Source organism: Myxococcus guangdongensis (genome assembly GCF_024198255.1).
Taxonomy (GTDB): Bacteria; Myxococcota; Myxococcia; order Myxococcales; family Myxococcaceae; genus Myxococcus; species Myxococcus guangdongensis.
In genome coordinates, this window is sequence record NZ_JAJVKW010000008.1 from 342,409 (window position 1) to 398,554 (window position 56,146).

Here is a 56,146-nt window from a genome sequence, read left to right on the forward strand (position 1 = left end):
CCGTAGCTCCCGTGTCCCCGCGTTCGGCTCGACGTCAGTCGACGTAGAACTCGGTGTGGGTCTCGTGGACGCGGCCGTCACGGAACCGCACCAGACGCATGCGGTAGTGAGCATCCCCTGGTGAGTGGGAGTAGCCCCAATACAGCTCACCCGGCTCGTCATCCCGAGGGGTCCATGTCTCGAGCGGCAAGCCCACGAGCTGCTCGACCTCGGCTTCGGTCATCCCCTGCCGAATCCGCCAGAACTTGAAGGCCGAATAGCCGGGAGCGAAGACGGTGTCCTCACTGAAGACGAGCGAGGCCAGCTCCCCCACGTACCCGTCCATCGGACGGAACACGTAGAGACACAGCAACGGACTCCCCACGGCCACGACGACGCGGGCCCACCTCGAGGTGCTCGAAGCCTGAGGTGCTCGTGCGTGCATCACAGCCCCCACCCGACGCGGGTACGACCTCCGAGCCCCCCGGGACACGGCGACCTCATGTCCCGGAGGCGCGGCGACTCACTTGCTGCGGCCGTCGTACTGGAACGTCTTCACGGTGTTCAGGTCGATGCCGTCCAGGCAGCGCACGTTGATGGCCGCCATCTCGGAGCCGTCCGGGCCCTTGCCGCGCGCGAAGGAGCGCACGCCGCACTTCGAGCAGAACAGGTGGTGGATGACGTTCTGGTTGAACTGGTAGTCCGTCAGGGCGCCCTCACCCGAGCGCAGCGTGAACTGCGACACCGGCGTGAAGCTCAGCATCGTCCCCGTCTTCTGACAGATGGAACAGTTGCACTGGATGGCCGGCTGGGACAGGTCCAGCTGCACCTCGTACCGCACCTGCCCGCAGTGACAGCCGCCCTCGTAGCTCTTGAGCTCGCTCATGCGGGCATCCTGCATGCGCTCACGCAGACGTCCACGGGAAAACGCGCGCCGCGACGCGGCATGCAGCCCAGCGAACCCGAGGCGCTACAGGCTCGCGAGCGCCACGCGGTACAGCGCGCGGTAGCCCATGCGCGGCGCGGGCTCGAAGCGCTCCGCGTTGAAGATGTCCTTGAGCAGCGCCACGCCCTCGGGCGAGGACTGCAGCCCCTGCAGCGTCGTCTCCAGCGCCGTCACCAGCTGCGGCTGCAGCCCCATGGCCACCGGCACGCCGTCGTTGGGCGCCTCGTCCGTGTACGCGATGAGCTCGAAGCGGCGCCCCGCGCCCGCCCCCAGCACATCCTCCACGCCCGTGGTGTACGTCAGCCCCGTGGAGGCCGGCGGGCAGAACACGCTCGTCACGTCCGCCTTGCCGTCCAGCACCGACTCCAGCGCGCCCCGATACGAGCCCGTGAAGTGCTGCGCGAAGAAGGCCCGCGCCGGCTCCAGGCCCTGCGCCTTCAGGTACGCGGTGGGGAGCAGGAACCCCGCCACCGAATCCCGGTCCACCCATGCCGCCGTGGTGCCCTTGAGCCGGTCCACCGACAGCCCCGTCCCCGAGCGGCACACCAGCGCCGAGCGGTAGGACGACATCCCCCGGCGCACCCCGCGCACCACCACCCGCACGCCCATCGCCTCCATCCGCGCGCACACGAAGGGAGGGGCCCACGCCGCGTCCGCCCGCCCGGAGAGCAAATCCTTGGCGAGCGTCTCGTAGCTCGACGCGACGCTCACCTCCACCAGCTTGCCCAGGGCCCGCTGGAGGAAGGCCGCCAGCCGGTCCGCGCGCTCCCGCGCCGTTTCACTGCCCAGGGATGGCGGCAGTCCGAAGCGGAAGGAGTGTCGGGGCGCGGAAGGGACTTGAAGGGTCATAACCGCCCCCTGATTACCCCTCCCTGCCCAGTCGCGCCACTTCGTCGTCAGCCAGACCGAACGTCGCCTGGAGCAGGTCCAGGATTCGCTGCTCCGGGAGGCTGGGCTCCCCACCCGCGTGGGCAATCTTCGTGGCCAGCCGGAAGGCCTTCACCCGCTGGGTGTGCGTCGTCAGGCCGTGGGCCAGCACCTGGAGCCGCTGGGGCAGCCCCTCGGCGGACAGGGCCGACACCGCCTCGCTCACGAAGCTCTGCGCGCGCTCCGGGCTGACGTTCTCGAACAGGGGGTCCGCCGCGAAGCTCTCCACCAGCGCCCGGGCCTCGGCCTCCTTCAGCCGCCCGTCCGCCGCGCTCACCAGCACCATGACCTCCGCGAACAGCCGCTCCAGCGGCTCGCCCAGCGCCTCCGCCAGGCTGCCGCCGTTCTCGATGACGTCGATGATCTGCGCCACCTCGTCCTCGGAGATGCCCAGCGCGGCCTGGAACGTCTTGAGCAGCCCCAGCTCCGTGCGCGTGGCCCGCTGGTCCGCCAGCGCCACCGCCGCCGCCAGCCCGAAGGCCAGCATCCGGTTCTTGTGGTCCGGCAGCCGCCGCCGCAGCGACGCCAGCACGTCCTCCAAGTCGCGCGCCTCCGACAGCCGGGCCGCGCTGGACTCCACCAGCGCGTTGAGCTCCTCCGGACGCGTGCCCTCGAACTCCGGCCGCTCCAGCACGCGGCTGATCAACGTCTGCATCTCCCGCTGAGAGACACGGCCGTCCGCCATCGCCGCCAGCAACATCACCTCCACCAGCGCCGCGTTGCGTTCCTTGCGCGCGCTCACTGCCTGCTCTCGAGCCATGGGCTGGCTCCCCCTTGGGTGTCCTGCGTGTCTTGAGTGGGCGCCGCGGACTCGGCCCCGCCGGCGTTGAGCGGGTCCGGGTTGAGCGTCCGGTCCAACAGGTGCGACGGTCGCACGTTGGCCATCGCGTTGAGCACGCTCTGGCGGACGTTGGGAATCTCCTTGCCCAGCTCCTCCATCAGCTTCTGCATCCGCTTGCGCTGCAGGTTCTCCTGCGTGCCGCACAAGTCACAGGGGATGATGGGGAAGGCCTTGAGCTCCGCGAACTTCGCGATGTCCTTCTCCGGCGCGTAGCACAGCGGCCGGATGACCACGTTGCGCCCGTCGTCGCTCTTGAGCAGCGGCGGCATCGCCTTGAGCGAGCCGGCGAAGAACATGTTCAACAGGAGCGTGTGGATGAGGTCGTCGCGGTGGTGGCCCAACGCAATCTTGTTGTAACCGAGCTCCACCGCCGCCGTGTAGAGGATGCCCCGGCGCATGCGCGAGCAGACCGTGCACTGCGTCTTCCCGGGCGGGGTCTTCTCCAGGACGATGCTGTACGTGTCCTCCTTGAGCAGCTTGTACGCGTAGCCCTCGCGCTGGAAGTACGCCTCCAGGATGTGCCCGGGGAATCCCGGGTGTCCCTGGTCCAGGTTCACCGCGAGCAGGTCGAACTTCACCGGCGCGCGGCGCTGCAGCTCCCGGAGCAGGTAGAGCATGGTGTAGGAGTCCTTGCCTCCGGACACACCCACCATGATGCGGTCACCGTCCTCGATGAGGCGGTGGTCCGCGATGGCTCGGCCCATGTGGCCAAGCAGACTCTTCTCCAAGCGCTGGACGTCATTCATCGGCGTGGCCATCCTAGCGGCGGCCCGGGAAAAAACACGTCATTCAGGCGGTCCGGTCCGCTAGCCTGCTCAGCTCGATGCCTACCTACCCGCAGGGTGATGTGGACGTGGTGGATGCCGCAGGGGCCCGGAGCGCCCTCCAGAAGCTGGAGGCGGCGCGTGAGCTGGCCGTGGACCTGGAGGCCGACTCCATGCACGCCTTCCGCGCCCGGCTGTGCTTCCTCCAGGTGGCCACGGACCTGGACGTCTTCCTCTTCGACACGCTCCAGCCCGACGTGGAGGCCCGACTGCTCGCCCCGCTGCTGGCCGACCCGGAGCGCACCAAGTACTTCCACGCGGCGCAGGGTGACCTCCAGTTCCTCGCGGAGGCGGGTGTGCGCGTGCGGGGCCTGTTCGACACGCACCGCGCCGCGACGCTGCTGGGCTGGCCCAAGGTCGGGCTGGCGGACGTGGCCCGCGAGAAGCTGGGCGTGGAGCTTCCGAAGGAGCACCAGCAGTCGGACTTCTCGCTGCGCCCGCTGCCTCCGGGCATGCATACCTACATCGCCAACGACGTGCGCTACCTGTGCGAGCTGGGCCGGCAGGTGCGTCAGGCGTGCATCGAGGCGGACATCCTGGAAGAGGTGACGCTCGACTGCGAGCGGCTGTGTGACGAAGCCGTCGCCCGGCCCGACGTGGGCGCGGACTTCAAGCCCAAGCTGCCGCGCACCGGGCTGTCCCCCGCGCAATTCACCCTGGCGAACGCGATTGCGCACGCGCTGCACAAGAAGCGGCTGGAGTGGGCGGAGCAGGAGAACGTGCCCATGGGGCGCATGCTCTCCAACATGGCGCTGGCGGACATCGCCACGCGGCTGCCCTCCACGCCCAAGGACCTGGCGCGCGCGGCCGGCGTGCGGGGCGTGTTCGTGCGGGCCCATGGCGACGAGGTGCTCGCCATCGTCCGCGAGCAGCGCGAGAAGTCGCAGAAGGGCGAGCTGACGCCGGAGCGCGAGAACAAGGGCCCCAAGGACTCCAACCGTCGCAAGCGCGAGGACGCAGTCAAGGCGTTCCGCGTGGAGAAGGCCACCGAGCGCAAGGTGACGCCGAGCGTGGTGCTCACCAACCCGCTGATGGACGCGCTGCTCAGCCAGCCCCCGGCGAATCTGGAGGAGCTCGCCCGGGTGCCCTACCTCGGCGAGAAGCGGCTGAAGCTGTACGGCCCGGCCCTCATCGAGTTGCTCGCCGCCTTCCCCGTGCAGGGCGGCTGACGCACCGCGCGTTCGTTCAGGGGCGCGTCAGTCGCGACCCCAGTCGAGGCTCTACCGTCCCTTTCGCGGCGGTGATGGAATGGCCACCATCACGCGTCCGCGTTTGCCGGATGGACGGAGCTCCTCGATGCGGTTGGGACACCTTGGCGCGATCCTCGGACTCTGGCTGACGCTCCTCCACGTGGGGTGCCTGGGACGCTCGCGCGACGCCGCGCTCTCGCCCACGCCGATGCCGCGCCCGCGTGTCGTGCCCGCGCCCGTGGAGACGCCCGGGGCGCTCGTGCCTCCAGGGCTGCGCCTCGAGGCCGGCGTGCGTCCCACGCGCCAGTCGGTGACGCTGGAGCTGGACCCTCGCCAGGAGACGTTCCGCGGCGAGGTGGACATGGAGCTGTCCCTGTCGGAGCCCACGCGGGTGCTCTGGCTGCACGGCACGGAGCTGACGCTCCAGCGCGCGCACGTCCGGGTCGGGGATTCGCGCGTGCCGGTGGAGGCGATGCCGGTGGGCGAGGACCTGCTCGCCTTCGTCGCCCAGGCGCCGCTCCCGTCGGGCACCGTCACGCTGCACGTCGAGTACACGGGCCACGCGTACGACAAGGAGGACAGCGGCGTCTTCCGTGAGCAGGAGGAGGGACGCTGGTACGCGATGACGCAGTTCCAGCCGCTGTACGCGCGGCGCGCCTTCCCCTGCTTCGACGAGCCCGGCTTCAAGATTCCCTGGTCGCTCACCCTGCGCGTGCGCGCGGAGGACGCGGCCTTCTCCAACATGCCCGTGCGCGGCGAGGAGCTGGGGGCGCAGGGCTGGAAGACGGTGCGCTTCCAGACGACGCCGCCCCTGCCCACGTACCTGGTGGCCTTCGCGGTGGGGCCCTTCGACGCGGTGGACGCGGGCACGGCGGGCGAGGCGAAGGTGCCGGTGCGCATGCTGGTGCCTCGCGGACGAGGAGCGGAGGCCGCGTATGCCGCGTCCGTCACCGCGCCGTTGCTCGCCCAGCTGGAGGAGTGGTTCGGCTCGCCCTATCCATACTCGAAGCTGGATGTGCTCGCGGTGCCGGGGCTGGTGGGCGGCGCGATGGAGCACCCGGGCCTCATCACCTTCGGCGCGCCGCTGATGCTCCGCACGCCGCAGACGGACACGCTGTGGCGACAGCGCGGCTTCGCCGAGACGCAGGCGCACGAGCTGGCGCACCAGTGGTTCGGCAACCTCGTCACGCCCGCGTGGTGGGACGACCTGTGGCTCAACGAGTCCTTCGCGGACTGGCTCGCCTTCAAGGTGGTGAAGCGCTGGCAGCCCGGGTGGCGCGCGGAGGTGCGCCGCGTGGAGGCGCGCGGGCAGGCGGTGCAGGAGGACTGGCTCGTCACCGCGCGCAGCATCCGCCAGCCGATTGAATCCCCCGGCGACATCCACGGCGCGTTCGACGGCATCACCTACGGCAAGGGCGCCGCGGTGCTCGCGATGTTCGAGTCGTCGGTGGGCGAGGACGCCTTCCAGCGCGGCGTGCGGGGCTACCTGCGCACCCACGCGCGCGGCATCGCCACGACGGAGGACTTCTTCCACGCGCTGTCGCTCGAGGCCGGCCAGGACGTCGCGCCCGCGTTCTCCACCTTCCTGGACCAGCCCGGTGTGCCGCTGGTGGCGATGACGCTCCAGTGCCCCAAGGACGGCGCGCCCCGGCTCGCGTTGGAGCAGAAGCGCTATCTGCCCCTCGGCGCGAAGGACACCGCGTCGCCCCAGGGTTGGCACGTGCCGCTGTGCGTGCGCTACGCGGTGGGCGCGAAGGAGGGCCGCGCGTGCACGGTGCTCACGCGCGCCAGTGACACGCTGGAGCTGCCCGAGGCGAAGGGCTGCCCGGACTGGGTGCACCCCAACGCCGACGCGCGCGGCTACTACCACGCGCTGGTGCGCGGCGACGGGCTGGAGAAGCTCGCCAAGCGGGGCGGCGCGCGCCTCACCATCGCCGAGCGGCTGGTGCTGATGGCGGACGCGCGGGCGCTCGTCGGCAGCGGAGCGCTGGACGTCGGTCAGGCGCTCACGCTGGTGGCGCGGCTGGGCGAGGGCGACGCGGAGCTGGTCGGCGGCGCGGCGGACGTGGTGGGCAGCGTGCACCGGGACCTGGTGCCGGACCCGCTGCGCTCGCACCGGGCGCGCTTCGTGCGCGGGCTCTTCGGCGAACGTGCACGCGCGGTGGGCTTCGTGTCGCGGCCCGGGGAGAGCGAACAGACGCGGCTGATGCGCCCTTCCCTGCTGTCGATGGCGACGACCGAGGGCGAGGACCCGAGGCTGCGCGCCGAGGCCCGGCGGCTCACGCTGCGGTGGCTCGAGGACCGGAGCACGCTCGCGCCCGAGGACCGGGCCACCGTCCTCAACGCGGCCGCCGCGGCCGGTGATGCCCCCCTGCACCAGCGCCTGCGCGAGGCCGCGCGCACCGCCACCGACGAGGAGCGACGGCTGCTGTTGGGCGCGCTCGGCGGCTTTCGCGACGTGGCGCTCGCGAGCAAGAGCCTGGAGCTGCTGCTGGACGCGAAGGTGGACACGCGCGAGGCGCTGGCCATCCTCTTCGGGCTCCTGTCGGAGACGCCCACGCGCGAGGTGGCCTTCACCTTCCTGCACCAGCACTTCGAGGCCCTGCGCGAGCGGCTGCCGCGCGATCTCACCACGTGGCTGCTCGGTGGCGGCGGCTTCTTCTGCGACGCCGCGCACCGCGACGAAGTGGCCCGCGTGTTCGGCCCCCGCGCCCGCGACGTCGAGGGCGGCGAGCGCGTGCTGGCCCAGTCGCTGGAGCGCGTGGACCAGTGCATCGCGCAGCGCGAGGCCCTGCGTCCCGGGCTCACGCGCTTCCTCGCGCGCTACTGACGTCAGCGCTTGCGCGCGAGCATCATCCCGTCGCGCACCGTCAGCAGCACCGGCTCCACGCGCGCATCCGCGACGACCTTCGCGTTGAAGGACACCACCGCGTGGTCCGACTCCGACTCCGGACTGAGCACGCGCCCGGACCACAGCACGTTGTCCGCGACCAGCAGGCCGCCCGGGCGCACCAGCGGCACCACCGCGTCCCAGTAGGCGCTGTAATTCCCCTTGTCCGCGTCGATGAAGACGAGGTCGAAAGGACCCCGCAGCGTCTTCAGGGTTTCCAGGGCAGGCCCGAGTCGGAGCTGGATTTTCCGACCCTGCGGACTCCTGGAAAAGAAGGAGCGCGCGATTTCCGCCGTCTCGGGATTGATGTCACAGGTGATGAGCTCGCCGTCATCCGGAAGCCCCTCCGCCATCATCAGAGCGGAGTATCCCGTGAAGGTCCCGATTTCCAGGACGCGCCTCGCACTCGTGAGGGAGACGAGCATTTTCAGGAACGCGCCCTCGACGGGGCCCACCTGCATTCCGGGAGAGTTCGTACGTGACTGAGTGGTGTCCTTGAGTTCCTCGAACAGTGGCGCGGGTGCCGCGGTGTGCGCGCGGGCGTACTCCTCGATTTCGTTCGGGACGAGCGTGAGCTTCGGCATGGTGAACGTTTAACATCGGGCATCCCATGGCCCACTTCCAGTTGCTCCGCCGCTCGGCGTGCATACCCTGGTGGGCGCAACGGAGGTGCTGGCGATGACGGGAGCGAGACTGAGCGGTGCTCGCGCGGACGTGTCGCGCTGCATCGATGCAAGCCTCCAGTGTCAGGCCTCATGCGAGGCGGGCATGGCGCGCCTGCTGGCCCAGGGACAGACGCTGAGCAGCGCCTCCGTGCGCGCGCTGCGGCAGTGCGCGGAGCTGTGCGAGCTCAACGTGCGCGCGCTGCGCAAGGAGAGCCGGCTGGCGCGGCACACCACCAACCTGTGCTTCGAGCTGAGCAACCAGGTCGCTCGCGCGGCCTGGCTGGACGCGGATGACGCGAACTCGTACTCGCTCGCCCGGGACGCGCTGCGGCTGGCCCGCTCGTGTCGCCCGCTGCTGTTCTCGTTCTGAGCCGTCCACGCTGATCCGCGATACATCCGCCCAAGCCCGCGCTAGGCTCGGCGTCAGATGAATTGCATCTACAACCCGACCATCAACTTCCTGTTCATCCTTGGGCTGGCGTTCTCGGCCCTCCCCGCTCACGCGCAGACAGCACCTCCGCCATCGGCATCCGCCGAGCGGCTGGTGGGAACCTGGGGCGCCGAGCGAGTCCTCGGTCCCCAGGTCCGAGGGGAGCTGACGCTGACGCGCGAAGGGGACACGTGGCGGGCGCGAATCTCCGGCTTCGAGGCACCGGCACGCGTGGAGGGAACGAAGGTCTCCGTCGTTCTCCCGGGCGGACAGGGAGCGCTGCGCGCCACGCGCTCGAAGGACGGCAAGCGCATCGCGGGACATTGGATTCAGCCGCGCGTGCAGATGAGCGGCATGCAGTTCGCCTCGCCGGTGGAGCTGCGCGCGCTGCGCCCGGACGTGTGGCGTGGCCAGGTGGCGCCGCTGGAGGACCGGTTCTCGTTGTACCTGGTGGTGCGCAAGGAGCCCGACGGCACGGTGACGGCCTTCCTGCGCAACCCGGAGCGCAACGTGGGCAACCGGGTGCTGTTCCGCGTGAGCGTCGACGGCGACACCGTGCGGCTGGAGTCCACGAAGGGAAACGCGCGGTACGAGGGGACGTTCGAGGCGGACTCGGAGCGGCTGTCGTTGCATTACCCGCCCTTCGACACGACGTTCGACTTCACGCGGAGGGAGCGCTCGCAGGCGGTGGGCTTGTACGCGCGCACGCCCGCGCCAGCCCCCTACGCCTACCGTCCGCCTGTCGCCGAGGACGATGGCTGGAAGACGGCGTCACTCGGGGACGTGGGCATGGACGCGCAGCCCCTGCGTGAGCTGGTGCAGCAGATCCTCGACCAGGAGCCGAGCCCGGAGTCCGCGCCGGCCATCCAGGGCCTGTTGGTGGCGCGCCGAGGGAAGCTGGTGGTCGAGGAGTACTTCCAGGGCTTCGACAAGGAGCGTCCGCACGACCTGCGCTCCGCGGCGAAGACGTACGCCTCCGTGCTGGTGGGCATCGCGCTGGACCAGGGCGCGCCCTTCACCGTCGACACGCCGGTCCTCTCGCTGCTCCCCGAGTACCAGGGGAAGGTGGCGCACCTGGATGAGCGCAAGCGCAAGCTCAACGTGGCGCACCTGATGTCCATGTCCACGGGGCTGGCGTGTGACGACGATGATGCGGAGTCACCGGGCAACGAGGACCGGCTCGAGGACTCCGTCCCGGATTGGTACAAGTACACGTTGGACTTGCCGATGGTGTCCGAGCCGGGAGCGAAGGGCGTGTACTGCTCGGCGAACATCAACCTGGTGGGCGGCGTGCTGCGCAACACCACGAAGCGGTGGATTCCAGAGTTCTTCACCGAGCACCTCGCCGCGCCGCTCCAGATGCGCGACTACCACCTGGACCTGATGCCGGATGGCGAGCAGTACCTGGGCGGCGGCATCTACATGCGCCCGCGCGACGCGCTGAAGCTCGGTCAGCTGTATCTCTCGGGAGGAACGTGGAACGGCCGGCGCGTGGTGAGCAAGCGCTGGGTGGAGCAGTCCATCGCGAAGCACGCGACGATGAACGAGAAGCAGACCTACGGCTACACGTGGTGGCGCCACGAGCTGAAGGTCGGCGAGCGCGTGTTCTCCGAATACGAGGCCTGCGGCAATGGAGGTCAGCTCGTGATGGTGGTCCCCGAGCTGGACCTCGTCGTGATGTTCACCGCGGGCAACTACAACCACGTCGCGCTCTGGCGGAAGTTCCGCGAGGAGCTGCTGCCCAGGTTCATCATGGCCGCGGTGCGCCCGACGAAGTGAGCGCGGCACCCGGATTCGCGAGGCCCTGCTCCGACAGGAGTCAGCGCACCGAGAAGCCTCGCGCTGCATCGTCGCGAGGCCAGCCCCTGGAGGAACCACCGCGAAGGCGTCATCGCGACGTCCCGCTCCGCGCTCGGGCAGGTCGTCAGAGCGTGACGCCGTAGAGCGCGCCGTACTTCGAGCGCAGGTGCGAGAGGAAGTCCGCGTCGGTGAGCCCCTGCCCCGTCACCACGCGCATGCGCTCCTCGGCCGGCAGGCGGAAGCCGTGCCGGTGCACCCGCTCTCGCAGCCAGTCGCGCAGGGACAACATCTTCCCCTGCCGGAGCTGCGCGTCCAGGTCCGGAAGCTCCCGCCCCGCGACGCGGTAGAGCGACGCCGCGTAGAGATTGCCCAACGAGTACGTGGGGAAGTACCCCAGCTCGCCCCAGGCCCAGTGGATGTCCTGGAGCACGCCCTGCGTGTCATCCGGCGGCGTCACGCCGAGGTAGCGCTCCATGCGCTCGTTCCACGCGGCGGGCACATCGTCCAACGGGAGCGCGTCGCGCAGGAGCAACAACTCCAGCTCGTAGCGCACGGCGATGTGCAGGTTGTACGTCACCTCGTCGGACTCGGTGCGGATGAGCGACGGCCGCACCTCGTTCACCGCCGCGAGGAAGTCCTCCAGCGCCACGCCCTTCAGCGCCTCCGGGAAGCTGTCACGGAGCAGCGGGAAGTAGTGCTCCCAGAAGGGCCGGCTTCGGCCCACCTGGTTCTCCCACAGCCGCGACTGCGACTCGTGCAGCCCCATCGAGGGAGACGCCGCCAGCGGCGTGCGGTGCAGCTCGGGCGCGAAGCCCTGCTCGAACAGCCCGTGCCCCGCTTCATGGATGGTGCTGAAGATGGCCGACAACGGGTTCGACTCATCCACGTGCGTGGTGAGCCGCACGTCCAACGCATGCGTGCCACCCGTGAACGGGTGGATGCTCAGGTCCTGCCGCCCCGCCTCCAGGTCGAAGCCGATGTCCTCGAGCAGCTTCAACGTGAAGCGCCACTGGGCGTCCTTGTCGAAGCGGCGCCCCTCGAACACGGGGCGCGGACGCCTCCCCGTCCCGGTGAGCTTCTCCACCATGGGCACCAGTTGCTCGCGCAGCGCCGTGAGCACCGGGGTCAGCCGGGAGACCCGCATGCCCGGCTCGTACCCTTCCAGCAGGGCGTCATACCGCTCACCGTCATGCCCGTAGGCATCGGCCTGCTCACGGCGCAGGGACAACAGCCGCTGGAGCGCGGGCTGGAACCGGGCGAAGCGGCGCTCCTTGCGGGCCTCCCTCCAGGCGTGGAGGCCATGGCTCTGGGCCTCGGCCAGGGCACGCACCAGCGCGGCGGGCACGCGCACCTCGCGCTCCCGTTCCCGCTGGAGCACGGCCACCATGGCCTTCTCGTCCTCGGTCAGCCCAGCCTCCGTGGAGGCCTTCGCGAGGGCCTCCCCCAGCCTCGGGTCCACCAGGCGCTCGTGGTGGAGCCCCTGGAGGGTGGAGAGCTGCTGGGCGCGGGCCGGGCCCGCCTTGGAGGGCAGGTACGTCTCCTGATCCCACGTGGCGAGGCCGATGAGCCCCTGGAGGTCCTTCAGCTCCTGCATCCGGGAGAGCAGCCAGGTATCCATGGGGACTCTATAGCGCGGCTCACCCCGGACTTCCGCCCCGAGGGACACAAGGGTATGAGGGCCCGGCAATGGCCAATGTCCTCCAGTTCTTCATGACCCCCGACGATGAGCTCGCCTTCTTCCGCTTCCTGGAGCGCTTCGTGCTGGAGGTGTACCCCCGCCGCGTCCCGGAGGACTGGGTGACGTTCCGCGCCCACCAGGACCACATGGAGCGGCTGCCCCAGGAGGACCTGTACCTGGTGGCCAGCGAGATTGGCCCCGCCATCGTCGACAAGGTGAAGCGCGGCCCGGACAAGGGCAGCTGGCGCGTGGACGAGGTGCGCTCCCCCGTCATCTTCATGGAGCGCTGCCGCACCAACGAGGAGGGCGAGCTCGTCTCGGGCAAGCTCTGGGCGGAGCTGGACATCACCGCGCAGACAGGCCGCAAGAACGCGGCGCCGGACCGCTTCCGGGGCCTGTTCCTCGAAATCGAGGAGCACGTGAAGAAGACGTACCGCCGGGGCCAGCCGAAGGACTTCTTCGTCGGCCCCAAGGCGGCCCGCCTCTACAAGGAGGGCATGGTCCTGCGCGACTCCCAGTTCCGCGGCGGCACGGTCAACGTCTACAAGTAGCCGTCCACCGCCGCCGCGCGGGGAGCCTCAGCTCCCCGTGTTGAGCGCCAGGGCCTTGCGCAGCTGCGGGGCCTCGTTGAGGAACTTCAGGTCCGGGTGCTTGTCCTCGGCGTGCTGGAGCGCCCAGTCGTCGCGGAAGAGGACCAGCGGCAGCCCGTCGCGGTCCTGCACCGTCTGACGGTTGCCCTCCCAGTCGAAGGACTTGGGCTCGAAGTTGGGCCCCACCACCCAGCGCGCGTGGCTGAAGGGCAGCCGGTCCAGGGCAATCTTCGCCCCGTACTCGTGCTCCAGCCGGTACTGGAGGACCTCGAACTGGAGCGCGCCGACGACGCCCACAATCGGGTCCTTCATGCCCATGGCGAGCTGCTGGAAGATCTGCACCGTGCCCTCTTCCGACAGCTGCTCCAGGCCCTTCTCCATCTGCTTGCGGCGCAGCGGGTCCTTGGAGCGGACCACGGCGAAGTACTCGGGGCTGAAGCGCGGCACGCCCTCGAACTCCACGTCCATGCCCTCGGCGAGCGTGTCGCCGATGCGGTACTGCCCCGGGTCGAACAGGCCGATGACGTCCCCGGGCCACGCGTCTTCAATCGCGGTGCGCTCGGCGGCCATGAACTGGCTGGGCTTGGCCAGGCGCACTTCCTTGCCCAGGCGCGAGTGGAACGCGCTCATGCCCTTGACGTAGCGGCCGCTCACCACGCGCATGAAGGCGATGCGGTCGCGGTGCGCGGGGTCCATGTTCGCCTGAATCTTGAAGACGAAGCCCGCGAACTTGGGGTTGCTCGGCTCGCGCGGGCCGTTGGTCGTCTGGCGCGCGGTGGGCGCGGGGGCCAGGTCCAGGAACGCGTCGAGGAACGGGCGCACGCCGAAGTTCGTCATCGCGCTGCCGAAGAACATGGGCGTCAGCTGCCCCGCGTCGCTCTTCTCGCGGGTGAACTCGTCCCCGCCGATGTCGAGCAGCTCGATGTCCTCGTGCAGCTTCGCCAGCTCCGACTCGGTGAGCACCGACTTGATTTCATCCGAGTCGATGGAGACCGAGCGCTCGGCGACCTCCGACTCGCCGTGGGAGCCCTCGGCGGAGAAGACGTGGACGACGCGGGCCTGCCGGTCGTAGACGCCGCGGAACTCCGGCCCCATGCCGATGGGCCAGTTCATCGGGTACGAGCGGATGCCGAGCACCTGCTCCAGCTCGTTCATCAGCTCGAGCGGCTCGCGGCCATAGCGGTCCAGCTTGTTGACGAAGGTGAAGATGGGGATGCCGCGCATGCGGCAGACCTTGAAGAGCTTCTTGGTCTGCGGCTCGACGCCCTTGGCGGCGTCGATGAGCATCACCGCCGAGTCCGCCGCGGCCAGCGTGCGGTAGGTGTCCTCGGAGAAGTCCTGGTGGCCCGGGGTGTCCAGCAGGTTGACGGCGTGGTCCCGGTAGGAGAACTGGAGGACGGACGAGGTGACGGAGATGCCGCGCTCCTTCTCCAGCTCCATCCAGTCGCTGGTGGCGTGGCGCCGCGCGCGCTTGGCCTTGACGCTGCCGGCCAGGTGGATGGCGCCACCGTAGAGCAGCAGCTTCTCGGTGAGCGTGGTCTTACCCGCGTCGGGGTGGGAGATGATCGCGAAGGTGCGCCGCCGGGCGACCTCCCTGTCGAGCTCGTTCGTCATGACCCGAGGCCAACTACCACGGGCCGTGTTTCCTTGCAGCCAGCAAGGAGCCCCTGGCGGTCCGCCCGACGCCCGTGGGAGGGTCCGCCCACACTTTCTCGCCCCTGGAGGCAGCCATGCAGCGGACCCACCACTCGACAGGTACTCCCTGGGAGCCCCGCGTGGGCTACTCGCGCGCCGTGAGGGTCGGCCCCTTCGTCTCCGTCTCCGGCACCACCGCCACGGACGCCCAGGGCCAGCTGGTGGGCCCTGGGGACGCCTACCTCCAGGCCACGCAGACCCTGCGCAACATCCAGTCCGCGCTCCAGGCGCTGGGCGCCAGCCTGAAGGACGTGGTGCGCACGCGCATGTACGTCACGGACATCGCCCGCTGGGAGGAGGTGGGCCGCGCCCACGGGGAGTTCTTCGGCGACATCCGCCCCGCCACGTCGATGGTCGAGGTGAGCAAGCTCATCGACCCGGCGATGCTGGTGGAGATCGAGGCGGACGCCATCGTGGCGGACGCCCCGGCTCCGACGCGCTGAGGAGCGGGCGCTCCCCTGTCCGCCCGGTGTCCCAGGTCGGGGTGGCCGCCTGGGACGCGACGCTCCAAGTTGGATGAAGCCATGGGCGTCGAATGGAAGGACAACATCAGCCTCGCGGACGCGCTGGAGCGGGTGGCGGACCTGCTCGAGCAGCAGGACGCCATGCCCTTTCGCATCTCCGCCTACCGGAAGGCGGCGGCGACCGTCGGCAAGTGGCCAGACTCCGTGGCGGAGCTGCTCGCGTCGAAGGGCGAGGCGGGCCTGCGGGAGCTGCCCGGGGTGGGCAAGAGCATCGCGGCCTCCATCGCGGAGCTGGTGCGCACCGGGCAGCTGGGGCTGTTGCAGCGCCTGGAGGACGAGTCCTCTCCCGAGCAGCTGCTCGCCAGCGTGCCGGGCATCGGACCGGAGCTCGCGCGGCGCATCCATGAGGAGCTGGGGGTGCGCTCGCTCGAGGAGCTGGAGCAGGCGGCGCACGACGGACACCTGGAGGCCGTGGAGGGCTTCGGTCCGCGTCGTGGGCAGCAGGTGCGCGACCTGCTGGCGGCGCGGCTGGGACGCAACCGACGCGGGCTCGCGCGCAAGCAGGAGCAGCAGGAGGAAGGCGGTCCCCAGCCGGACGTCGGGCTGCTGCTCCAGGTGGACGAGGAGTACCGGCGCCGCGCGGAGGCCGGGGAGCTGCGCACCATCGCGCCCCGGCGGTTCAATCCCTCGGGCGAGGCGTGGCTGCCCGTGCTGCGCCGCAAGCTGGGGGGGTGGAGCGTGCGCGCGCTGTTCTCCAACACGGCGCTCGCGCACCAGCAGAACGCGACGCGCGAGTGGGTGGTGCTCTACTTCGACAAGGACGGCGACGAAGGCCAGTGCACCGTCGTCACCGCGCACGGCGGGCCACTGGATGGACGGCGCGTCGTGCGAGGGCGCGAGGTGGAGTGTCTGGCCTACTACGGCGTCGAGTCCGAGGAGACGGAGGCGCCACCTCCCGGCGCGTGAATCCGCGCTCCACGTCACGTCCCGCCCACGGCGACGACTCCGGGCGGGACGTGAGGCCGTGTCTCACGGCGCCGGCGTATAGAGCTCCACGGTGGAGACCGCGCCGCTCGAGCCCAGACCTCCGGTGACGAGCAACCGGTCCGAGCCCGCCAGGCGCGTCACCGCCGCGCTCGACAGCGGATTGGACAGCGCGCCCGCGGACGTCCACTGGCCCGTGGCCGGGTCATAGACCTCCGAGGTGGGCAACAACCCGGTGGCCGCGCCCGCGTCCCCGCCCATCACCAGCACGCGGCCCGAGGGCAGCACCGACGCCATCGCCCCGTAGCGGCTGCTCGACATGGGCGCCACCGGCATCCACAGGCCCAACGCCGGCTCGTAGATTTCAGCCGAGGCCAACGCGCCACCCTGCCCCCAGCCGCCCGCCACCAGCACGCGGCCTCCCGGCAGCGCGACCGCGATGTGTCCGTAGCGCGTGGCCGACATGGAGCCCGCGAGAGACCACAGCCCGGTGTTCATGTCGTAGAGCTCCGCGGTGGCCGTGTCCCCCGTGGGCGTGGTGCCACCCGCCACCAGCACGTGTCCCGACAGCAACATCGTGGCCGTGTGGTTGACGCGCTTCACGCTCATCGAGCCCGTGGCGCGCCAGGTGCCCGACGGCGGGTCATACAACTCGGACGTCGCCAGGATGCTGCTGAAGCTCGACGACGCCCGCCCTCCCGTCACCAGCACCTGCCCGGACTGGAGCAGCGTCGCGGTGTGTCGCGAGCGGGCCCCCGCGAGCGCGCCCGTCGTGCTCCACAGGCCGGTGTCCGCGTTGTACACCTCGGCGGAGGACAGGTACGACGACCCGGAGGCCTGACCTCCCGCCACCAGCACCCTGCCCGAGGGCAGCACCGTCCCGGTGTGCAGGAAGCGCGGTGCGACCAGGCTGCCCGTCGCCGTCCATGTGGCCTGGTTCTCGTCGTACAGCTCCGCGCCGCCCAGTGCCGCTCCGCCCTGCGTGCCGCCCGCCACCAGCACCTTGCCGGACACCAGCAGCGACGCCGTGTGGTGATACCGCGCCGTCGCCATGTTCGTGGTGAGGCGCCAGGGCGGCGAGGGCACCGAATACCGCTCGGCCGTGGCGGAGCGCTGCACGCTGTCAGGGCTTCCACCCGTGACGAGCACATCCCCATGGACCAGCAACGTCGCCGTGTGCCCCAACCGGCTCGTGCTCATCGACGCCACCTGCGTCCAGCGCCCCTGCGTCGGGTCGTACAACAGCGCCGTCTGCAGATAGGGCTCGTTGCCGTCCGAGCCTCCGGTGACGAGCACCTCACCCGAGTGCAGCAGCGTGGCCGTGTGCTGCGCGCGCTCCCCCGGCAAGGCTTGCGCGACGGGGCTCCAGCTCCCCATGCCCGGGTCGAACACCTCCACGCCGCGCGTCGCGGTGAACTCATCCACGAAGCCGCCCACCACCAGCACCTTGCCGGACAGCAGCAGCGTCGCGGTGTGGCCCGCGCGCGCCACGAGCAGGTTCGCCGCGACGGTCCACGTCCCGGTGGACGGCTCGTACAGCTCCGCGTCCCCCAGGAACGCGCCCCGAGGCCCCTGGCGCCCACCGACCACCAGCACCCGCCCGTTGGGCAGCAGCGTCGCCGTGTGGCCCACGCGCGGCCTGCGCAGCGAGCCCGTCACGGACCACGTGCCCGTGGCCGAGTCATAGAGCTGCGCGCTCGCGAGCCCCGCCCCCGCGCCGTTCTCCCCGCCCACCACCAGCACCTTGCCGTTGCCGAGCAACGTCGCCGTGTGGCCCGAGCGCAGCGAGTCCAGGCTACCCGTCGGCGCCCAGGAGCCCAGGGACGGCTCATACAGCTCCGCGGTGCCCGTGGCCGAGGCCCCCGAGTCGCCCCCCGCCACCAGCACCTTGCCGTTGCCCAGGAGCGTCGCCGTGTGTCGCCGCCGCGCCGCGGTCAGCGTGCCGCCCGTGAGCCAGCGCGCGCCCCGCACGTCATACAGCTCCGCGCTCGTGGAGGACTGCCCGCCCACCACCAGCACCTGACCGGAGCGCAACACCGTCGCCGTGTGGTCCACCCGCTGCAACGTCATGCTCGCCGTCAGAGACCAGCCCAGCTCCGGCACCGGCGCGGCGGACAGCCCCGCACCCGACACCGCTGCTTCCGACGACTCTGCAAATTCTTCGTGTGAGCATCCCGTGAGGACAAGCGCCGTCACCAGCGCGGCCAGGCGGCCGAGCCTGATACATCGTTTCATGGAGGGAGGTCCTTTCCCGTGGGGGGTGTGGAGCCCGATGGCCCGCACAGGGCGGCGCTTAACCCAATCCCAGGGAGCGAGGCCAATTCGGCCCCTGAAAAAACACGTCCCACGCTTGCGACAGGTGGGGTTGATACACCCCACCGCCGAGTCGACAGGCGCTCGTCCGCCTGTCGGAAACATGCGAGGTGAAAGGGATTAGCTGCTGGCCGAGGTGTAGTGGCCGATGGAGCGAATCCAGACGCGCCGCGCCACCCACGCGAAGAGCGCCGAGCCCACCACCGCGCCGGCGAGGGACACCGTCGGCAGCCGCCCCAGCATGGCTTCGGCGGGGAAGGTGGTCATCAAGGCGAGGGGAATCACGTACGTGAAGACGAGCGTCAACGCGCCGCGTGCGACACCCTTGAACACGGACGAAGGCCAACGCGCGAAGTCGAAGATGGACGAGAAGAGGAAGGTGAGGTTGTCCACCCGGACGACGAAGAAGGCGGCGCTCACCGTCAATATCCACAGCGAGTACAACAGCAGCGTGCTGGTGCCGAGCAGCAGCACGGACGCGAGCACGCCCAGGGGTGACGGCCCGCGCCCCAGCAGCATGAACGCGTAGACGAACAGGCCCAGGCCGGTGAGCACGTTGAAGGCGCGCCACGGCAAAAAGCGCTGCGTCGACACCAGGAACTGCGCGTCCGCGGGCTTGAGCAACACGAAGTCCAATGTGCCCTTGCGGATGTGCTCCACCACGCCCGTGAGGCTGGGGTTGATGGCCCCCTCGAGCACGCCTTGCAGCAGGGTGAACCAGCCCACCACGAGCAGCGACTCGCCGAAGGTCCACCCCTCCACCGCCGGCCGCCGCCCGTAGACGACGAACAGCGGCGCCAGCGCGGTGAAGACCCAGCACAGGGACGTGAAGCCCTCGGTGAGGAAGTCGGCCCGGTACTGGAGCGCCTGGAGCCCGGAGGCCTTGAGCTGCACGCCGAGCAGTCGCAGATAACGCCGCACCATTCCCCTACCCTCCGAACGCCGCGAAGCGCTTCACGCCCTGCTTCCAGAGCGTCACCGCCAGCACGCCCATCCCCAGCACCCACGCCCACTGCCGCGCGAGCAGCCCCAGCGCCGTGGGCAGGTCATGCGCGCTCGTCATCAGCTCCACCGGCAGGCCCATCTGGTAGCGGAACGGCAGCCAGTCGATGACGGCGCGCAGCCCCGCGGGCAACAGCTCCACCGGGTACATGTAGCCGGAGCAGACGAAGAAGAGGACCATCCAGACCTCCATCATCTTCTGGCTGCTGTCCATGAAGAGGCTCAGCGCGCCGATGGCCACGTTGGCCAGGAACGTAATCGCCCAGCCGCCCAGCACCGCGAGGAGGAACAGCGCCCAGCCCCACGCGTGCTGGGGCACCGCCTTGTCCGCGCCCACCAGCGCCACGCTCACCAGCACCACCGGCACCGCCACCACGACGCGCATGGGGAAGCCCGCGACGTTCTCCGACGCGTAGGCCCACAGGGGCGAGACGGGACGCAACAGCCGCATGGCCAGCGTGCCCTGCTTCACCTCCCAGTTGATGAGCCACGCGGCCCAGGCGCTGGTGAGCTGGCGCACCGCGAAGGTCGCCAGGAAGTAGCTGACGAAGTCGACCTGGCCGTAGTTGCCCACCGGCGCGTCCTTGGACACCGCCATCCACAGCACCATGTTGACCAGCGGCATGGTGGTGGACAGCACCCAGACGAACATCTCCGCGCGGTAGGCAATCGACTCGGCGAAGCCCACGCGCAGCATGGTGGGCAGGGCGCGCAGCACGCCTCGGGCGCTCACGCCGGCACCACCTGGGCCGTCGCCTCGCGGCGCGCCTTGTTCTCCGCGAACAGCTCGCTCATGACCTCCTCGAGCGGCGCGTTCTCCACCGTGAGGTCCGTCACCGGCAGCCCCGACAGGGCGCGGGAGATGGTGGCGTTGACGGCGTCCTGGCGCACCTGGAGCACCGCCATCCCCGCCTCGTGCGTCACCAGCTTGCCCAAAGGCTCCAGCCTTCCCGCTTCCACCTGCTCGGACAGGCGCAGCACCACGCGCTTCTCCGGGCGCACGCGCTGCACCAGCGCCTCCAGGCTGCCGTCATAGGAGAGCAGCCCCTTGTCGATGACGATGACGCGCGGGCACAGGGCGGCCACGTCGTCCATGTAGTGGCTGGTGAGGATGAGCGTGGCGCCGTACTTCTCGTTGTAGTCCTTGATGAAGGTCCGCATGGTGGCCTGCATGGACACGTCCAGGCCGATGGTGGGCTCGTCCAGGAACAGCACGCGGGGGCGGTGGATGAGGGCCGCGGCCAGCTCGCACTTCATGCGCTCGCCCAGGGACAGCTGCCGGGTGGGCTTGCCGATGAGGTCGCCAATCTCCAAGAGGCCCACCAGCTCGTCCAACGTCTGCTTGTATTGGAGCGTGGGCACGTCGTAGATGGCGCGGTTGAGCTCGAAGGTCTCCGCCGGTGGTAGGTCCCAGAGGAGCTGCTGCTTCTGCCCCATGACGAGCATGATTTTCTTGAGGAACGCCTCCTCGCGCAGGCGCGGCACGTGGCCGTCCACCCGGACCTCGCCCTCGGACGGGTGCAACAGGCCCGAGAGGACCTTGAGCGTCGTCGTCTTGCCGGCGCCGTTGGGGCCCAGGAAGCCCACGCGCTCTCCGGGGCGGATGTCGAAGGAGATGCCGTCCACGGCCTTCACGGAGGTGTAGGTGCGGTGGAAGAGCGAGCGGAGGGCCGCCTTGAGGCCAGGCGGGCGCTTGTGGACTTTGTAGTGCTTGCGCAGCCCTTGGACGGAGATCATGTGCGACAAGGGTTTAACGCGGACGCCCCCGGGTGGCGACCGTGGAGTTGAGCAAGTGGCGCGGTGACAACGGGTTGACACGGGCCGCTTCCGGGAGCGGCCCCTCGGTCGAAGGCTTGGCGGGATGAGCAACGCATACAGCAAGGACCTGGAGCGGTGGATGCCGCGGCTCATCGCCGTGTGGCGCCAGTCGCGCGGCCGGGGTGACGGGCCGGAGACGAAGCTGACGCCGCAGGAGGTCAAGGAGGTGGGCGCGGGCGTGCGTCAGCTCTCCATGGGCCTGACGCGGGAGCGCCAGCTCGCGGGCGCGCGCTACATGGACGACCCGAAGCTCCTGGGCGCCTATCTCCTGTTCTACTGGCCGGTGTCCTACGCGCAGGCCCGGCAGGTGCTGGGAGAGCTGCCGAACCGGCCCCGACAGGTGCTCGATTTGGGCAGCGGCCCGGGGCCCGTGGCCTTCGCGGCGATGGACTCCGGGGCCAAGGAGGTGACGGCGGCAGACCGCAGCAAGCCGGCGCTGAACCTGGCGCGCGCGCTGGCGACGGAGGCCGGCGAGGCGCTGGCCACCCGCGAGTGGGACCCGACGAAGAAGGCCGCGGCGCTGCCGGAGGGCCAGTTCGACCTCATCACCATGGGGCACGTCATCAACGAGCTGTACGGCACGGGCGAGGCGGCGACGAACCCGCGCGCGGCGCTGCTCGAGGCGGTGCTGGCGAAGGTGAAGAAGGGCGGCAGCCTGCTGGTGATGGAGCCGGCGCTGCGCGAGACGAGCCGGGGCCTGTTGCACGTGCGCGACGCACTGGTGTCGCGGGGCTACGCGGTGCGCGCGCCGTGCATGTACCGCGGGGCCTGTCCGGCGCTGGTGAAGGAGACCGACTGGTGCCACGCGGAGCGGCCGTGGCCGATGCCTCGCGTGGTGGAGGAGCTGGCGCGCGCGGCGAGCCTGCACAAGGAAGCGCTGAAGATGAGCTACCTGATGCTGGCGCCCAAGGGCGAGGAGTGGCCGGAGACGCCGCCAGGAAGGCTGTTCCGCATCGTCTCCGAGCCGCTGGAGGGCAAGGGGCGCCACCGCTACATCGGCTGCGGGCCCGAGGGCCGCGTGGGTCTGGCGATGCAGGAGCGCCACCGCAACGAGAAGAACGAGCGCTTCCTCATGTTGCACCGGGGTGACGTCATCGCGGTGACGCAGACGGAGCCCAAGGGTGATGGACTCGCGCTCGGCGAGACGTCGGAGGTGCGGATGGTGGCGCCGGCGGGCAAGGGCGTGCCTCCCCCGCCTCCGAAGGAGGACGCGCCCGTCGGCCCGGGAACCAGCCCGAGCCCCGGCGCGCCCTCCTGAGACGTCCACGTGCCCCTCGGGGACCGACACGCCCCGCGAGCCCATCGACGTCGGTTTGCCGCGCCCCGGAGGTTCATCCCCGGGGCGCGTCGTTCTCCACCACGGCTACGGACGGGCCTGCGCGTAGGTGCCGGTGAGCACGTCGAGCATGTGGCGGAAGGACTTCACCTGGTCCTTGGCCACGGAGAGCGCGCCCTGCGCCAGGACGGTGGCCTGGACGCGGACCAGCGTGGTGAGGTGGGTGGACTTGTCCTGCGCATTCTTCCGAGGGGGGTTCATCAGGGAAGCGATGTTCATGGAACGCTCCGGGGTGTGGAGTTGGGTACAGCATCCACCACCCCCGCAAACGCCACGTCGCACGCGGGCAACTTCGTCGTCACATCGCGCCTGGCGCTCCCCGGCGCCTGGAGGCTGTGCCCTGCCTGACAGTCTCCACGCCGAGCGAGAGGACACGCGAACACCTCCGCATGCGGGCTGTGTGCGTGGCGTCGCGGGAGCAGCGCGCATCCGCTAGCGTGCGGGCTCCCTCGCAGTCCCGGAAGGCGCATGTCCGTCCCGTCCCGGTCGTCGCGGACGCTGTACCCACCCGTGGAGCCCTACCGCATGGGCCGCCTGCGGGTGTCCCCGCTCCACGAGCTGTACTTCGAGGAGAGCGGCAATCCCCAGGGCAAGCCCGTGGTGTTCGTCCACGGAGGCCCTGGAGGCGGCACCGACGCCCGGCAGCGGCGGTTCTTCGACCCGGCCGCGTACCGCATCATCCTGTTCGACCAGCGAGGCTGTGGCCGCAGCACGCCGCACGCGAGCCTGGAGGAGAACACCACCTGGGATTTGGTCGCGGACCTGGAGCGGTTGCGCGAGCACCTGGGCCTCGAGCGGTGGATGCTCTTCGGGGGCTCGTGGGGCAGCACGTTGTCGCTCGCGTATGCGCAAGCGCATCCGGAGCGCGTCACGGAGCTGGTGCTGCGAGGCATCTTCCTGTTGCGCAAGCAGGAGCTGGACTGGTTCTACCAGCGGGGCGCGAGCGCGCTGTTCCCGGAGGCCTGGGAGGAGTACCTGGCGCCCATCCCCGTCGAGGAGCGGCATGACTTGCTGGGCGCGTACCACCGTCGCCTGACGGGCGCGGACGCGGAGGCGCGCCTGGAGGCCGCGCGCGCGTGGAGCGTCTGGGAGGCGCGCACCAGCTACCTGCATCCCAACGTGGAGCTGGTGGCGCGCAACAGCACGGGGGACTTCGCGTTGGCGTTCGCGCGCATCGAGTGCCACTACTTCTTCCATCGCGGGTTCCTGCGTTCGGACACGCAGCTGTTGGAGGACGTGCCGCGCATCCGTCACATCCCGGCGGTCATCGTGCAGGGGCGATACGACGTGGTGTGTCCGCCGGAGAGCGCGTGGGCGTTGCATCGCGCGTGGCCGGAGGCGCGGCTGGTGATGGTCGCGGACGCGGGGCACTCGGCGAACGAGCCGGGGACGACGGCGGCGTTGCTGGAGGCCACGGACCGCTTCCGTCCCCAGTGAGGGGCGTGGGCGCTTTCGCGCGGCCCGGGGAGTCCCTAAGGTGGGGAGGAGTCAGTCCTCGGGAGACGAACACATGTCAGCAGAGAAGGCCGCGCGAAGCTGGGTGGAGGAGAGTGCGTTGAGGGCCGCAGGGGCCGCCGCGCTGCCCATCCCGGTGCCGGGCGCGCACACGGCGCTCACGTCCGCCATCGAGGCGTACATGATTTATCACGTGGCGGGCATCTACGGAGAGACGCTCAGCCTGGGTGAGGCGCTCGGGCTGATTCCGACGTTGGGCGCGGGCATCGTGGCGCGCAAGGCGGCCAGCTCCATCGTGGGTGAGACGGTGGGTTGGATTCCCGTCGCGGGCTGGTTGCTCAAGGGCGCGGCCAGCGGCGGCACCGCGTTCGCGATGGGCGTGGCGGCGGTGGCGTACTTCGAGAAGAAGTACCCCGGCCGCGAGGCCGTGCCCTTCGACACCGTGTCCATCAAGGACTGGGTGAAGGCGGCGCTCGCGCACCTGGGGTTCGGCAAGAAGTAGGAGCATCCAGCACGGCTTGCCGCCGGCATCGACCTGGCGCGTCGTTCAAACCGGTTGAGGCGGGAGGTAGCGTTAGCCCGCTCTCGGACGGGAAACGTCCCACACATTCCTCTCTTCGAGCGGAACGTGCCTCGTCGTCAGGAGTGCTCATCCTGGCGGACCCGAGGTGGACCATGCGCGCGGACGGCCTGCTTGTCCTATCAGTGCTGCTGACAGGCTGTGCCTCGGGGGTTCGTGTGACCGAGCGCGGCGGAACGCTGCACTACGAGCCACGGCGCGCGCCTGCGTCGCAGGTCGAAGCACCTGACGATGAGTCCCCACGCACCTCAGTCTCCCAGCCCGGTTCCACTGAGGGGCGAAGGGACGACAACGGTTCTGGCGGCACAAGCAACAACGAGAGGTGACGAGCGTTGGCTCTCCCGCCCTCAGGAGTGAACCGCCCAGCGTCACGCTGACGCGTCAAGCAGTCCTCGATGCCATTGCCGAGGTAGAGGACTCATTGAAGGCCACCGAAGCCACGCGCGCACAGCTTGCCTCACGTCCTGTTGCCTTGGGAGACCGAGGGCTCGATGGAGTTTTCACGAGGTACCTCGACTACGGCGCGCATCAACTGACGTGGCTTCGTGGTGCGTTGAGGAGCACCGCCACGCTGGTGGAAACGGCCTCGGAAGTGGAGGACCCGGACATGGAGCTGGGCATCCTCCGCATGTCGGGTGCCCGCATCCAGTCCGCGATGTTCGGAGCCCTCCTCCTCGCCTCGTGGGTGGACTTCCTCCAACTTGCTGACGCCCTGTTACGAGACTGCCCCATGTGCGGCACCGAGAAGCTCTTCGTGGACTTACATCGCGTCCAGGGATTGATGGAGCCCGTGCAGAAGGAACTGGCGTCACTGGCCCCGGAGCGCGCCGAAGCAGCATCGACCGCGATGCCCGAGTTGATGGGGAAGCTGACACGTGAGTTCGACGCGATTCATCGAGATGCACGCTCGGCCATGGAATCGGGCGGCAAGGTCATGGTCGCCGTTCAGGTGATGGAGATGCTCGCGCTCATCTCCACGCTGAAGATGTCGCTGCCCCGGTTACCCCCATCTGCGCCCGCGATGCTCGGCACGGGCCTGGTGATGAGCTCGGGGGGCGTCATGGCGGGCTCGCGGCTGGTCGTCTCCGCCGAGTGGGTGGAGATGATGCGAAGGCTGGTGCAGGCGGGCGTCATCTCGCTCCCCGTCGCGAGCGCGGCTGTCCGCATCCACGGCGGTCAGGTGATGATGTCGCAAGGGCGCCAGGACCTACCCAAAGGCGTGCGTGAAGCCCTGGGCGACAGTCCTGAAGTGCGTGGCATGCAGGTGACTGGCAAGGCGGGCGCGGGAATGTCCGAAGCCCCCAAGCACCACGTCCTACCGAACGAGCATCGCAAGTGGTTCGAGCAACGCGGCTTCAGGGGCGACATGGACATCGACCAGTTCTGCGTGCGTCTGGAGCAGGCGGATCACGAGGCGATTCACGGTGGGGCGAACTGGAAGCTGGGTCGCACCTGGCCGGGTGAATGGAACCGGATGATCATGAAGACCCTGGGCGACGCCGAAATCGCCACGGGCCGAACCCTGACGCGGAACGAGATCCTGAATCTCGTCGCGAAGAGCATGCGGGACTATAGAATCCCGATGAGCTTCACCCGTGGGAGAGGACGATGAGCGGTGGAGGAGCCTGGCAGGGCAACATCAAGGCACGCCTGTACGAACGGGTCCGCGAACGAGGCTTCGACTCGCTGACCGCTTTCGCCGAGGCACGCCCCGCCGTTCCGCTCCACGTCCTGGCCGACGAGTTGGGCAACGACGTTGCTGCAGTGCAGCTGTTGAGCGGCTTGTTGTACGAAGCGGAGCAGAACAAGAGGGTCACGCGCTTCGTTCGCGACGTGCTCGTGCGCGAGCTGGCCGAGGGACTCCCGAACGGCTGGCCGCCAATCCTGGACGACTCAAGCCGCTTCGAGGTCGCCATGGCGCTGGGTCGCTGGTCGGCGTACACCCCAGAAACCCATGAAGAGCGCGTGCGACAGGTGCGCGATGTGATTCTCGCCAGCCCACCACCTCCTGGCTGGCGCCCACTCGGCCCCGACGACGAATTGCTCCGCACGCTGCTCCCGGACGAAGGCGCCTGAGTCACGAAGCCGCCTCCGTCAGGGCCCCCGCCTCACCGCGCGGTGAGCGCCCGCGCCAGCTCCTCGTAGAGGTGGATGGCGCTGCGGATGGACTTCTCCCAGTCGCCCACGTGGAGGCTCTCGTTCTCCGAGTGGGCGTACGTGTACGGGTCCTCCACCCCGATGAGCAGCGCGGGCACACCGCCCAGCTCCCGCGCGAACGGCTCCACGAACGGAATGGACGCGCCACAGCCGATGGCCACCGCCTTCGTCCCGTAGCCCTTCTCCAGCGCGCGGAACGCCGCCTGGAACGCCGGATGCGACGGGTCCGTGTACCACCACCCCGACGCGCCCTCGGTCTGGAACTCCACCTCCAGCCCCCACGGGCACACCTCGCGCAAGTGCTCCTTCAACCGCCGCTCCACGTCCGCCGGGTCCAGGTCCGGCACGATTCGGATGCCCACGCGCGCCCACGCCGCGTCGCAGATGATGTTGCGCGCGTCCTTCCGACTGCTGGCCTGGATGGCGTTGATGGCGATGCTCGGCTGACGCCAGTTCGTCTCGTACGGATGCCGCCCTCCCAGCACCTCCACCCCCGGCAACAACCCCACCTGCTCGCGGAACGTCGCCTCGTCCCCCGGCAACGACTGGATGCTCGCGCGCTCCCCCGCCGTCAGCGGCTTCACCTTCTCACTCAAGCCTTCAATCGCGATGGAGCCGTCCGCGTGCGTCAGCGTCGCCAGCATCCGGCACAACGCCATCACCGGGTCCGGCACCGGCCCACCCCACATCCCCGAGTGCACCGCCTGCTTGAGCCCCCGCACCTCCACGTCCACCGTCACCAGCCCCCGCAGCGCCGTGGTGATGGACGGCAGCCCCGTGTCGAAGTTCGACGTGTCCGTCAGGACAATGGCGTCCGCCTTCAACAAGCCCGCGTGCCGACGCAGGAACTCCGACAGGTGCCCGCTGCCAATCTCCTCCTCACCCTCGATGAGCACCTTCACGTTGAGCGGCAGCTTCCCCGCGCCCTTCAACCACGCGTCCACCGCCGACGTGTGCACCACGATGCCCGCCTTGTCGTCCGCGGTGCCCCGCCCGTACAGCCGCCCGTCGCGCAACGTGGGCTCGAATGGAGGGCTCTTCCAGAGCGCCTCGTCCCCCGCCGGCTGCACGTCGTGATGGGCATACAACAGCAACGTCGGTGCACCGGGCGCCCGCAGGACCTCCCCATACACATAGGGATGGGCATCCCCAATTTCGAGTAGCTGGATGTTTTCAAACCCACGGTCCCTCAAGAGTCGAGAAGTCGCCTCGGCGCTCTGCCTGACGCGGGCGGCGTCGAAGCCAGGGAACGAGACGCTGGGTATGCGCACGAGGGCCATGAGGTCCTCGAGGTAGGCATTCTTCTGGGACTCGAAGTGAGAGAGGGCCGGGTCAATGGACATGCTCACCCCTTAACCCAAAAAGGCAGGCAGGCGACGCAGACCCTCGCGCGGATGTTGCGCGGTCCAAGTATCATGCGGCGCCATGTCCGACACCCCGACACTGCTGCTCGTCGACGACGACAGCTTCGTGCGCCGCATCCTCAAGGACGTCATCGCCGACACAGGCATCGAGCTGCGACTGCTCGAGGCCGCCGATGGTGAAGAGGGACTCGCGGTCGCCGCCCGCGAGAAGCCCGCGGTGATGTTCCTGGACCTGTTCATGCCGAAGAAGAGCGGCCTGGAGGTGCTCGGCGCCATCAAGCAGGTGTCGCCCGGCACGCGCGTGCTCGTCATCAGCAGCATGGACGCGGAGCCCGTGGTGGAGCAGGCCATGGCCGCTGGCGCGGTGGGCTTCGTGGGAAAGCCCTTCCATCCGCTGGAAATCGCCTCGGCCGTGCGCCAGGCGTTGGCTCACTGACTTCAGAGGTGTCTGCGTGTCGTCTCCTGCTGTCGGTTACTGGGTAGCGGACAATCTCGGCCGCGTGCTGGGGCCCATCGCCCTCCAGGCCCTGCGTGAGCTGATTGCGTCCGGACGGATGAAGGCCGCCGTGCGCGCGTCGCGCGATGGCACCCAATGGGTGGCGCTCCAGGAGCTGCCGGAGCTGGCCGACCTGTTCGCCGCCGCGCGCCCGTCGCAGTCCGTGGAGCAGCAGCAGGCCGAGCGCCTGCGCACCCAGCTCAAGGGGCTGCAGAACCTGCCTCCGCACGAGGTGTTCGGCGCCAAGCCCACGTCCTCGCTCGACGAGGTGCGGCTGGCCTTCTTCCGCATGGCCAAGCGCTTCGCCCCCGAGCACCTGGCCCCGGAGACGCACCCGGAGCTGCGCAAGGTGTCCGCTGAGATTTTCGACTTCCTGTCGCGCTGCATGCGCGAGGTGGAGGTCCTCTACTCTCAAGGCGCCTACCAGCCGGCCCGCGCCGCGCCGCCGACGCTGGACATGAACGGGCCCCTGCCGCCCGCGCCTCCGCCCTCCATCGCCCCCGCGTACGCGCCACCGCCCGTGGCCGCGCCCGCCTACGCGCCGCCTCCGGTGGCCGCGCCCGTGGCGGTCGCCGCCAGGCCCCAGCCTCCGCCGCCGCCGCGTCCTCCGCCGCCGGTGATGCAGCCCTCGGCGCCGGTGGCGGCCCGGGTGCCCGCCGCGCCGCCGGTGCAGCGCACGCACACCCTGCCGCCGCCGCAGCCCGCGCCGCCCCCGGCCGTGCCCCTGCGCAGGGCCGCCGCCGCGCCCACCTATTCCAGCGCGGAGTTCGTGGGTCTGGAGCGCCGCCAGGATGATCGCATCCACGCGGACGTGAAGGTGTCGCTGCAGAACGCGGGCATCTTCACGGACCACCGCATCATCAACCTGTCCTCCGGCGGCCTGTTCATCTCGACGGACAAGCCGCTGAGGCTGGGCACGCTGGTGGAGCTGACGTTGCGCTTCGATGACCCGTCGCGCGTGATGACGCTGCGCAGCTCGGTCATCTGGGAGAACTCGCTGGACGATGGGAAGAACCCGCGCGGCTACGGCTTGCGGCTCAGCAGCCTCCGCAAGGAGGAGCGCGAGTTCATCCAGCAGTTCGTCAGCAGGAAGCCTCCGAAGTAGGCCCGAGCGGTAGGGTCCGCTCGGACAGGACGACTAGAGCAGCTGTCCGAGCAGCACCGCGCCCGTCATCACGAAGGTCGCCATCACCGCCATCACCGCCTTGAGCTCCAGGTCATCGCGGCCCATCACATTCATGAAGTTGTTCATGGTGTCCTCCATCCCTCGTGTTGCCCCCTCCCCCTTTCCTACGGGACACCGCGCAGACGATTGCATCCCCCCTCCCGACGCCCTCCAGGATGACCTCCGTGCCCCCCGACGCCCCCGCCACGCCTCCTGACTACTGGCTGCTCGACGGGCTGCCCACCGCCGCGTCCGTCATCCGGGGAGAGCAGGTCCTGGTGGCCAACCAGGCCATGGCCTCGCTGCTGGGAATCTCCCTCGCGGAGCTGAAGTCCACGCCCGTCTCCGCCCACATCGCGCGTTTCATTCCCGCCGAGCACGGCTGGGTGGAGGCCTTCCACGAGGCGCTCGCCCGCGACGGCAACCGCCCCGAGCATCCCTTGTGGCTGCGCATGCGCCGCGCGGATGGACAGGAGCGCACGCTGACGGCGACGTACTCGCCCGGCGCGTCTCCCGACGAGACGGTGGTGCTGCTGCACGACGCGGGAGGCGAGGACACCGCGCGCAGGCTCACCGAGGCGCTGGGCGCCGCCACCAAGGAGTTGCTCCACGCGCGGGACGAGCACGAGGTCCTGGAGACGGCGGTGGAGGCCGTGCACCGTCAGGGCTTCTACGCGGCCATCCTCCTGGTGGAGGGCGACACCTTCCGGCACGGGCCCATGCGGCAGGAGCCCGAAGTCGTCGCGCTGGCCGAGCGCCAGTACGGCATGCCCGTCACCGAGGTGCGGCTGCCGCTCAGCACCCTGCCCCACCTGGCGGAGGTGCTCTCACGGCGCAAGGCGGCCTTCCATCAGGACGCGCTCGGCGCGGCCCACCGCATCCACAGCAGCGAGGTCTTCGAGAACATCCAGCGCGCCTATCCCCCTGGCATCCGCGCGCTCGACGCGCCCATCTTCGTGGAGGGTCAGCCCTTCGGCGTCCTCTCCGCGCAAGGCCTGGACCTCACGCCCGCCGCCGCGAGCACGCTGGAGCTGTTCGCGCAGATGGTGGGCGGCGTGCTGGAGAACGTGCGCCACCACCGCGTCGCCGTGCAGCGCCTGGAAGAGGTGTCACGGCTGCAGGACGAGCTGGTGGCGCAGGAGCGGTTGATGGTGTTGGGCGAGGCCGCGGGCGTGGTGGCGCACGAGGTGCGCAATCCCCTGGGCGCCATCCTCAACGCGGTGGCGGTGCTGCGGCGCGAGGCGCACCTGGGCCCCACGGGGCAGGCCGCGGTGGGCATGTTGGAGGAGGAGGCCATCCGGCTGGAGGACATCGTCCGCGACCTGCTGGACGTGGTGCGTCCGCTGGAGCCGAGGCCGCGGATGGTCCACCTGGGCGAGCTGGTGCGGCGCGCGCTGGGGCAGATGCACGGCCCTCCGGACGCGCCCACGCTGCGCTTCACCGTGGACGAGGCCCCGGACACGCCGGAGCTGATGGGCGACGAGACGCTGCTCCAGCTCGCGGTGACGCACCTGGTGCGCAACGCCGTGCAGGCGTCGCCCCCGGGCGGACGCGTGAAGCTGCGCGTGGAGCCGGGCGACGAGGGCGTGATGCTGACCGTGGAGGACGAGGGCCCGGGCATCCCCGACGTGGACCCGCGCCGCGTCTTCGAGCCCTTCTTCCTCACGCGCGCCAACGGACGCGGGCTGGGGCTGGCCATCGTCAAGCGCGTGGTGCTGGCGCATGGCGGGCAGGTGCGCGCCAGTGGCCGGCCCAAGCGGGGCGCGCGCTTCGAGGTGGTGCTCCCGCTGGAGCCTACCCGTAGGTCTCCCGCCTGATGCGCTTGTCATCGATGCCGAGCGCGTGGAGGTGGCCGAGCACCGTCTCCATGAAGCGCGGCGTCGCGGGCGTGCGCGTCTCCAGCGCCTTGCGTCGGTCCCACGGCGTAATCGCGGGGCCGCACGCGTAGACGAGGCACGTGTCGCGGTCCGGGATGAGCTCCTCGAGGAGCGCCTGGTGGACGCGGCCCTTGCGCACGTCCCCGCCGAAGCGCGACTCGTCCAGCTCGCGGGTCAGGGTGTGCACCAGCCGGACGCGGTCCGCGTGCTTCCGGGCCAGGGCCTCCAGCTCGTCGCGATAGAGGATGTCGCTCCACGTCTTGTTGGACATGAGGACGGTGTGGCGCGTCTTCAGGTCCCGGTGGAGCGCGTCCTTGAGGATGGCGAAGTTGGGCACCGCGCCCGAGCCGGCGACGAGGTGGACGACGTGGCCGGTGCGCGTCTCCACGTCCTCGGGAAGCACGTAGGGGCCCATGAAGCCGAGCACCTTGAGGCGCGCGCCGGTGAGGCGTCCGTGGACGAGGAAGGGCGAGAGCAGCGGCGGGTAGCGGGTGAGGCCGGGGATGAACTCCTCGTCCTTCACGGTGATGGCCACGTGGCGCTCGTGGGGGGCGGAGGCCAGGGAATAGGAGCGCTGGGGCTCCTTGCGCCCCTTCTGCTCCTGCAGGTAGGCGGACAGGCGCCCGAGCGCGGGGAACTGGTGCGGGTCGATGTTGATGAACTGGCCGGCCTTGTAGTCGGGCCGGACGTCCCCGAAGTCGAGGAAGAGGGTCGCCGTGTCGTGCGTGTCCATCCGCACATGGTCGACGGTGACCTCGTACTCCACGGGCTTCCTGCTGCGCGAGGGGCTCGCTTCGGCGGCGCTCATGGGCCCTCCCTTAGCCCAAACCCGGGGTGCTCGCCGATGGGGTTGACGCGGGTTGAGTGGGATACCGGTCCGTGACAGGGGGCCGGGAAGGCCCGTCCTGGAGTCGGTCCGGAGCGTTGGCTGCACGACGGGACGGCATGCGGGCAGGGGGCTCCCTCGACGCGAGCGCTGACCGGGAGGGCGGCTGGGACTACATCTTCTGGTGGCCAGTGGCGGTTCTGAAGGGTTGGCGAAGGAGGTCGGACGCCTGGGCGCCGACCCGTCCATGCTCTCGGGCCGTCCCGAGGTGGAGGCGACCGACACGTGCTCCGCATTCTCTTTTCGCTGATGGCGCGGCTGCCGGAGGGAGTCCGGCGCCACGTGGTGCGTACCCTGATGGACGGGGTGTGGGATGCCCTGGCCGACGAGGTGGTGGAGGGCCGGAGCAACATCCCGGACGTTCCCTGTCTCTACATCTGCAACCACCTGTCCAACGCGGACGGCTTCACGTTGGACCGCGCCTTTCGGCCCCGGAGGTTGGTGTTCCTGGCGGGCGTGAAGCTGCAGGGCACGGTGATGACGCGGCTGGCCTCCGAGGTGATGGAGACGATTGCCATCAAGCCCAACTCGCCGGACATCGAGGCGATGCGACGCGCGGTGGAGACGCTCAAGGGGGGCAGCTCGGTGCTCATCTTCCCCGAGGGCGCGCGCAGCCGGACGCACGAGCTGCAGCAGGCGAAGAAGGGCGTGGCGCTCATCGCGAAGCGCGCGGGCGTGCCCGTGGTGCCGGTGGCGCTGATGGGGACGGAGAAGCTGATGCCCATCAACGACTCGGACATGGGGGGTGAGCGGCTGTTCCACGCGGATGTCCGTGTGCGGGTGGGGCCGGCGTTCCGCATGGAGGATTTGGAGTCCGAGGTCATCGGCGCGGACGACCCGAGGCAGGCGCTGACGGACGCGATGATGCGCCGGGTGGCGCGGCTGCTGCCGCCCGAGTACCAGGGCGTGTATGCGAATCCCACGGCTCCGCTGGCCGTGACGCGACTGCACGAGCCGCCCTCCGCTCCCGCGCCGTGAGCGCTGGCGTGCCGGGCCAGGAGGTCCCGGCGCGGTGCTCCGGTGGGAAGGACGGAGGGCCTTGTCCGAGCACCGGCGCCGAGGATGCGAGGCGCGGGTGATGCCCTCGCCGCAGGGCCTGCTCTCGGGGCGAGGCCGCGCTCAATCACGTCGGTCGGCGCCGGCGTGCGCGTCCTCGGTCGAGGCCGCGCTCAGTCACGTCGGTCCACGCGGGAGTGCTCGACCAGGGGACGACGCCGCAATGAGTCGTTGCGGTCTGCTCGGGAGCACGGACAATGCGCCTCCCGTGACGAACACCCGCGCCTCCGAGCATGTCTACGTCTCCACCCTCCCTGGACTGGAGCCCGCGCTGGAGTCGGAGTGCGCCGCGCTCGGGTGGAAGCCTCGACGCGCCGAGGGCGGCGTGGAGCTGGAGGGGCCCACCGGGCTGCATCAGGAAGCGAACCTGCGCCTGCGCACCGCGAGCCGCGTGCTGCTGCGGCTCGGCGTCTTCCGCGCGAATGACGAGGACGTGCTGGTCCGGGGCCTGCGTGGACTGGAGCTGTCGCGCATCTGGGACCGTCGCGCGCCGCCGCGCATGTCGGTGACGCTGAAGCGCTCGGGAGTCCCGGGGGCGGACGTGGTGATGGACGCGGCGGCCGAGGCGTGGAACGTGGCCTCGGTGGGGCGCGCGGGGCCGCTCGACGAGGAAGGCGGACCCGGGCTCACGTTGCTCGTGCGCGTGGAGGGGGAGGTCTTCACGGTGAGCGCCGACACCAGCGGCGAGCCATTGCATCGCCGGGGTTACCGACAGGAGATCAGCCGCGCGCCTCTGCGGGAAACGCTCGCCGCGGGCATCCTGACGCTCGCAGGCTACGATGGCACGGAGCCACTGGTGGACCCGATGTGTGGCTCGGGCACCTTCCTGGTGGAGGGCGCGTGGATGTCCATCAAGCGCGCGCCAGGATTGATGCATGGCTTCGCCTTCGAATCGTTTCCTGGCTTCGACGCGACGGAGTGGGCGGAGCGCAAGGCTCGGGCGGAGTCCGAGGCACTGGCGGCGCCGCGCGGAGCACTGCAGGGCTTCGACATCAACGCGGGCGCACTGGGGACGGCTCGCAGGAACGCGCGGCGCGCGGGCGTGACACTCTCCCTGGAGCGCAAGGACGTAAAGACGCTGACGGCGCCCGCGGGAGGCCCCGGCCTGGTGGTGGCGAACCCGCCCTATGGGAAGCGATTGGGCGAGGGCGAGGACCTGCCCGGGCTCTATCGCGCGATGGGCGAGACGCTGCGAAAAGGCTTCACCGGCTGGCGCGCGGCGCTACTGGTGCCCGAGGACACGGGGCTCGTGAAGGCGCTGAACCTGCCGGAGGCTCGAAGCCTGCCCGTGCGCAATGGCGGACTGCGCTGCAAGCTGCTCCTCACGGATGCACTCGCGCCCAAGCGCTGAGCCGCTCCAGGGGCCGCCTCGCCCTCGATGCTCGTGGGCGCGCGCTCAGGACGGAGGCCTTCGCACCCGCGTCAGGACCGCGATGGCGATGACGATGGCCAGCAGCGAGCCCACCCAGCCGAGGCGGGCATTGTGGGTGTCTTCTTCCTCCCCCGGTGACGGACCGCGCACGGCAGCCGACTCCGTGACGGGCGACGGGATGTCACGCGGCACGGCCGCCGCGAGGGACGAGCACACCACGGCCCCCACGAGCACGGCCCCCCTCCATCTCGAGGACATGATTCCTCTCTCAATCGAGTCCTACAGCAACGCATGAACGGGGACCCTGGGAGACCTTCGCCAGGTGCTCGACGAAACAGGAGGCGGCGCACGTATGCTTCCTCCTCCCACCCTGTCAGCACCACCTGGGCGCCCCACCCACCATGACGACTGGAAGCGATTCGAGTCCCCAAGACGTTGGAATGCGGCGCGCCGTCTCCCGCTGGGAGTTGGTGGGCTTCTCCATCAATGACGTCATCGGCAGCGGCGTGTACCTGCTGCCCGCGGCGGCCGCGGCGAACCTGGGCTCCGCGAGCACCGGCGCCGTGGTGCTCGCCGGACTGGCCGTGCTGCTGCTCGTGCTCTGCTTCGCGGAGGCCGCCAGCTACTTCGACAAGCCCGGCAGCGCGTACCTCTACACACGCGAGGCCTTCGGCGAGCTGGTGGGCTTCCAGGTCGGATGGATGACGTGGCTGGCCCGCGTCGCCTCGGTGGCCTCGCTGTCCGTCGGCTTCTCGCGGGCGCTCGGCTACCTGTGGCCCGGCGCCAACGCGGGCGTCGGACAGAGCCTGGCCATCGCGATTCCGCTGCTCGGGCTCACCGCCATCAACGTCGTCGGGGTGAAGAGCGGCGCTCGCACGGCGGTCTTCCTGGCCATCACCAAGACGGTGCCGCTGCTGATCTTCATCGGCGTGGGCATCTTCTTCGTGTCCGCGCCGCTGGCGACCTCCGTGGAGCCCAAGAGCACCGGCAGCCTGGGCGCCGCCGTGTTGTTGCTCCTGTTCGCGTACGCGGGCTTCGAGAACACGGCCGCTCCCGCGGGGGAGTTCAAGAACCCGCGCCGCGACGTGCCCTTCGCGCTCATCGTGCAGATTGGCGTCGTCACGCTCATCTACACCGCGGTGCAGTGGGTGGCGCTGGGGACGTTGCCCGGGGTGGTGGACGCGAAGACGCCGCTGGCCGATGCCGCCGCGAGATTCCTCGGAGGCTGGGGCGGGTTGATGATGACGGTGGGCGGCGCGCTGTCGATTCTGGGCACCAACAGCAACACGGTGCTCGCGGGGCCTCGGTATCTGTATGCGCTCGCGAGGGATGGCTTCGGGCCCGCGGTGCTCGCCACGCTGCATCCTCGCTTCCGTACGCCCACGGCGGCCATCCTGGTGCAGACGGGCATCGCGTTGCCGTTGGCGTTCTCAGGCTCGTTCGAGGTGCTCGCCACGTTGTCCGTGGTGGCACGGCTGGCCACGTACTTCGGCACGGCGGTGGCCGTCCCCGTGCTGCGCCGCAAGCTCCAGCAGCCGGCCCATGCGTTCCGCATCCCCGGTGGGCCGGTGATTCCCATCGCGGCGGCGTCGCTGTGTGTCGTGTTCGCGCTGAGCGCGGAGAAGAAGAACCTCATCGCGGGAGCCATCGCGCTCGCGGTCGGCTTCGTGCTGTATCGCTTCCAGCGACGGCCCGAGGGGAAGGTCGCGCTCGAGTAGGCACGCAGCCGGGTGCCCAGGCCCGTTCCCCGTGGGCCTGGGTTTCGTGTTAGCGGTGGCGACGTGGACGACGCGCGCATCACCCTGCTCGACGCTGGATGGGAGCCTCCTGTCGAGGGAGGCAGCCTGCCGAGCCCGTTCGATGAACTGGGCCCCTCGTTGTTGGCGAGGCAGGCGGCGGAGGTGTTGCAGCGCGAGCTCCACCAGGGGCAGGTGGCTCCGGGCATTCCCACGTCGATGTTGGAGGGGCACGAGGGCGGGAAGATGTTCGGGGTGCTCGTGGTGCGGCTGCCCGAGGGACACCTGGGGTTGCTCCGGGCCTTCTCGGGGATGCTCGCCGGACGGTGGGACGTGGAGGGGTATGTGCCTCCGCTGTTCGACCGTGAGGCGAGAGCGAACATGGAGCCCGAGGGCGAGGCCACCGTGAAGGCGCTCTTCGCCCGCGCGGAGGCCATGCGGGCCTCGCCCGAGCTGCTGTCACTTCGGGCAGCGCATGCGGAGCAGTCCGCGAGGCATGCCTCGGAGCTTGCGGCGCTGCGTGAGCGACACGAGGTCCGACGAAAGCAGCGGCATGCACGCAGGGCGGAGCTGACCGGGGCTGCGGAGCCGCGCGCCTCGTCAACGCCTTCATCCCTGGATGAGGCGCACGTTCGGACGCGGGTGGCGCTGCGCGACAGCCTTCACGCGCTCGACCAGGAGAGCCGTGGCGACAAAGCCGAGCGACGGCGCCTGGAGGCCGCCCACGAATCCGAGCGAAGCAGCCTCGAACCGAAGCGGATGCGTCTCGAGCGTCGGCTGAGAGCCCTGGACCGACTGCGCCACATGGTGAGCCGTGCGGTCATGCGGCGCATCCACGACACCTACGTCATCACCAACATGCGAGGAGAGCGCCGTCTCCTGCGCAATCTCTACGAGCGGGCGCAGCCGCCCTCGGGCGCAGCCGACTGTGCCGCGCCCAAGCTGCTCGCGTATGCGCAGGCGCACGGCCTGCACCCCGTCGCGCTCGCGGAGTTCTGGTGGGGCGCGCCGCCTCCCTCCGGGGGCCGTGTCACGGGCGCGTACTACGCGGCCTGTCGCGACAAGTGCGGCCCCCTGCTCCCGTTCATGCTGGAAGGTCTCCACGTCGCGCCGCCACGGACCTTCACGCCTCCGCCCACCACTCCGGGCTCGCTGAGCATCCTGTTCGAGGACCGCTGGCTCGTGGTCATCGCCAAGCCCCACGGGCTGCTCTCCGTCCCCGGACGCGAGGCCACGCTGAACGACTCCGTCCTCACGCGACTCCAGGCCCGTTACCCCGACGCCACCGGTCCCCTCCTGGTGCACCGGCTGGACCTGGACACCTCTGGGCTGCTCGTCGCCGCGCTCGATGCGCGCACGCACTCCGCACTGCAACACCAGTTCGTCCACCGCGAGGTGCACAAGCGCTACATCGCCTGGGTCGACGGCATCGTCTCGGGTGAACAGGGCCGCATCGACTTCCCGATGCGCGTGGACCTCGACGACAGGCCCCGACAGATTCACGACCCCATCCACGGCAAGCCCGCCGTGACGGAGTGGCGAGTCCTGGAGCGTCTCGGCGACCGGACACGCGTGGCCTTCTTCCCGCTCACGGGGAGGACGCACCAACTCCGCGTCCACGCAGCCCATCCCCTGGGGCTCGGCGCGCCCATCGTCGGTGACCGGCTCTACGGCCGCGACGCGGAGCGGCTCTTGCTCCACGCGGAGTCACTCACCCTCCTGCATCCTGGAACCGGTGAGCGCGTCACCTTCGACTGCCCCGCGCCCTTCTGACCGCGTCAGTGCATCACCGACGAAGAGGGCTCCGCGCCCGCGGAGATGACTGCGACCCAACGCCGCGAGCAGCACTCGCGGCCTTCAGCGCCTCAGCCCTCGGACGGAACTGGAGCCTCCTCGACGGGAGCCTCCTCCACCGGCTCGGCGGGCAGCTCCGTCGCACCCGACGCCGCGGGCTTCACGCCCAGCTCCCGCGTCAGCTTCGGATTCACACCCGTCTCCGCCAGCAGTCGCTCCAACTGCACCCGCGCCCGCCGATTGTCCCGGTGCACGCGGCGCCCCAGGATGAGCTCGTTCTTCAACGAGTGCTCCCACCCCGTCAGCTCCGTCACCGTCACCTGGTACCCGAACGCCTCCAGCGTCAGCGCGCGGACCACGTTCGTCAGATGCGAGCCGAACTCGCGCCGGTGCCACGGGTGCGCAAACAGGAGCCCCATGCTCCCCTTCCCCGCCGCCCGCTGCTCCTTGAGCTGCGCCGCCACCTCGGCCTGACAGCACGGCACCACCGCCACGTGGTCCGCCCCATGACGAATCGCCGCGATGAGCGCGTCGTCCGTGGCCGTGTCACACGCGTGCAGCGCCATCAGCAGGTGGATGCGCTCCGGATACGCCGCCTGGTCGATGTGCGCCGTCTGGAAGCTCATCCGCGAGAAGCCCAGCCGCTCCGCGCGCCCCTTCGCGCGCTCGGTCAGCTCCGGCCGCCCCTCCACCGACAACAACGTGCCCCCGGCCGCGTCCTTCAGGAACAGCTCGTAGAGCACGAACCCCAGGTACGCATTGCCGCTGCCCGCATCCACGAACACCGCGGACTCCGGATGGCGCGCCTTCACGTCCTCCACCGCCGGCCGCATCAGCTCCATCAGGTGGTTGACCTGCTTGAGCTTGCGCAGCGCATCCGCGTTCAGATGCCCCTCGCGCGTGAGCAGGTGCAGCTCGCGCAACAGCGCCTGCGACTGGTCCGGCAGGAGCTCCCGCCGGACCTGCGATGCCTTGACGTTGCGCCTCAGACGGACACCACTTCGAGCACCTCGGGGATGATCTCCCGCAGACGCCCCTCGATTCCCATCTTCAACGTCGCCGTCGACGACGGACACCCCGCGCACGAGCCCTTCATGTGCAGGTACACGATGCCGTCCTCGAAGCGGTCCAGCGTGATGTCACCGCCGTCCATCGCCACCGCGGGACGAATCTCCGCGTCCAGCACCTCGCGGATGCGCGACTCCACCGAGCCGCCCCCCTCCGAAGCCACCTGACGCGCCGCCGCCACCGCCGCCTCGTCCACCACCGGCTCGTTCGCTGTGAGGTGCGTGTCCAGGGTCTCCATCACCTGGTCGTTCAGCTCGTCCCACTCACCGTCATCGCCCTTCGTCACCGTCACGAAGTTCGTGCCGATCATCACCGCCGTCACGCCGCGCACGTCCATCAGCTTGTGCGCCAGCGGTGACTTCGCCTGGGCGTCCTCACGATTCGTGATACTCACCGCGCCACCCGCCAACAGGCGCCGATCCACCACGTACTTCAGCGTGCTGGGGTTGGGGGTCCACTCAAGCTGGATGTTCACCGACATGCAGTTCTCCTCGGCCACTCCTCTAAGGCGCTCGGGGCCCCATAGCAACCCGACCCTCGGGGAATCAAACGTCCGCTCGGGCCCCTCCCACCAGGTCCCTCGCCTTCTCAACGGGGAATAAAAGAACAGCCGGAATTCGCGGCGGAACCTGAAACAAACTATGGTGGGAGGACCTCTGCACCCCGGTGAGCCGTACATGGCCTCGAGTCCGCTGCGTCGCTCCGTCGAGTCAACCGCGCCCGCGGCTCCGCGCATCCCCACGAGCGTGCTGGAGGGGTTGTTCGTCCGGGGGCTGAAGGTCTCCGGGCGACTGGTGGAGGCGCTGGAGGCGCTGGGCTACGACATCAAGCGGCCGGAGGTGGACTATCCGGTGGAGGTCTTCCAGCGCGCGGTGCTGCTGGCCCGGCAGGAGTGCTTCGGCGCGCTGACGGACGAGGAGGCCTACCGGCGGGTGGGTCACACGCTCGTCGACGGCTTCGCTTCCACCCTGGTGGGCCGCGTGGCGGCGGTGGCCCTGCCCATGATTGGCCCCGCGCGCGCGACGGAGCGCATCCCCCGCTACCTGGCGCTGATGGGGCGCACGGACATCGACGTCACCCTGACGCCCGTGGGTGAGCGGGGCCGTCGCATCGTCTTCACGGACCGCTACAACCGCCCGGACCTGATGGCCGGCGGCCTGGAGCGGATGATGGAGCTGGCCAACGCCCAGCCACGAATCACGGTGGAGGAGCGCAACGCGGAGGGCTACCGTCTGCTCGTCCGCTGGTAACCCGGGCCCGCACCGGGCCTTGGAGTGTGAATGTCCTACCCTCCCCGACTCGCCCACCTCGCCACCCGCGCCGTCGTGGTCGCGAAGCTGGTGCCCACCTACGCCCAGGCGCACCGACTCGACGAGGAGGAGGCCGCGCAGCGGCTGACCGCCGCGATGACCGGGAGGATGCTCCAGGCGCTGCTGGACACGGCGTGGACCGCGATGCGCGGCAACACGAAGCGGCTCACGGAGGACGGCCTGTTGGAGAAGGTCGCCGGCACCCTGTCGGAGCGCCCGCTGCGCCCCGGCCGCGTGGCGGAGGTGACGCCGGCCTGGAGCGCCTTCCTGGTGCTGACGGACCTGGAGGCGGGCACCGCCAGCGACGCGGCCCGCCGGGTGATGGAGTCCCCCGAGGGACGTCGACGAGGCGACGAGGGCATGGCCGAAGCGGGCCGCTTCCTTGCCGCCGAACTGACACGCGGCAAGTAGGGGCCGGCCGGCCGTGGCATGAGGGGGCCCGCGTCGTTATAGGCTGGCCCCACGCTCCACCGCGCGCCGCCGATGTCCACCCCGCTGCCCACCACCCTGCGCATCCTTCCCTCCATCCATGAGGTCCCCGCCTCCCTCTGGGACGGGCTCGTGGACGAGGCGGCCCTGCCCTTCCTGGAGTGGACGTTCCTCGCGGCGCTCGAGGACAGCGGCAGCGCGGTGCCCGAGCGCGGCTGGCACCCCCGCCACCTGACGTTGTGGCGCGGCTCCCGGCTGGTGGCCGCCGCGCCCGCGTACCTCAAGGACGACAGCCAGGGGGAGTTCATCTTCGACGCGCCCTGGGCCACCGCCTCCGAGCGCGCCGGGCTGCGCTACTACCCGAAGCTGGTGCTCACCGTGCCCTTCACGCCCGCCACCGGCCGGCGCGTCATGGTGGCCCCCGGCGAGGACCGCGCCGCCCGCGAGGCGGAGCTGTACCAGGGCGCGTTGGAGTTCGCGCGCGCCGAGCAGCTCTCCGGCATCCACGTCCTGTTCCCCACCCAGGACGAGCTGCCCACGCTGGAGGCCCAGGGCTACGCGCTGCGGCTGGGCGTGCAGTACCAGTGGGACAACGCCGGCTACCGGACGATGGAGGACTTCCTCGCCCGCTTCCACTCCAAGCGGCGCAACCAGATGCGGCGCGAGCTGCGCGCCCCCGCCGAGCAGGGCATCGAGCTGAGGACGCTGCGTGGCGACGCGCTCAACGAGGTGGACGTGGACACGCTCCACCGCCTGTACGCCTCCACGGTGGACAAGTATCCGTGGGGGGCGCGGCTCCTGACCCGCGACTTCTTCGCGCGGATGCTCTCGGGCTTCCGTCACCGCTGCGAGCTGGTGGAGGCCCGGCGGGAAGGTCAGCTGGTCGCGGGCGCGTTCAACTTCAGGGCCCCCAAGGTCCTCTACGGGCGTTATTGGGGGTGTTTCGAGGAGCACCCCTTCCTGCACTTCAACGCCTGCCTCTACCACCCGGTGGCCGAGGGCATCGCCGAGGGACTGACACGCTTCGAGCCCGGCGCGGGCGGCGAGCACAAGCTCACGCGGGGCTTCGAGCCGCGCCTCACGTACAGTGCCCACCTCTTGCTCCACCCGGGGTTGGACAGGGCGGTGCGCGGCTTCCTGGAGCACGAGCGGGCAGCCGTCCAGGGCGGGCTGCCCCAGTGGCGGGCGGAGACAGGTTTCAAGGGAGTGGCCTGAAACGGCCCGCTTCCCAGGTCATCAGAGGGAGTCGGACAGACTTATGGCGCAGAAGCACGACAACGACGGCTCCGTCGCCACGGAGACCGCCCCCAAGCAGAAGCTCAAGAAGCCGACCCTCTACAAGGTGCTTCTGCACAACGACAACTACACGACGCGTGAGTTCGTGGTGGCCGTCCTCAAGGAGGTCTTCCACAAGTCGGAGTCGGATGCCGTGCAGATCATGCTGCACGTCCATTACAACGGAGTCGGAGTGGCCGGCGTCTATACGTTCGAGGTCGCCGAGACGAAGCTCAAGACGGTGGAGGCCGCGGCCCAGGACAATGGGTTCCCGCTGCGGCTGTCCATGGAACCCGAGGAAGGTTGAACCGTGGCAGGACCGCTGATTGCCAAAGAATTGCAGGCCAGCTTCCGCACCGCCCTGGAAGAGGCGCGGAAGATGGGCCACGAGTACCTGACGCTGGAGCACCTGCTCCTGGCGCTCACCAAGGACTCGCGCACCCGCGAGGTCCTCAAGGCGTGCGGAGCCAACGTCAAGCGTCTTCAGGAGAGGCTCGTCTCCTTCCTGGAGGAGACGGTCGAACGCCTGCCCGAGGACGCGGAGGCCGACCCGCAGCAGACCATCGGCGTGGAGCGCGTGCTCCACCGCGCCGCCATGCACGCCCTGTCCGCCGAGCAGAAGCTCATCGACGGCGGCGACGTGCTGGTGGCCCTCTTCCGCGAGGAGGAGAGCCATGCGCTCTACCTGCTCCAGCAGGAGGGCGTCACCCGGCTGGACCTGCTCAACTACATCTCCCACGGCATCTCCAAGGATGAGGCGGGCGAGGGCGAGGAGGGCGGCGCTGGCAACGGGCACGCGCCCGCGGGGGATGACGACGAGGAGGGTGAGTCCCCGCGCAAGAGCCCGCTGGAGACGTACACCACGCAGCTCAACATCGAGGCCAAGGAGGGGCGCATCGACCCGCTCATCGGCCGCGACAAGGAGCTGGAGCGCACCATCCAGGTGCTCTGCCGCCGCCGCAAGAACAACCCGCTCTACGTGGGCGAGGCGGGCGTGGGCAAGACGGCCATCGCCGAGGGCCTGGCGCTCTACATCCACGAGGGCCGCGTCCCCGAGCCGCTGAAGAACGCCATCGTCTACTCGCTGGACATGGGCTCGCTGCTCGCGGGCACCAAGTTCCGCGGTCAGTTCGAGGAGCGGCTCAAGGGCGTGCTCAAGGCGCTCCAGGAGCAGCCGGAGGCCATCCTCTTCATCGACGAAATCCACACGATTGTGGGCGCCGGCGCCACCAGCGGCGGCTCCATGGATGCGTCCAACATCCTCAAGCCGGCGCTCGCCAGCGGGAAGCTGCGCTGCATCGGCTCGACGACGTACCAGGAGTTCAAGTCCTCCTTCGAGAAGGACCGCGCGCTGTCGCGGCGCTTCCAGAAGATCGAGGTCGCCGAGCCCTCCGTCGAGGACACCGTCCTCATCCTGGAGGGGCTCAAGAGCCGCTACGAGGAGCACCACGGCGTGAAGTACACGCCGGAGGCGATTCGCGCGGCGGCGGAGCTGGCGGCCAAGCACATCAATGACCGGTTCCTGCCGGACAAGGCCATCGACGTCATCGACGAGACGGGCGCGGCGGAGAAGCTCAAGCCGGAGGGCGTGCGCACCAACACCGTCACCGGCGCGGACGTGGAGGCCGTCGTCGCGAAGATGGCGAAGGTTCCCGCCAAGAGCGTGTCCGCCAGCGAAGGCGTCCAGCTCCAGAACCTGGAGAAGGAGCTGCAGGCGGTCATCTTCGGGCAGGACGCGGCCATCACGGATTTGGTGAGCGCCATCAAGCTGTCTCGCTCGGGCCTGCGCGCGCCGGAGAAGCCCATCGGCTCGTTCCTCTTCTCGGGCCCCACGGGCGTGGGCAAGACGGAGCTGGCCAAGCAGCTGGCGCAGACGTTGGGCGTGGAGTTCCTGCGCTACGACATGAGCGAGTACTCGGAGAAGCACACGGTGAGCCGGCTCATCGGCGCGCCGCCGGGCTACGTCGGCTTCGACCAGGGCGGCCTGCTCACGGACGCGGTGCGCAAGCACCCGTACGCCGTGGTGGTGCTGGATGAAATCGAGAAGGCCCACCCGGACCTCTTCAACATCCTGCTCCAGGTGATGGACCACGCGACGCTGACGGACAACAACGGCCGCAAGGCCGACTTCCGCAACATCGTCCTCATCCTCACCACCAACGCGGGTGCCCAGGAGATGAGCACCAAGTCCATCGGCTTCGGTGACCTCACCAAGCCCGCGGACGCGACGCGCGCGAAGAAGGCCATCGAGCGCACCTTCACGCCGGAGTTCCGCAACCGGCTGGACGGGTGGATTCTGTTCTCCGGCCTGCCGCCCGAAATCATCCTCAAGGTCGTGGACAAGGAAGTCCGCCTCCTCCAGAAGATGCTCGAGGAGCGCAAGGTGAAGCTGGAGCTGACGCCCGCCGCCCGCGCGTGGCTGGCCGAGCGTGGGTATGACCCGGCCTTCGGGGCCCGGCCCATGGCCCGCCTCGTGGACAACTCGCTCAAGAAGCCGCTCGCCGAGGCGCTGCTCTTCGGGGAGCTGAAGAACGGCGGCACCGCCCGCTACGACGTGGACAAGGCCGGCGACAAACTGGCCCTGCAGACGTCCGCCGCTCCCGCTGCCGAGCCCGTGCCGGCGTAACGCCGCGCGGGCAGGTCCTCGAAAAGAGCGAGGCCCCGATTCCCACCGTGGGAGTCGGGGCCTTGCTCGTTCGTGGCGGCGCGAGCGCCGGGCGCTACTCGACGCGGTAGATCTTCACCGCGCTGGAGAGCTGCTCGGAGATGATTTGCAGCGTGGTGGCGGCCTCGCCGGTGGAGCCGATGCGGGCCACCGTCTCGTCCATCATCTTGGAGAGGTCGTTCACCGCGAGGGTGATTTGGTTGATGCCCACGTTCTGCTGGGACACCGCGGCGGCAATCTGACGGACGGCGGCGGCGTTGTCCTGGACGATGGAGGACAGCTCGCGCAGGTTCTGCCCGCTGGTGCGCACCTGGGCCAGGCCCGCCTCCATGCGCTCGGCGCCGCGCTCGGTGATTCGCACCGCGGCCGTCACCGAGTTGGCGATGTCGTCCAGCAGCTCCCGCACCCGCGTCGTGGCCTGGATGGACTGGTCCGCCAGCGCGCGAATCTCGCGCGCCACCACGCCGAAGCCCTTGCCGTGCTCGCCCGAGCGGACGGACTCAATCGCCGCGTTGAGCGCGAGCATGTTGGACTGGTCGGCCAGGTCCTTCACCGTCTGGGTGATGCCGCCAATCTGCTGCGTGCGCTCGCCCAGCTCGAGAATCTTCTGGGCAATCTCGCCCACCTGGACGCGGATGTCGTTGAGGCCCGCCATCGTCTGTTCAATCGACGCCTCGCCCGCGCGAGCCAGCGCGTCCGCGCGCTCCGCCACGGACAGCACGCTCTCCGCCTTCTGCGCGGCGAGCATGGAGGTCTGCTTGATTTCCTGCGCGGTGACTTGCGTCTCCTGGAGCGCGGCGGCCTGCCGGGAGATGGTCTGCGCCTGGTCCGTGGAGGACGTGTTGAGGTGCTCGGTGGACTGCGTCAGCGCCTGCGCGGCCTGCTGGAGGTTGAGCGTCACCTCGCGAAGCCGGGCCACCATCTGCGCGAAGGAGTTGGCCAGCCGGCCCACCTCGTCGCCGCTCTTGGCGTGGATGGGGCGCGTCAAGTCACCGGACTCGACGATGTGGCCGGCGACCTCGGTCAGCTCGCGCATGGGCCGCACGATGCTGCGCCCGAAGGCCGCCGCCACCGCCACGCCCAGCGCCACCAGCAAGAGCGCGAAGCCCATCATCCGCCAGCGCAGCGCGGACACCAGGTCGTCGATGTGGTCCCGGGAGACGCCCACGTGCACCGTGCCCAGTCGGCCATTGGCCACGGGCGCCGCCACGTTCGAGGCGTGCAGCTGGCGGCCCTCGGTCTCGAACGCGAGCACCTCGCCCCAGCCGTTCTCCTCGCTCACCTCGCCCTGCGCCACCGCGGACGCCTTCAGCGCGTCGGGGAAGGCGCCTGGCAGGCTGTGCACCACCACGTTGCCGCCCGCGTCCGCGACGAAGACGTAGGCGACGTCCTCGCTGGTGCGCGCGACCTCCATCAGGGGCCGGAGCGAAGGGAAGCCCATCTTCGCGCCGTGCTCCGCGGCCACCGCGAAGCTGCGGGCGAGCAGCTGCCCCTCGCCCATGTGACTGGAGACGAGGTCCGCCTCCAGTCGCCGCGTGGCGATGCCGGTGAGGATGGCGGCCACCGTCGCGCTGACGAGCGTGGTGACGAGAACGAGCTTCGGCGCCAGTCCGAGCGACTGACGGAACTGCTGGCCGAGCTGCGTGGTGAACGAGGTCTGTTCGGTGCTCACGGCATCACCACCCGGAAGACGTCGGGACGACACCCGCGAGGGCGCGGGGTGAATACAAACGACTCGGGACTACCAGCAAGCGACTCGGGAGCACCAGGGGGCTCATCGTCCCACCCCACCCTCTCCGCGCCCACCGGCCCGGAAGTGGGGGGGGATGCAGCTCTGGAGGATGAGGTCCGGCACCGAGGCCAGGGGCACGCCCTGGTCCGTGGCGTGGATCTCCAGCGCCGCGCGGGGCATGCCGTACACCACGGAGGTGGCCTCGTCCTGGGAGAAGGTGACGCCGCCGGCCTTGCGGATGGCGAGCAGTCCGCGCGCGCCGTCCTCGCCCATGCCGGTGAGCACCACCCCGCCGCTGCGCCGACCGAACGACGCCGCGAGCGACGCCAGCAGCACGTCCCCGTTGGGGCACGGGCCGCCCTTGCTGCGCTGCAGCCGCGCCAGCCCCGCCGGGTCCACCAGCAGGTCGTGTCCGTCCAGCGGGAAGTACACGCGGCCGGGCTCCAGCCGCTCGCCGTCCCGCGCCACGTCCACCGTCAGCGGCGTCACCTGGGACAGCCAGCGCACCATGCCCTGGGTGAAGCCCACGGTGATGTGCTGCGCGATGAGCAGCGGGACGGGCAAATCCTTGGGCAGCTTGGAGAGCAGCTCCGCCAGCGCGGGCGGGCCCCCGGTGGACGCCACCACGCCGAAGACGTCCACGCGCGCGCCGATGGGCGGCGGCGTCACCACGTTGGCGCGCTGACGCCGGGAGATGACCGGCACCTCCGCCATCAGGCACACCGAGTGGGCCAAATCGCGGCCCCACCGGCGCAGCTCCTCCACGTTGGTGACGTTGGGCTTGCCGATGAGCTCCAGCGCGCCGGCGCTCATCGCCTGGAAGCCCAGGTCCACGCCGCGCTGCTCGGCCACCGCGCTCACCACCAGGACCCGCGCGGGGGCCTGGGACATGATGGCGGTGATGGCGCTGGGGCCGTCCAGCCCCGGCAGCAGCAGGTCCATGGTGATGACGTCGGGGCGCAGCAGTCGCGCCAGCTGCACGGCGCGGTTGCCGTCTCCTGCGCGGCCGACGACCTCGATGCGAGGGTCCTCGGTGAGCAGGGCCGTCAGGGTGTTCGCCATGGTGGGCGAGTCGTCCACCACGAGCACCCGGATGGGAGGGCGTCGGTTGTTCACGCGCGCGCTCCTCTTCGGCTCATGACGTCGAGCACCTCGGCGAGCAGGCGGCCCGCGGCGCACTCGCGCTTGCTCAGGTAGCCATCCGCTCCCGCCGCCAGGCCCCGCTCCCGCGCCGCCGCGCTGTCATGCGCGGAGACGAGGATGACCGGCAAGGACGCCGTCTCCCGTTTCTCCCGCAGGCGGGCGATGAGCTGGGTGCCGTCCATCTCCTCCATGTCCAGGTCGCAGATGACGACGTCGTACGTGTCCGTCGCCAGCCGGTCCAGGGCGCGGGCGCCGCTGGCCGCCAGGTGCACGCTGAAGCCACCCGCCTCCAGCATGGCCCGGTGCAGCGCGCGCGCGGTGAGCGAGTCGTCCACCACCAGCGCCCGGCGCTGCGCCGTCACCTGCGTCTGACCCGACTCCGTCACCAGCCAGTCCGGCCGGCAGATGAGCAGGAGCTCACCGCGGCTCAGCGTCGCCGCGCCCTGCCACGCCGGCACGTCGCGGACCTCGGAGGGCAGCGGCCGGATGACCAGGTCCCGGTCGCCCACCACCGCGTCCACGCCCAGCGCCACGCGCTTGCCTCCGCTCTGCACGATGAGCAGCGGCTGGCCTTCCGCGGGCGGCGCCAGCGCGCGCAGGCCCAGCCGCGCGCCCAGGTCCACCACCGGCAACAGCTGCCCCTGGTACTCCAGATGCGCCTTGCGCTTGCCCAGCCGCAGCGAGTCCGCGCGCGCCAGCTGCGTGGCCTCCACCGCCAGCATCGGCAGGCCCACCAGCTGCTCCAGCGCGCGGACCACCAACACGGGCGAGCTGCCCAGGTCCACCGGCAGCGTCATCACGAAGCGCGTGCCCTGGCCCGGCGTGCTGTTCACCTCGATGCGGCCCTGCAGGCCCTCCACCGACGCGCGCACCGCGTCCAGGCCCACGCCCCGGCCCGACGTGTCCGTCACGTCCGAGCGCGTGCTGAAGCCCGGCCGGAAGATGAGATCCCTCAGCTGATTCTCATTGAGCCGCTCCGCCTCGTCGGAGGCGATGACGCCGCGCGACTCGGCCACCTTGCGCACCCGCGCCACGTCGATGCCCGAGCCGTCGTCCGCGCACTCGAGGAAGAGCAGGTTGCCCTGCTGCTCCACGCGCAGCGTGAGCGCGCCCTCGTGGTGCTTGCCCGCCTTCTCGCGCTCGGAGGGCATCTCCAGGCCGTGGTCCACGGCGTTGCGCAACAGGTGCACCAGCGCGCCCTGGAGCCGCTCCAACAGGCGCCGGTCCAGCGACAGCTCCGAGCCCACCACCGACAGCCGCGCCTCCTTGCCCAGCTGGCGCGACAAGTCGCGCACCATGCGCTGCAGCGGGTCCAGGATGGTGCGCACCGGGCGCGTGGTGATGGCCTTGAGGCCCTCCTCCAGCGCGTCGACGATGTCGCTCGTCTCCTCGCCATCGGTGCGCAGCGAGCGCGACGTGCCCGACAGCAGCGTGCGCGCCTCGGCCGTCTCCGCCAGCAGACCCTGCTTGGCCAGCACCGCCACCACGCGGTCCAGCTCGCGGCCGCGCTCCTCCACGCGCAGGCGCACCTCGCGAAGCCGCTCCACCTCGCGCATCAGCGCCGTCACCTGCCGCACGCTGACGCGCCAGCCCGTGTCCGCGGACTCCGCCTGCGTGTCCGCGCCCAGCTGCGCCGACAGGTCCGGCGACCCGGAGTCCTCCGACGCACCGTTCGCCTCCGGCTCCGCGGCGCCGTTCGAGGACAGGGCCGCAATCTGCGCGGCCACCGTCTCCGGCGCGGGCCCGTCCGCCACCAGCTGCGCCAGCGCGGCGGCCGGGTCCGGCAGCGAGTCCCCGCGTCCATCCGCGTGCGCCTGGGCGCGCAGCATGAACAGGTCCAGGCCGTGCAGCAGCACGTCCACCACGGACCGGGGCATCTTCTGCGTGGTCGCCTTCAGCGGCGCGAGCGCGTCCTCCAGCTTGTGGGCGATGTCGCCCAAATCCTGCAGGCCCAGGCTGGACGCGCTGCCCTTGAGCGTGTGCAGGTGCCGGCCCAGCCGGACGTAGAGCTTCGCGAGCGCGCCCGTGTCCAGGCCCTCGCGCTCCAGCTCCAGCAGGTCCATGGTGACCTTCTGGATGACCTCCTGGGCCTCGACGGCGAACCCCGTGACGAGTCCCTGCAGCATCGGGTCAACGGGCATTGCGTCCTCCCGTCGAGCGGGTGGTGAACAGGCGCTTGAGGTCGATGAGGTGGATGAGCTGCCGGTCCTGGGTGAAGACCTCCATCACCGGCCCCTCGGCCCGCACGCGCGCGGCCTCCACCGCGCTCGCCGGCAGCGTCGTGGGGCGCGGAATGGCCTCGCAGTCCAGCGCGCACAATTCGCCGTCGCCGCGGTCCACCACCAGCAACACCGCCGGGTCCTGCCGCCAGCCGTGTCCGCCCAGCATGGACGCGAGGCTCAGCGCGGAGAGCACCTGACCCTGGAAGCGCAGCACCCCGACGACATGCGGCGAGGACAGCGGCACCGGCGTCACCATCCGCAGGGGCAGGGCCGCGCGCAGCATCTCCAGCGACAGCGCGTAGCGCTCCTCGCCCAGCGGGAACTCGGCGATCCAGTGGACCGCCTCCTCCACCGTCGTCTCGGCCTGCTCACGCAGCCGCGAGGCGCGCCGCTCGAGCAGTTCGACGGCCTCCTGCTCCTGGGCCTCCTCCATGCTTCTGGGAAGGATTTTCATTCGAGGGCCCCTTGATTGAGGTAGGCGTCAGCGGACGCCTGATAGAACCGCGCCGGCAGGGCCTCGGGCCCGTCCACGAGGTGGTCCGGTGCGAGCCGTTCCGCGCGAACCCTGAGCGCGCGCATCAGCGGCACCGCCGCCTCGCGCGCCCCGGTGCGCTCCCGCAGGAGCGCGAGCTCGAGCAGGCCCGGCAGATAATCGGGAGCCTGACGCACGAGCGACTCCAGCACCGCCGCCGCGCCCTCCACGTCGCCCTCCTCGATGCGCTCCAGCGCCTCCAGGTGCAGCCGGGACGGCGGAGGCGGCGGCGTCACCCTCGCGGGCACCACCGGCACCGGCGTCGCCTTGGGCTTGCGGAACAAGGGCGCGGGCGGCTCGGCGCGCTCCACCGGGCGCGGCGCGGGCGCGGGCGTGGTCAGCTCACCGGGCGCCAGCATGCGGAAGGTCTGCAGCTCCGGCGGGCCCTCGCGCACCATGCCGGGCGGCACCCGGTCCGCCTCCACCGCGCCCAAAAAGAGGAAGCCGCCGGGGTTGAGCGCGCGCGTCAGGAGCGAGATGGCCTGCTCGCGCGCGGCCGGGGAGAAGTACGTGAGCACGTTGCGGCAGAGGATGAAGTCGAAGCGGCCGAAGCGCTCGGGCAGGGGCGCCAGCAGGTTCCCCTGCGCGAAGGTGGCGACGCGGCGCACGACGGGGAGGATGGTGACCTGCCGCTCCGGCGCGTCCAGGTAGAGCGGGAACAGCCGCGGCGCCGACTCGCGCCGGGACCAGGTGCCGTAGGACGCGCGCCGCGCCGTCTCCAGGCTGGCCTCGTGCAGGTCCGTGCCCAGCACCTCCACCGGGAAGCCGTGCGGCACCGACGCCAGCAGCGCCGCCGCCAGCGAGTAGGCCTCCTCGCCCGTGGCGCAGCCCGCGCTCCAGCCGCGCAGCGCCAGCGCGCCCTTGCGCAGCGCCGCGGGCACGCCCGCCTGGGAGATGTAGCGGAAGTGCTCGGGCTGCCGGAAGAAGTAGGTCTCCCCCACCAGCGCCGCGCGCACCAACGTGCCGGACAGGGGCGACTGGGGGAAGAGCATCTCCCCCAACAGGTCCGCCGACGAGCGCCCACGCGCGAGCTCGCCACGCACCACGCGCTCCATCGCCTCGGAGGCGATGGCGTCGTCGCGGAAGCCGGTGATGGATGACACCACTTCCCGCGCTCGGGTCAAAAGCCGCGGGTCGAGCTCTGCGCTCATGCGCTCCGCCTGGCCTCCGCGGCCTCCACCATCTTGGGCAGGTCCTGCAAGAGGCCCCGAGCCACGAACACCCGCGGATCCAAAATGGGCAACAGGTGCCCCCCGGCGCGCAACATCCCGATGAGCCCATCGCGCAGCGGACCATGGTCCGTGCCGCCCACGCGCTCGCGCCGGTCGATGTCCGCCGCCGCGTACTCCTCCGGGTCCTTCACCGTGTCCACCGCGAGCGCCAGCGCCACCCCGTCCACCTGGATGACCACCAGCATCCGCTCCACGCGCGGCAGCGAGTGCTCCACGCTCAGCCGCCGGGCCACGTCCAGCACGCACAGCGCCTCGCCCCGCACCTCCACGTATTCGCGCAGGTACGAGGGCGCCGTGGGCAACGGCCGCGTCGCCGGATGCAGGAGCACCTCGCGCACCGAGTCCAGCGGCACCGCGAACTCCAGCGTGCCCACCGTCACCCGCAGCACCAGCAGCGAGCCGGTGCGCGCGCGGCGCCGCGAGTTGGCCAGCGCCTCCCCCACCGCGTGCAGGAGCTCATCCGCGCGGAAGGGCTTGGCCAGGAACGTCTCCGCGCCCAACCCCAGACACGCCTCCGCGCGCGACTTCTCCGAGGAGATGATGATGACCGGGATGTCCGACGTGGCCGGGTCCGCCTTCATCCGCTGGAGGACCTCGTCGCCGTCCATCTCCGGCATCGACAGGTCCAGCAGCACCGCGGCGGGCCTCAGGCGGGAGACCTTCTCCAGCGCCTCGCGCCCGTTGCTCGCGGTGTGGATGGTGTAGTGGCCGGAGAGGATGGCGCGTTCGAGCGCCAGGATGGCGTCGCTGTCGTCGACGAGCAGCAGGGACGGCAGGCTCACGGCATCAGGCCTTGGACAGGAACTGACGGACGGTCTCCGTCAGCTCGTGGTGGGAGACCGGCTTCTGGATGAACGCGTTGGCGCCCGCCTCCGTGCCCCGCTGGCGCAGGTCCACGTTCTTCTCCGCCGTCAACAGCAGGATGGGCACCGTGCGCAGCTGCGCGTTGCGGCTGGCCCGGACCTCCTTGACGAAGGTGATGCCATCCATCCCGGGCATGTTGATGTCCGCGATGACCAGATTCACCGGGACGAGCTGGAGGATCTTCAGCGCGCGAGTCGCATCGTCCGCCTCCAGCGCCTCCACCCGGAGGTTCATGAGGTAGATCTTGACGATGTTCCGAACGGTCGGGCTGTCGTCCACCAGCAAGACCTTGGTGCTGTTGGTGCTCACGGTGCCACGGCTCCTGCGCAGGGGTTGGGCCAATGCGGCCGTCCTCTGCGAAACGTTGGAGACTCTACCGTGAGCGCTCTCACGGGAGAAAGCGGGGTGACCTGCCCGCATTCACTGCGGGCGGGCAGGTGTCGGATGACCTCGACGCCGGGAGCGGGTGGCGCCTACTCGCTCGCAGGCTTGGTGCCCGCGGGTTGGGCGCCCGCCACGGACTCCGGGGGCACCGGTGGCGCACCCACGGCGTGATAACCACCGTCCACGTGGATCATTTCGCCCGTGGTGGAGGGCAGCCAGTCCGACAGCAGGGCACACGCCGTCCTGGACACCATGTCGTGGCTGTCCTTGGCACTCCAGCCCAGTGGGGCCTGGGTACCCCACCCCGCCTCCAGCGCCTTGAAGCCCGGGATGCCCTTGGCGGCCATCGTGGACAGGGGTCCCGCCGCCAGCGCGTTGACCCGGATGCCCTTGGGGCCCAGGTCGCGGGCCAGGTAGCGCACGGTGGACTCCAGCGCGGCCTTGCACACGCCCATCCAGTCGTAGATGGGCCACGCCACGCGGTTGTCGAAGTCCAGCGTGACGATGGAGCCGCCCGGCGGCATCAGCGGCGCGCACGCCACCGCGAGCTCCTTGAGGGAGAACGTGGAGATGCGGAACGCCGTCTGGACACTCTCCCAGGGCGTGTTGAGGAAGTTGCCGCCCAGGGCGTCATCCGGGGCATAGGCGATGCCGTGGAGCACGCCGTCCACCCGGTCCCAGCGCTGCTTGAGCGACTCGGTGAGCGCCTTGAAGTGCTCGGGGTTGGTGACGTCCAGCTCCAGCACCTCGAGGCCCGGCTTGAGGCGCTTGGCGCTGCGCTCGGTGAGGGACTTGGCCCGACCGAAGCCCGTCAGGAGGATGTCCGCGCCCTGCGCGAGCGCGTGCTCGGCGATGCCATAGGCGAGGGACTGGGGGGTGAGCACCCCGGTGATGAGCAGCTTCTTGCCCTGGAGCAGCATGTGAGGCGGCCTCTTGGGAGGGAGAAGGGGATGGGGGAGCGGGCTGTCTAGCACTCCTTTCGACCGAAACGGGACGAAACGGGCGCTGGGAGTCCCCGGGTGTCGGGGTGTTCCCAGGTGAAGGGGTCGGGTGAAGCTGGGCTCAACAGCGGCATGACTTGGGCTGCTCCCCTGGAGAGGCCCCTCCCCTGGGGTGGTGCCAGGGCTCAACAAAGACGCCTCGAAAAACCCCCAACGGGGCGGTCATCCAGTAAAAGACGACACCGCCATGGCGAACTTCCAGGACTCGTTCCTTTCCGGCGCCAACATCGACTTCATCGAGGGGCTCTACGCCCGCTACCTCGAGGATCCCTCCAGCGTGGATGCAAGCTGGCGAGAGATCTTCGAGCGAAACGATGGCGCCGGCCGTCCCATCTTCAGCACGAAGCTCTTGGAGGTGCCCGCGGCGGCCGTCGCGCCCGGCAAGGGCAACGGCAAGGCCGCGGGTGCCGCCCAGGCCCCCGCCGCCGCGCCGGCCGCACCTGCCCCCGTCGCCGCCCAGAGCACCGCCCAGGCCCAGGCGCTGGAGCTGCAGTCCAAGGTGGACCAGGCGCTCTTCGCGTTCCGTCTGCGCGGCCACCTGCGCGCCGACCTGGACCCGCTGAGCCGTCCGCGTCCCGCGCTCGAGCACGTGGCCGACGTGAGCATGGTGGATGACGGCCACTTCTCGCCCAAGGAGCGCGAGCAGCAGGTGGAGACGCACAACGTCTTCCCCCAGCAGAAGGTGAAGCTGGACGAGCTGCTCGCGCGCCTGCACCGCACGTACACGGGCAGCGTCGGCGTGGAGTTCATGCAGATCCTCGACAGCGAGCGCCGCCGCTGGCTGATGCAGCGGATGGAGCACAGCGAGAACACCACCGCGTTCTCCGTCGAGGACCAGCGCCACATCCTCACGAAGCTGTCCTACGCGGAGGGCTTCGAGAACTTCCTGCACACCAAGTACGTGGGCGCCAAGCGCTTCAGCCTGGACGGCGGCGAGGCCCTCATCCCCATGCTGGACGCCATCGCCGAGGTGGGCAGCGGCCTGGGACTGAAGGAGGTCGTCATCGGCATGGCCCACCGCGGCCGCCTCAACGTGCTGACGAACATCCTGGGCAAGCAGCCCGGGCAGATCTTCAGCGAGTTCGACGGCCCCAAGGACCCCCGGGCGTACCTGGGCCGCGGCGACGTGAAGTACCACATGGGCTTCTCGTCGGACCACACCACGCGCCAGGGCAAGAACGTGCACCTGTCGCTGGCGTTCAACCCCAGCCACCTGGAGGCCGTCAATCCGGTGGTCGAGGGCCGCGTGCGCGCCAAGCAGGAGCGCTTCGGCGACACCGAGCGCGTGGGCGTGATGCCCCTGCTCATCCACGGCGACGCGGCCTTCATGGGCCAGGGCGTCGTCGCGGAGACGCTCAACCTGTCGGGCCTCAAGGGCTACACGACGGGCGGCACGCTCCACGTCGTCATCAACAACCAGGTCGGCTTCACCACCGACCCCCACGACTCGCGCTCCTCCATCTACGCCACCGCCATCGCGCAGATGCTGGACATCCCCGTGTTCCACGTGAACGGCGATGACCCGGAGGCCTGCGTGCACGTGGCGCGGCTGGCGGCGGAGTACCGCCAGACGTTCCACACCGACGTGGTCATCGACCTCATCTGCTACCGCCGCTACGGCCACAACGAGGGCGACGACCCCTCGTTCACCCAGCCGGCGATGTACGACATCATCCGCAAGCACCCGACGGTGCGCACGCGCTACGCGAAGGCGCTGGCGGACGGCAACCGCATCAGCGCGGAGGACTCGGAGGCCATCAAGCAGCGCTGCCTGTCGGAGTTCGACGCCGCGCTCACCCGCGCGCGCCAGGAGAGCGAGTTCAAGGAGCCCAGCGCGCTGGAGGGCCTGTGGAAGGCCTACCAGGGCGGCTCGGTGAAGAACGCGCCCCAGGTGTCCACCGCGGTGGACAAGGCGAAGCTGCGCGACGCGCTCCAGCGGCTGTGCACGGTGCCCGAGGGCTTCAGCGTGCACCGCGACG

General features: G+C 70.2%; 51 protein-coding genes and 1 pseudogene (2 of these 52 running past the window's edge). 26 read left to right on the forward strand and 26 right to left on the reverse strand.

The genetic code is table 11. From position 1 onward, the window contains the following. Window positions 1–6, forward strand: partial view of a serine/threonine protein kinase gene (locus tag LXT21_RS25360; protein ID WP_254040762.1) — the 3' end only. The gene continues 1,416 nt to the left of window position 1, outside the view; the window shows 6 of its 1,422 coding nt (coding positions 1,417–1,422); its start codon lies off the left edge, out of view; it ends in the stop codon at window positions 4–6. A gap of 28 nt (window positions 7–34) precedes the next feature. Here the strand turns inward: LXT21_RS25360 and LXT21_RS25365 are convergent, their stop codons facing one another. From LXT21_RS25365 to ttcA, 5 genes are all read right to left on the reverse strand, one after another. Continuing rightward, the gene (locus tag LXT21_RS25365) at window positions 35–370 is read right to left on the reverse strand and encodes a hypothetical protein (RefSeq protein ID WP_254040763.1); all 336 of its coding nucleotides are present in this window, start codon (window positions 368–370) and stop codon (window positions 35–37) included. Between the two features lie 132 nt (window positions 371–502). Continuing rightward, window positions 503–865: a GFA family protein gene (locus tag LXT21_RS25370; RefSeq protein WP_254040764.1), complete on the reverse strand. Its 363-nt coding sequence runs from the start codon at window positions 863–865 to the stop codon at window positions 503–505. Between the two features lie 84 nt (window positions 866–949). Beyond that, a complete protein-coding gene (locus LXT21_RS25375) occupies window positions 950–1,774 on the reverse strand; it encodes a phosphate/phosphite/phosphonate ABC transporter substrate-binding protein (RefSeq protein ID WP_254040765.1) in 825 nt (274 codons plus the stop codon). 13 nt (window positions 1,775–1,787) lie between these two features. Further along, window positions 1,788–2,612 carry a TerB family tellurite resistance protein gene (locus tag LXT21_RS25380; RefSeq protein WP_254040766.1) on the reverse strand — a complete coding sequence of 275 codons (825 nt, stop codon included), beginning with the start codon at window positions 2,610–2,612 and terminating at the stop codon, window positions 1,788–1,790. Next, a complete protein-coding gene (gene ttcA / locus LXT21_RS25385) occupies window positions 2,591–3,451 on the reverse strand; it encodes a tRNA 2-thiocytidine(32) synthetase TtcA (protein ID WP_254040767.1) in 861 nt (286 codons plus the stop codon). The genes LXT21_RS25380 and ttcA overlap by 22 nt, the downstream gene beginning before the upstream one ends. A 65-nt stretch (window positions 3,452–3,516) precedes the next feature. Between ttcA and LXT21_RS25390 the strand changes: the two genes are divergently transcribed. Then, window positions 3,517–4,686, forward strand: a complete 1,170-nt coding sequence (locus LXT21_RS25390) for a ribonuclease D (protein WP_254040768.1) — start codon at window positions 3,517–3,519, stop codon at window positions 4,684–4,686. A gap of 127 nt (window positions 4,687–4,813) precedes the next feature. After that, window positions 4,814–7,537, forward strand: coding sequence for a M1 family metallopeptidase (locus tag LXT21_RS25395; RefSeq protein WP_254040769.1), 2,724 nt, complete (start codon window positions 4,814–4,816; stop codon window positions 7,535–7,537). A 2-nt stretch (window positions 7,538–7,539) separates the two neighbouring features. Here the strand turns inward: LXT21_RS25395 and LXT21_RS25400 are convergent, their stop codons facing one another. Further along, window positions 7,540–8,181: an O-methyltransferase gene (locus LXT21_RS25400; protein WP_254040770.1), complete on the reverse strand. Its 642-nt coding sequence runs from the start codon at window positions 8,179–8,181 to the stop codon at window positions 7,540–7,542. Window positions 8,182–8,275: 94 nt separating this feature from the next. Here LXT21_RS25400 and LXT21_RS25405 point away from each other — a divergent pair, with 94 nt between their 5' ends. Both LXT21_RS25405 and LXT21_RS25410 read left to right on the forward strand, forming a co-directional pair. After that, on the forward strand, window positions 8,276–8,632 hold the full coding sequence (locus tag LXT21_RS25405; protein WP_254040771.1) for a hypothetical protein: 357 nt from the start codon (window positions 8,276–8,278) through the stop codon (window positions 8,630–8,632). A 57-nt stretch (window positions 8,633–8,689) separates the two neighbouring features. Further along, entirely contained in the window at window positions 8,690–10,471 is a 1,782-nt protein-coding gene (locus LXT21_RS25410; RefSeq protein ID WP_254040772.1) for a serine hydrolase domain-containing protein, read from the forward strand. 145 nt (window positions 10,472–10,616) lie between these two features. Here the strand turns inward: LXT21_RS25410 and LXT21_RS25415 are convergent, their stop codons facing one another. Further along, window positions 10,617–12,110, reverse strand: coding sequence for a carboxypeptidase M32 (locus LXT21_RS25415; protein WP_254040773.1), 1,494 nt, complete (start codon window positions 12,108–12,110; stop codon window positions 10,617–10,619). A gap of 68 nt (window positions 12,111–12,178) precedes the next feature. On the opposite strand from LXT21_RS25415, the gene LXT21_RS25420 reads away from it, so the two are divergent. Next, window positions 12,179–12,721 (forward strand): hypothetical protein, encoded by a 543-nt coding sequence (locus LXT21_RS25420; protein WP_254040774.1) that lies wholly within the window; start codon window positions 12,179–12,181, stop codon window positions 12,719–12,721. 27 nt (window positions 12,722–12,748) lie between these two features. Here the strand turns inward: LXT21_RS25420 and LXT21_RS25425 are convergent, their stop codons facing one another. Next, a complete protein-coding gene (locus tag LXT21_RS25425) occupies window positions 12,749–14,374 on the reverse strand; it encodes a peptide chain release factor 3 (RefSeq protein WP_254040775.1) in 1,626 nt (541 codons plus the stop codon). 116 nt (window positions 14,375–14,490) lie between these two features. Between LXT21_RS25425 and LXT21_RS25430 the strand changes: the two genes are divergently transcribed. Then, entirely contained in the window at window positions 14,491–14,898 is a 408-nt protein-coding gene (locus LXT21_RS25430) for a RidA family protein (protein WP_254040776.1), read from the forward strand. A gap of 81 nt (window positions 14,899–14,979) precedes the next feature. Next, complete coding sequence (locus LXT21_RS25435; protein WP_254040777.1) at window positions 14,980–15,885, forward strand: helix-hairpin-helix domain-containing protein; 906 nt, start codon at window positions 14,980–14,982, stop codon at window positions 15,883–15,885. A gap of 63 nt (window positions 15,886–15,948) precedes the next feature. On the opposite strand, the gene LXT21_RS25440 is transcribed toward LXT21_RS25435, so the two are convergent. The 4 genes and pseudogenes from LXT21_RS25440 to LXT21_RS25455 all read right to left on the reverse strand — a co-directional run. Next, a complete protein-coding gene (locus LXT21_RS25440) occupies window positions 15,949–18,138 on the reverse strand; it encodes a Kelch repeat-containing protein (RefSeq protein ID WP_254040778.1) in 2,190 nt (729 codons plus the stop codon). 198 nt (window positions 18,139–18,336) lie between these two features. Further along, window positions 18,337–19,140: an ABC transporter permease gene (locus tag LXT21_RS25445; protein WP_254040779.1), complete on the reverse strand. Its 804-nt coding sequence runs from the start codon at window positions 19,138–19,140 to the stop codon at window positions 18,337–18,339. A gap of 4 nt (window positions 19,141–19,144) precedes the next feature. Beyond that, window positions 19,145–19,951 (reverse strand): ABC transporter permease, encoded by an 807-nt coding sequence (locus LXT21_RS25450; RefSeq protein WP_254040780.1) that lies wholly within the window; start codon window positions 19,949–19,951, stop codon window positions 19,145–19,147. Further along, window positions 19,948–20,847 (reverse strand): annotated as a pseudogene (locus tag LXT21_RS25455) (ABC transporter ATP-binding protein); the annotation flags it as partial. The pseudogene LXT21_RS25455 and the gene LXT21_RS25450, both read right to left, overlap by 4 nt. Window positions 20,848–21,079: 232 nt before the next feature. Here LXT21_RS25455 and LXT21_RS25460 point away from each other — a divergent pair. Then, window positions 21,080–22,294 carry a small ribosomal subunit Rsm22 family protein gene (locus LXT21_RS25460; protein WP_254040782.1) on the forward strand — a complete coding sequence of 405 codons (1,215 nt, stop codon included), beginning with the start codon at window positions 21,080–21,082 and terminating at the stop codon, window positions 22,292–22,294. Between the two features lie 105 nt (window positions 22,295–22,399). On the opposite strand, the gene LXT21_RS25465 is transcribed toward LXT21_RS25460, so the two are convergent. After that, on the reverse strand, window positions 22,400–22,591 hold the full coding sequence (locus tag LXT21_RS25465) for a hypothetical protein (protein ID WP_254040783.1): 192 nt from the start codon (window positions 22,589–22,591) through the stop codon (window positions 22,400–22,402). A gap of 249 nt (window positions 22,592–22,840) precedes the next feature. Here LXT21_RS25465 and pip point away from each other — a divergent pair, with 249 nt between their 5' ends. The 4 genes from pip (at window position 22,841) to LXT21_RS25485 (ending at window position 26,483) form a co-directional block, all read left to right on the forward strand. After that, a complete protein-coding gene (gene pip / locus LXT21_RS25470; RefSeq protein WP_254040784.1) occupies window positions 22,841–23,809 on the forward strand; it encodes a prolyl aminopeptidase in 969 nt (322 codons plus the stop codon). Window positions 23,810–23,882: 73 nt separating this feature from the next. Then, a complete protein-coding gene (locus tag LXT21_RS25475; RefSeq protein WP_254040785.1) occupies window positions 23,883–24,329 on the forward strand; it encodes a hypothetical protein in 447 nt (148 codons plus the stop codon). Window positions 24,330–24,981: 652 nt separating this feature from the next. Next, window positions 24,982–26,019 (forward strand): DUF2380 domain-containing protein, encoded by a 1,038-nt coding sequence (locus tag LXT21_RS45455; protein ID WP_254040786.1) that lies wholly within the window; start codon window positions 24,982–24,984, stop codon window positions 26,017–26,019. Further along, complete coding sequence (locus tag LXT21_RS25485) at window positions 26,016–26,483, forward strand: NUDIX hydrolase (RefSeq protein WP_254040787.1); 468 nt, start codon at window positions 26,016–26,018, stop codon at window positions 26,481–26,483. Before LXT21_RS45455 ends, LXT21_RS25485 begins: the two co-directional genes overlap by 4 nt. Before the next feature lie 32 nt (window positions 26,484–26,515). Here LXT21_RS25485 and LXT21_RS25490 read toward each other — a convergent pair whose 3' ends face one another. Beyond that, the gene (locus LXT21_RS25490; protein ID WP_254040788.1) at window positions 26,516–27,907 is read right to left on the reverse strand and encodes a M20/M25/M40 family metallo-hydrolase; all 1,392 of its coding nucleotides are present in this window, start codon (window positions 27,905–27,907) and stop codon (window positions 26,516–26,518) included. An 82-nt stretch (window positions 27,908–27,989) separates the two neighbouring features. Here LXT21_RS25490 and LXT21_RS25495 point away from each other — a divergent pair, with 82 nt between their 5' ends. From LXT21_RS25495 to LXT21_RS25505, 3 genes are all read left to right on the forward strand, one after another. Then, complete coding sequence (locus tag LXT21_RS25495; protein ID WP_046715860.1) at window positions 27,990–28,364, forward strand: response regulator; 375 nt, start codon at window positions 27,990–27,992, stop codon at window positions 28,362–28,364. A gap of 16 nt (window positions 28,365–28,380) precedes the next feature. Beyond that, window positions 28,381–29,529, forward strand: coding sequence for a TIGR02266 family protein (locus tag LXT21_RS25500; protein ID WP_254040789.1), 1,149 nt, complete (start codon window positions 28,381–28,383; stop codon window positions 29,527–29,529). Window positions 29,530–29,765: 236 nt separating this feature from the next. Continuing rightward, on the forward strand, window positions 29,766–31,406 hold the full coding sequence (locus LXT21_RS25505; RefSeq protein WP_254040790.1) for a sensor histidine kinase: 1,641 nt from the start codon (window positions 29,766–29,768) through the stop codon (window positions 31,404–31,406). On the opposite strand, the gene LXT21_RS25510 is transcribed toward LXT21_RS25505, so the two are convergent. Continuing rightward, window positions 31,384–32,274: a ferredoxin reductase domain-containing protein gene (locus LXT21_RS25510; protein ID WP_254040791.1), complete on the reverse strand. Its 891-nt coding sequence runs from the start codon at window positions 32,272–32,274 to the stop codon at window positions 31,384–31,386. The genes LXT21_RS25505 and LXT21_RS25510 overlap by 23 nt on opposite strands. 303 nt (window positions 32,275–32,577) lie before the next feature. Here LXT21_RS25510 and LXT21_RS25515 point away from each other — a divergent pair, with 303 nt between their 5' ends. Beyond that, window positions 32,578–33,330, forward strand: a complete 753-nt coding sequence (locus LXT21_RS25515) for a lysophospholipid acyltransferase family protein (RefSeq protein ID WP_254040792.1) — start codon at window positions 32,578–32,580, stop codon at window positions 33,328–33,330. Window positions 33,331–33,571: 241 nt separating this feature from the next. Next, window positions 33,572–34,759 (forward strand): THUMP domain-containing class I SAM-dependent RNA methyltransferase, encoded by a 1,188-nt coding sequence (locus LXT21_RS25520; protein WP_254040793.1) that lies wholly within the window; start codon window positions 33,572–33,574, stop codon window positions 34,757–34,759. Between the two features lie 45 nt (window positions 34,760–34,804). On the opposite strand, the gene LXT21_RS25525 is transcribed toward LXT21_RS25520, so the two are convergent. Beyond that, on the reverse strand, window positions 34,805–35,038 hold the full coding sequence (locus LXT21_RS25525; RefSeq protein ID WP_254040794.1) for a hypothetical protein: 234 nt from the start codon (window positions 35,036–35,038) through the stop codon (window positions 34,805–34,807). A 182-nt stretch (window positions 35,039–35,220) separates the two neighbouring features. Here LXT21_RS25525 and LXT21_RS25530 point away from each other — a divergent pair, with 182 nt between their 5' ends. After that, entirely contained in the window at window positions 35,221–36,498 is a 1,278-nt protein-coding gene (locus LXT21_RS25530) for an APC family permease (protein WP_254040795.1), read from the forward strand. A 63-nt stretch (window positions 36,499–36,561) separates the two neighbouring features. Next, the gene (locus tag LXT21_RS25535; RefSeq protein ID WP_323394935.1) at window positions 36,562–38,289 is read left to right on the forward strand and encodes an RluA family pseudouridine synthase; all 1,728 of its coding nucleotides are present in this window, start codon (window positions 36,562–36,564) and stop codon (window positions 38,287–38,289) included. A gap of 92 nt (window positions 38,290–38,381) precedes the next feature. Here the strand turns inward: LXT21_RS25535 and LXT21_RS25540 are convergent, their stop codons facing one another. After that, window positions 38,382–39,386, reverse strand: a complete 1,005-nt coding sequence (locus LXT21_RS25540) for a class I SAM-dependent methyltransferase (RefSeq protein ID WP_407667028.1) — start codon at window positions 39,384–39,386, stop codon at window positions 38,382–38,384. Continuing rightward, window positions 39,296–39,859, reverse strand: coding sequence for a NifU family protein (locus LXT21_RS25545; protein WP_254040796.1), 564 nt, complete (start codon window positions 39,857–39,859; stop codon window positions 39,296–39,298). Before LXT21_RS25545 ends, LXT21_RS25540 begins: the two co-directional genes overlap by 91 nt. A 196-nt stretch (window positions 39,860–40,055) precedes the next feature. Here LXT21_RS25545 and LXT21_RS25550 point away from each other — a divergent pair, with 196 nt between their 5' ends. The 5 genes from LXT21_RS25550 (at window position 40,056) to clpA (ending at window position 45,018) form a co-directional block, all read left to right on the forward strand. Further along, window positions 40,056–40,628, forward strand: coding sequence for a DUF2378 family protein (locus LXT21_RS25550; protein ID WP_254040797.1), 573 nt, complete (start codon window positions 40,056–40,058; stop codon window positions 40,626–40,628). A 30-nt stretch (window positions 40,629–40,658) separates the two neighbouring features. Further along, window positions 40,659–41,099, forward strand: coding sequence for a hypothetical protein (locus LXT21_RS25555; protein WP_254040798.1), 441 nt, complete (start codon window positions 40,659–40,661; stop codon window positions 41,097–41,099). A 72-nt stretch (window positions 41,100–41,171) separates the two neighbouring features. Continuing rightward, window positions 41,172–42,332, forward strand: coding sequence for a GNAT family N-acetyltransferase (locus tag LXT21_RS25560; protein WP_254040799.1), 1,161 nt, complete (start codon window positions 41,172–41,174; stop codon window positions 42,330–42,332). Window positions 42,333–42,375: 43 nt separating this feature from the next. Next, window positions 42,376–42,699 carry an ATP-dependent Clp protease adaptor ClpS gene (locus LXT21_RS25565; protein WP_046715870.1) on the forward strand — a complete coding sequence of 108 codons (324 nt, stop codon included), beginning with the start codon at window positions 42,376–42,378 and terminating at the stop codon, window positions 42,697–42,699. Between the two features lie 3 nt (window positions 42,700–42,702). Next, window positions 42,703–45,018 (forward strand): ATP-dependent Clp protease ATP-binding subunit ClpA, encoded by a 2,316-nt coding sequence (clpA, locus tag LXT21_RS25570; protein WP_254040800.1) that lies wholly within the window; start codon window positions 42,703–42,705, stop codon window positions 45,016–45,018. Between the two features lie 94 nt (window positions 45,019–45,112). Here the strand turns inward: clpA and LXT21_RS25575 are convergent, their stop codons facing one another. The 8 genes from LXT21_RS25575 to fabI all read right to left on the reverse strand — a co-directional run bounded on the left by LXT21_RS25575 (window position 45,113) and on the right by fabI (window position 54,086). Continuing rightward, the gene (locus tag LXT21_RS25575) at window positions 45,113–46,729 is read right to left on the reverse strand and encodes a methyl-accepting chemotaxis protein (protein WP_254040801.1); all 1,617 of its coding nucleotides are present in this window, start codon (window positions 46,727–46,729) and stop codon (window positions 45,113–45,115) included. Window positions 46,730–46,831: 102 nt separating this feature from the next. Next, the gene (locus tag LXT21_RS25580; protein ID WP_323394937.1) at window positions 46,832–47,905 is read right to left on the reverse strand and encodes a chemotaxis protein CheB; all 1,074 of its coding nucleotides are present in this window, start codon (window positions 47,903–47,905) and stop codon (window positions 46,832–46,834) included. Further along, window positions 47,902–50,073, reverse strand: coding sequence for a hybrid sensor histidine kinase/response regulator (locus LXT21_RS25585; protein ID WP_254040802.1), 2,172 nt, complete (start codon window positions 50,071–50,073; stop codon window positions 47,902–47,904). Before LXT21_RS25585 ends, LXT21_RS25580 begins: the two co-directional genes overlap by 4 nt. Further along, window positions 50,063–50,608, reverse strand: coding sequence for a chemotaxis protein CheW (locus tag LXT21_RS25590; protein WP_141330172.1), 546 nt, complete (start codon window positions 50,606–50,608; stop codon window positions 50,063–50,065). The genes LXT21_RS25585 and LXT21_RS25590 overlap by 11 nt, the downstream gene beginning before the upstream one ends. Next, a complete protein-coding gene (locus tag LXT21_RS25595) occupies window positions 50,605–51,837 on the reverse strand; it encodes a CheR family methyltransferase (protein ID WP_254040803.1) in 1,233 nt (410 codons plus the stop codon). The genes LXT21_RS25590 and LXT21_RS25595 overlap by 4 nt, the downstream gene beginning before the upstream one ends. After that, window positions 51,834–52,700, reverse strand: coding sequence for a response regulator (locus tag LXT21_RS25600; protein ID WP_254040804.1), 867 nt, complete (start codon window positions 52,698–52,700; stop codon window positions 51,834–51,836). Before LXT21_RS25600 ends, LXT21_RS25595 begins: the two co-directional genes overlap by 4 nt. A 4-nt stretch (window positions 52,701–52,704) precedes the next feature. Further along, window positions 52,705–53,091, reverse strand: coding sequence for a response regulator (locus tag LXT21_RS25605; RefSeq protein WP_254040805.1), 387 nt, complete (start codon window positions 53,089–53,091; stop codon window positions 52,705–52,707). 164 nt (window positions 53,092–53,255) lie between these two features. After that, window positions 53,256–54,086 carry an enoyl-ACP reductase FabI gene (gene fabI / locus LXT21_RS25610; protein ID WP_254040806.1) on the reverse strand — a complete coding sequence of 277 codons (831 nt, stop codon included), beginning with the start codon at window positions 54,084–54,086 and terminating at the stop codon, window positions 53,256–53,258. 268 nt (window positions 54,087–54,354) lie between these two features. On the opposite strand from fabI, the gene LXT21_RS25615 reads away from it, so the two are divergent. Then, a protein-coding gene (locus LXT21_RS25615) for a 2-oxoglutarate dehydrogenase E1 component (protein ID WP_254040807.1) crosses the window boundary here: on the forward strand, window positions 54,355–56,146 show its 5' portion. 1,103 nt of this gene lie beyond the right edge of the window; the window shows 1,792 of its 2,895 coding nt (coding positions 1–1,792); its start codon is at window positions 54,355–54,357; its stop codon lies beyond the right edge, outside the window.

Excerpts from the sequence above, each read along its gene's own strand:
- LXT21_RS25370 (WP_254040764.1), bottom strand. The coding sequence starts at position 865 with ATGAGCGAGCTCAAGAGCTACGAGGGCGGCTGTCACTGCGGGCAGGTG.
- LXT21_RS25375 (WP_254040765.1), bottom strand. The coding sequence starts at position 1,774 with ATGACCCTTCAAGTCCCTTCCGCGCCCCGACACTCCTTCCGCTTCGGA.
- LXT21_RS25380 (WP_254040766.1), bottom strand. The coding sequence starts at position 2,612 with ATGGCTCGAGAGCAGGCAGTGAGCGCGCGCAAGGAACGCAACGCGGCG.
- ttcA (WP_254040767.1), bottom strand. The coding sequence starts at position 3,451 with ATGGCCACGCCGATGAATGACGTCCAGCGCTTGGAGAAGAGTCTGCTT.
- LXT21_RS25390 (WP_254040768.1), top strand. The coding sequence starts at position 3,517 with ATGCCTACCTACCCGCAGGGTGATGTGGACGTGGTGGATGCCGCAGGG.
- LXT21_RS25395 (WP_254040769.1), top strand. The coding sequence starts at position 4,814 with ATGCGGTTGGGACACCTTGGCGCGATCCTCGGACTCTGGCTGACGCTC.
- LXT21_RS25400 (WP_254040770.1), bottom strand. The coding sequence starts at position 8,181 with ATGCCGAAGCTCACGCTCGTCCCGAACGAAATCGAGGAGTACGCCCGC.
- LXT21_RS25405 (WP_254040771.1), top strand. The coding sequence starts at position 8,276 with ATGACGGGAGCGAGACTGAGCGGTGCTCGCGCGGACGTGTCGCGCTGC.
- LXT21_RS25410 (WP_254040772.1), top strand. The coding sequence starts at position 8,690 with ATGAATTGCATCTACAACCCGACCATCAACTTCCTGTTCATCCTTGGG.
- LXT21_RS25415 (WP_254040773.1), bottom strand. The coding sequence starts at position 12,110 with ATGGATACCTGGCTGCTCTCCCGGATGCAGGAGCTGAAGGACCTCCAG.
- LXT21_RS25420 (WP_254040774.1), top strand. The coding sequence starts at position 12,179 with ATGGCCAATGTCCTCCAGTTCTTCATGACCCCCGACGATGAGCTCGCC.
- LXT21_RS25425 (WP_254040775.1), bottom strand. The coding sequence starts at position 14,374 with ATGACGAACGAGCTCGACAGGGAGGTCGCCCGGCGGCGCACCTTCGCG.
- LXT21_RS25430 (WP_254040776.1), top strand. The coding sequence starts at position 14,491 with ATGCAGCGGACCCACCACTCGACAGGTACTCCCTGGGAGCCCCGCGTG.
- LXT21_RS25435 (WP_254040777.1), top strand. The coding sequence starts at position 14,980 with ATGGGCGTCGAATGGAAGGACAACATCAGCCTCGCGGACGCGCTGGAG.
- LXT21_RS25440 (WP_254040778.1), bottom strand. The coding sequence starts at position 18,138 with ATGAAACGATGTATCAGGCTCGGCCGCCTGGCCGCGCTGGTGACGGCG.
- LXT21_RS25445 (WP_254040779.1), bottom strand. The coding sequence starts at position 19,140 with ATGGTGCGGCGTTATCTGCGACTGCTCGGCGTGCAGCTCAAGGCCTCC.
- LXT21_RS25460 (WP_254040782.1), top strand. The coding sequence starts at position 21,080 with ATGAGCAACGCATACAGCAAGGACCTGGAGCGGTGGATGCCGCGGCTC.
- LXT21_RS25465 (WP_254040783.1), bottom strand. The coding sequence starts at position 22,591 with ATGAACATCGCTTCCCTGATGAACCCCCCTCGGAAGAATGCGCAGGAC.
- pip (WP_254040784.1), top strand. The coding sequence starts at position 22,841 with ATGTCCGTCCCGTCCCGGTCGTCGCGGACGCTGTACCCACCCGTGGAG.
- LXT21_RS25475 (WP_254040785.1), top strand. The coding sequence starts at position 23,883 with ATGTCAGCAGAGAAGGCCGCGCGAAGCTGGGTGGAGGAGAGTGCGTTG.
- LXT21_RS25485 (WP_254040787.1), top strand. The coding sequence starts at position 26,016 with ATGAGCGGTGGAGGAGCCTGGCAGGGCAACATCAAGGCACGCCTGTAC.
- LXT21_RS25490 (WP_254040788.1), bottom strand. The coding sequence starts at position 27,907 with ATGTCCATTGACCCGGCCCTCTCTCACTTCGAGTCCCAGAAGAATGCC.
- LXT21_RS25495 (WP_046715860.1), top strand. The coding sequence starts at position 27,990 with ATGTCCGACACCCCGACACTGCTGCTCGTCGACGACGACAGCTTCGTG.
- LXT21_RS25505 (WP_254040790.1), top strand. The coding sequence starts at position 29,766 with ATGACCTCCGTGCCCCCCGACGCCCCCGCCACGCCTCCTGACTACTGG.
- LXT21_RS25510 (WP_254040791.1), bottom strand. The coding sequence starts at position 32,274 with ATGAGCGCCGCCGAAGCGAGCCCCTCGCGCAGCAGGAAGCCCGTGGAG.
- LXT21_RS25520 (WP_254040793.1), top strand. The coding sequence starts at position 33,572 with ATGAGTCGTTGCGGTCTGCTCGGGAGCACGGACAATGCGCCTCCCGTG.
- LXT21_RS25525 (WP_254040794.1), bottom strand. The coding sequence starts at position 35,038 with ATGTCCTCGAGATGGAGGGGGGCCGTGCTCGTGGGGGCCGTGGTGTGC.
- LXT21_RS25530 (WP_254040795.1), top strand. The coding sequence starts at position 35,221 with ATGCGGCGCGCCGTCTCCCGCTGGGAGTTGGTGGGCTTCTCCATCAAT.
- LXT21_RS25545 (WP_254040796.1), bottom strand. The coding sequence starts at position 39,859 with ATGTCGGTGAACATCCAGCTTGAGTGGACCCCCAACCCCAGCACGCTG.
- LXT21_RS25550 (WP_254040797.1), top strand. The coding sequence starts at position 40,056 with ATGGCCTCGAGTCCGCTGCGTCGCTCCGTCGAGTCAACCGCGCCCGCG.
- LXT21_RS25555 (WP_254040798.1), top strand. The coding sequence starts at position 40,659 with ATGTCCTACCCTCCCCGACTCGCCCACCTCGCCACCCGCGCCGTCGTG.
- LXT21_RS25560 (WP_254040799.1), top strand. The coding sequence starts at position 41,172 with ATGTCCACCCCGCTGCCCACCACCCTGCGCATCCTTCCCTCCATCCAT.
- LXT21_RS25565 (WP_046715870.1), top strand. The coding sequence starts at position 42,376 with ATGGCGCAGAAGCACGACAACGACGGCTCCGTCGCCACGGAGACCGCC.
- LXT21_RS25585 (WP_254040802.1), bottom strand. The coding sequence starts at position 50,073 with ATGCCCGTTGACCCGATGCTGCAGGGACTCGTCACGGGGTTCGCCGTC.
- LXT21_RS25590 (WP_141330172.1), bottom strand. The coding sequence starts at position 50,608 with ATGAAAATCCTTCCCAGAAGCATGGAGGAGGCCCAGGAGCAGGAGGCC.
- LXT21_RS25595 (WP_254040803.1), bottom strand. The coding sequence starts at position 51,837 with ATGAGCGCAGAGCTCGACCCGCGGCTTTTGACCCGAGCGCGGGAAGTG.
- fabI (WP_254040806.1), bottom strand. The coding sequence starts at position 54,086 with ATGCTGCTCCAGGGCAAGAAGCTGCTCATCACCGGGGTGCTCACCCCC.